This window comes from Nocardia sp. NPDC020380 (assembly GCF_044386975.1).
In the GTDB taxonomy this organism is placed as follows: Bacteria; Actinomycetota; Actinomycetes; order Mycobacteriales; family Mycobacteriaceae; genus Nocardia.
Map to the genome: position 1 here is coordinate 57672 of NZ_JBIRVQ010000025.1, position 48659 is coordinate 106330.

The window sequence follows — 48659 nt, forward strand, 5'->3', positions numbered from 1 at the left end:
GCATATCGGACCAGCCCCACTTGGTGCCGCGCACCTGCGGCAGCCGGGCCGTACCCCAGTTCTGCTTGGTGCCGTCGGCGGCCGTCGAACCCGCGTGCGTCATCCAGTCGAGAATCGGGCTGTCCGGTTCGGTGCGCACCTTCGCGGCCAGGAAGTCGGCCACATCGGCGGTGCTGGTGGTGGACACTTCCCAGCCGCCCGCGCCGCTGGTGGCCGCGAGGCCGTACTCCTGCGCGACGGCGTCGATGGCGTAGGGATACTTGGCCGCCATGCGGTCGGCGGCGTCGTCCTCGGAGAAGCGGATCATGCGCTCCCCCAGCTCCCGATCCTCGGCCGAGCCATCCCCGCGCCGCAGGGCGTAATCGGCCAGGTACAGCTTCGAAATCGACAGCGCCGCAAGCGGTTCCGATTCGTTGGCGGTGCCCCACAGCACTCCCGGGATCACCGACCGCACCGAGATCGCGGTGCGGGGCGGCACCTGACTGGGATCGCCCGGTTTGGGCTCCGCCGCCGCCTGCGGGGCGGCGCACAGGCAGACCCCCGCGGCAAGGGCCCCGATCAGCCCGGTCCGATAACGCATATCCACCTCCGGATCGCGTGCCCGAACGTCCAGCTTGCCTGGCGGCGGAGCCCATACCAGCGAAAATACGACCGACACGCCGGACCCGATCGGGCCCGGGCGCGCTGGGCGCTCAGACCGTCAGGATCGTGCGGCCGAGGGCCGCGCGGGCGGCGATGGCCTCGTGGGCGGCCACCGCGTCATCGAGCGGGAAGGTCTGGCCGATGACCACTTCGAGCCGGCCTGCCGCGACCTCGCGCAGGGCCTGCTCCTGCATGGCCTTCCAGTCGGCGGCGGGGTCGGCGATCTCGAACAGGGAGACCACCGTGACACCCTGTGCGGCAATGGCTTCCGGCTCGAAAGGCGCGAATCCGCCTGCCGCATTGCCGTATCCGAGGATGATCCCGCCGCGGACCGTGGCGGGCAGGGTGGCGGTGCCGATGGCGCCGCCCGCACCGTCCAGCACGACCTGCACGCCGCCGTCGCTCAGCGCGCGGACCTGATCCACCCAGCGGGGCTCCGAGTAGTCGACGACGTGCTGTGCGCCGAGACGTTGTGCCAGTGCGAGTTTCGCTTCCCCGCGGGCGGCGGCGATGACCTCGGCCCCGGCGGCGCGGGCCAGCTGGATGAGCAGAGTGCCGAGCCCGCCCGCGGCGGCGGTGATGAGCACCCGGTCGCCCGGCTGGATGTTCGCCCGGTCGGCGACGGCGATCGCGGTCCGGCCGTCGGACACCAGCGCCGCGGCCTGCACGAGGTTCACTTCCTCCGGAACCTCCACGAGGGTATCCGCCTTGGCGAGCGCCAGTTCGGCGTATCCGCCGGTCGGTGAGCCGCCGCCGACACCGCTGCCGGCAGTGGGCGTCGCGACGCGGCGGCCGATCCAGGCGGTGTCCACGCCGGGCCCGGCCGCGGTGACGGTGCCCGCCACCACGCTGCCCGGCACGAAGGGCGGATGCACCGGGAAGTACTCCGTGCCCGCTCCGCTGCGCAGCAGCAGATCCAGGAAACCGACATCGGCCGCCGCGACCCGGATGACGACCTCTCCCGCTGCCGCAACGGGTTCCGGCGCGTCCACGACCGCCAGCACCTCGGGACCACCGAATTCCTTGACCTCGACCGCACGCATTGCCTTGTCTCCCTTGTCGTTCTTCGTTGCCTTATCGACGTGACCCAGTCTCGAACCCCAACAAAAGTTGAGGTCAAGTCCGTATCGCCGATTACGCGCAGAGCGAACTCCTGGCCCATCCGAGAATAGGCGGCCGCCGGACTTCGAGATACTCGAAAAGCGGTACAGCATAGTGGGTTACTTGCCGGTAGCCGACAATGCGCCAGGTGACGGCGCAAGAATTCTCCGCATACATCGGATGACGCGATATCTACGCACTTCCCAACCAGCGAGACTGCGGGTTTACACCCGTTCGCGCTCGGGTAGCGCCCGGCCTCCCGGCCGCTTATGCTCGGTGCCGCCAGGTCCGAATCCGCTTGCCGGTCTGTGCTTTCGACGCAGGCGCCGGGATCGGTGTATCGGGCGCGCCGGGGCGTCGGCCGCGGTGGACGTGAGGAAGTGCAAGCTTGTCGGAGTCATCGAATCCGCCGGGGCCAACGCAGCCGGCGGGGCCGTCGGCGGCCGTCGGCGGCCGTAATGCGGGCCGGCCGGACGGTGCGCCGAATCTACCCGTCAGGGCGCCATACGCGCCGGGCCAGGCGCCGCACGGCGCCGCGAATACCTCCGGCGGCGGGCCGAATACACCCGGCCAGGTCACGAACGATCTCGGCGGTGTGCCGAATGCCGGTGCGGGCATGCGACTACCGCTCGTGACGCTGGGAATCACCGCCGTGCTGGTCACGGCGGTGGTGGTGGCCGCGGTGTTCGCCGCGCCCGCCGGTTTCCGGATCTCGCTGGCGGTGGGCGGCGCTGTCTTCGGGGCGCTGTTGTGTGCCGCCGTGACGGCCGCGGCCTGGTACCGGAATCGGATCGCGCAGGCGGGGTACGCGATCGAGGCCGAACGGGCGCAGGCCGCGGCGGCACGGGCGGAGACCGAGGCCGTACGCGGTGAGATCCAGTTCCAGGTGGAGGCGGCGCATGCGGAGGGTGACGCCCGGGTGGCGTCGATCATCGCCGAGGCGCAGGCGCGTATCGCGGACTCGGACGGCCGGATCCAGGTCCTGCACGAGGGTGTGGCCGAGCGGTTGCGCGCCGTCAAGGACAGTGACAATCGGCGGGCGGCGGCCATGGCGGCGTTCGCCGGTGCGGCGGGACGCATGCAGGCCATGAGCACCAGCATGCTCGCCGAACTCCGCGAGATGGAACACCGGCACGCCGATCCGAAGGTGCTCGCCGATCTGCTCGAACTGGACCACCGCACCGCGCAGGCCGGCCGGCTGGCCGACAGTCTGGCGGTGCTGAGCGGCGCGCGCTCGGGCCGCCGCTGGGCGAAACCCATTGCCATGGAATCGATTCTGCGTGGCGCCATGGGCCGTGTCGCGGGTTATCAGCGGGTGCGGCTGCGCGCGGTCGCGGAGATCGCGATCGCCGGTCATGCGGCCGAGGGCGTCATGCACGCGCTGGCCGAGCTGCTCGACAATGCGTGCAATTTCTCTCCGCCCACCACCGAGGTGCACGTCTACGCGGCCGAGGTGCCCGCGGGCGTGGTGATCACCATCGAGGACAGCGGCCTGGTGATGAGCGAATCCGCCTTGCACCGCGCCGAACTCACCGTCTCCGGGCGCTCCGACAACAGCACCGACCTGTCGTCCCTCTCCGGCACCCGCCTGGGCCTGGCCGTGGTCGGCCACCTGGCCCGCAAACACGACCTCACCGTCTCCTACCGCCCGTCCGCCATCGGCGGCACCGCGGTGGTCGTGGTGGTCCCCCGCGAACTCACCACCCGCCTGGAACGCCCGACCGGCTCCCTCACCGCCCTGGCCCCGGTGCCGCACACCGCGATCCGCACGACCACCCTGGCGGGTCAGGCCGCGACCACCACCAGCAGCAGCCTCACCCCGGTCACCGTGACCGAACTGCCTCCCACCGGCCTGTCGCAGCGCACACGCGGAGGCGCGGAGGACCGCGCCCCGGTCACGGCGGCCGGCACCGGCAGCGCGGCAGCCGGCACCATCTCGACATCCGCCGGCCCGAACCGCGCCGCGGCTTCCGGAACAGCTCCCGGACCGGAGGCGACCTTCGCCGATCATCTCGCCGCCTGGGAGGCCACGCGCGCGACGGGCGGCCCGGCGGAGAGCGGAACTCCCCTGCTGCCCGGTGCTTCCGAGCCGATCGGCGCGCTCACCGGCCTGGTCTCGGAGTCCCCGGCCACGTCCGGCGTCTTCGGCGGCTCGGTCGTGCAGCCGCCAGCGGACAGTGCCCACAGCGTGCTGGCCGGCTCCGAATGGACCTCGCCCGACCCGTACGGCCGACCGGTCGGCGGCTCGCCGGATTCCGGCACGGAGGCCGCGTCCGGCGGCTTCCCGGTGGCGCCCGCGGCGCCGACTCTCGACGAAATCGCCCAGCGCGCAGCGGGTTCCACTGCGTCCGGTCTGCCGAAGCGGCGGCGGGGGCAGACGCTGGCGGCGGTGCATCCGCAGGGGCTGGACGCGCCGGCGCCCGCGCCGCAGCGGCCGCCCGCGTCGCCGTCCGCGCTGGGTGCGTTCCAGCGTGCCGTGAACGGGCGTGAAAACCCCGGTGCGGCGCCTTCTTCCCCGTCCCTGCCCTCCGCGCCCTTGGAGACCGATCGATGACACCGTCCGCCACACATCTGGGTTGGCTGCTGGAGCAACTGCTCACCCGTACCCCGCGCGCCCGCCATGCGCTGCTGCTCTCCGGCGACGGATTGAAGATCTGCCACACGCCGGAGTTGAGCGTGGACAGCGCGGACCAGCTGGCCGCCATTTCCGCTGGTATCCAGAGTCTTTCGCACGGCGCCTCGGTCGAGTTCGGTGACGGCCGCGGCGGTGTGCGCCAGTCCATGACCGAGTTCTACGGCGGCATCCTGTTCATCGTGGAGGCCGGGGTGGGCGCGCATATCGCGGTGGTGGCCGCGGAGGACGCGGACGCCGGGCTGGTCGGCCACAATATGCGCGAGCTGGTCGAGCAGCTGAGCGAGCATCTGGCCGCGGCGCCGCGCGTGCGCGAGCCGATCGAGCCGCGCGTGCGGGGCCCGCTGGAGCCGCGGGTGCGGGGAGCGAGCGTGTCGTGACCAGGCCAGACGAGGATCCGGACCGGCTGTACACGCTGACCGGCGGACGCAGCCGCCCGGATTCCGACGCCTTCGATCTGGTCACTCTCGTTGTCAGTGAATGCGATCCGGCGCCGGGCATGCAGTCCGAGCATCGCGCCATCCTGCAGATGTGCACCGCGCCCACCGCCGTGGTGGAGATCGCGGCGGAGTTGCGGCTGCCGGTCGGCATCACCACCGTGCTGCTGTCGGATCTGCTGCACATGGGCCGGATCACGGTGCGGCATCCGCACTATGCCAGTGGCGGGCAGTGGAATTCGCTGCCCGACACCAACACCCTGGAGAAGGTGCTCGTTGGACTCCGCAAGCTTTGAACACCCCTCGCGTGCGACGGATTCGCGTCCGGCCCGCGCGGACGCGCCGTTGCACGCCGATACCCGGCACGGTCTGAAGATCGTGATCGTGGGCGGTTTCGGGGTCGGCAAGACCACCATGGTCCGGTCGATCAGTGAGATCCGGCCGCTGGATACCGAGGCCACCATGACCCAGGTGGGCCAGGGCGTGGACGATCCGACGCTGGCGCCCGGAAAGTCCACCACCACGGTGGCTTTCGACTTCGGCCGCATCACCATCGACGACGAGCATGTGCTGTACCTGTTCGGTGCGCCCGGGCAGGAACGCTTCTGGTTCCTGTGGGATCGCCTGTTCACCGGTGCGCTCGGGGCGATCGTGCTGGTGGATCAGCGGCGTATCGAGGATTCCTGGTACGCCATCGATCGCCTGGAGCATCAGGGCACGCCGTTCATCGTGGCGTGCAACAACTTCGGCGGCGACGCGCAGCTGCAGGAGGTGCGGGACGCGCTGGATCTGGATCCGCGGGTGCCGCTGGTGGACTGCGATGCGCGCTTCCGCGAGTCCTGCCGGGATGTGCTGATCACCCTGGTCGAATACCTCTACACCCCGGAGACCGTGTCATGACCTCACCCGCGTCCGCCGGGGGCTGCCCGGTGCATCCGGCGGTGCCGTTGAGCGGCCCGCGTTTCCACACCGATCCGCGTGGCCTCTACAACGAGATGCGCCGGGATCACGGTTCGGTGGTGCCGGTCGAGCTGCCGGGGCAGGTGCCGGCCTGGCTGGTCGTCGGTTACCGGGAGTTGCATCAGGTCACCAGTTCTCCGGAGCTGTTCCCGCGGGATGTGTCGCTGTGGAATCAGTGGCCGAACATTCCGCCGGATTGGCCGCTGCTGCCCATGGTGGGGCAGCCCATGCCGTCGATCTACTTCACCGCGGGGGCCGAGCATCGCCGTCATGTGAGCATGGTGGAGCCCGCGCTGGAATCCATGGATCCGTTCGAATTGCGCCGGGTCTGTGAGGGTCTGGCGGATCGGCTGATCGACTCCTACTGCGGTCGCGGCGCGGCCGATCTGATCGCCGAGTACGCCGAGCCGCTGCCGGTGCTGGTCATGGCCTGGCTGCTGGGCCTGCCGAACGAGGAGGGTCCGCATCTGGCGTGGACCATGAAGACCCTCGCGGACGGCGGCGCCGACGCGCAGCAGGGGCATATGCAGTTCGGCGCGGTCATGCAGCGGCTGGTGGCGATGAAGAAGGCCATGCCGGGCGATGACCTGACCTCGCGCATGCTGGCCTTCCCGGGTTCGTTCACGGACGAGGAGTACGTGAACGATCTGATGGCGATCACCGCCGCCGGGCATCTCACCACCGCGGACTGGATCGGTAATTCGCTGCGGCTCATGCTCACCGACGACGGTTTCGCCGCCGCGCTGGGCGGTGGCCGCCGCAGTGTCGGCCAGGCCATGAACGAGGCGCTGTGGGAGGACACGCCGACCCAGATCCTCGCCGGACGCTGGGCCGCGCGCGATACCCGGCTGGGCGACAAGGCGATTCGCGCCGGTGACATGCTGCTGCTGGGCCTGGGCGCCGCGAACGGCGATCCGCATGTGCGCCAGCATGTTTCGGACAATGCGGTGCACGCCGGGAACAGCGCGCACTTCTCCTTCAGCCACGGCGAGTACCGGTGCCCGCTGCCCGCGCAGCACATTGCCGAGATCATCGCCCGGACGGCCATCGAGGTGCTGCTGGACCGGCTGCCCGATGTCGACCTGGCCGTCCCCGCGCAGAACCTGGTGCGGCGCCCGTCGCCGTTCCTGCGTGGAATGACTTCTCTTCCTGTTGTTTTCACGCCTGTTCGTGCTGTCGGAGGTTTCCAGTGAGTTCTGCATGCCCACACGCCCTAACCATCGATCCGATGGTCAGTGACCTGGCCGGGGAGACCGCGACCCTGCGTGCCGCCGGCCCGATCACCCGGATCGAACTGCTCGGCGTGCCCGCCTGGACCGTCACCGATCACCAGATCGCGCGGCAGCTGCTCACCGATTCCCGGCTGATCAAGGACATCGAGGCCTGGGGGCTGTGGCAGTCGGGTGCGGTGACCCGGCAGTGGCCGCTGATCGGCATGATCGATGCCGGGCGTTCCATGTTCACCGTGGACGGCACCGAGCATCGCCGGCTGCGCATCAAGACCACGCAGGCGCTGACGCCGCGCCGGCTGGAGGAGCTGCGGCCGTCCATCGAGCGGCTCACCAAGGAGCTGCTGGACGATCTCGAGGAAGCCGGGCAGGACGGCGCGGCCGTGGATCTCAAGCAGATCTTCGCCTACCCGCTGCCCATGCGGGTGATCAGCGAGCTGATGGGGGTGCCGCGCGAGGACCACCCGATGCTGCTGGACTGGTACAAGAAGTTCTTCTCCATGGTCACGCCGCAGGACGAGCGGCTGCGGATCATCGACGAGATGGACGTCTACTTCACGGAAATGGTGCGGCGCAAGACCGCGAACCCCGAGGACGACCTGACCTCCGCGCTCATCCTGGCCGACGAGGGCGGCGAGCCGCTCACCGAGGAGGAGGTGGTCGGCAATCTCAAGGCGCTGGTCGCCGCCGGTCACGAGACCACGGTGAGCCTCATCCTGAACGCGGTGCGCGCCTTGCTGACCCGGCCCGAGCAGCTGGCGCGGGTCCGCGCCGAGGAAGTGGAGTGGAAGCAGGCCATCGAGGAGACGCTGCGCTACGACGGCCCGGTCATCCACCTGCTCATGCGTTTCGCCACCGAGGACATCACGGTGGGCGACACCGTGATCGAGAAGGGTGAGGGCGTGGTCATGTCGTACCGCGCCATCGGCCGCGACGCCGCGATCCACGGTGAGGACGCCGACGAGTTCGATGTCGCCCGCCCGACCGCGAACCGCAATATCTCCTTCGGCTACGGCCCGCACGTGTGCCCCGGCGCCGCGCTGGCCCGCTTGGAGGCGGCCATTGCCCTCCCGGCCCTGTTCGAGCGTTTTCCGGAGCTGCGCTTGGGGATTCCGGACGCCGAGATCACCAACCTCCCGGTCCTGACCCAGAACGATGTCGCGGCCGTCCCGGTCCACCTGGCCTGAGACTCGCCGCGACGACGGGCGGTTTGCGTGTGTCGCCGACGCCACCTTGGCATGCTTGCGGTTCGTGACGAACAACAGGGCATGGGCGTCGGCGGCCGCACTCGCAGTGCTGCTGGCCGCCGGATGCGGTGGGGGAAACGGTGATTCCGGCACGTCGGCGACGGCCCCCGCGCCGAGCACGCCGCGCGAGCAGCTGGTGCTGACCGAGCAGGAATTTCCCGCCGAATCCAAGAAGCTGGACATCCCGCAGGACAAACTCCAGGCCACCGCCGGCGACTTCGAGGGCATGATGGCGACCACGACGGTCCAGCCCGCCGAATGCCAATCCCCGCAACAGGATCTGTCGGCGGCCACCAAGGCGGTGCTGAGCAAGTCGGCCACCTCGGCGGCCACCACCGACAAGCTGATGCTGGTCGACTTCGTCTCCGGTCAGGTCTTCGACCTGCAGAAGATGGCCGACACCAACAAGAAATGCGCCGAGGTGACCACCAGCGCCACCGTCGACGACAACCACGTCGACGGCACCACCAAGATCGAGAAGCTCAACCTCCCGGCCGCCCTCTCCGGCACCGACGCCATCGCCTACCGCGTCACCAGCACCGCCAAGGTCGGCGACAGCGCCCCCATCACCACCACCTCCTACCAGGGCTGGGCCACCCTGCGCTCCACCACCGTCGGCGTCCGCGCCACCTCCTTCTCCGGCGGCGTCGACGACACCACCTTCCACCAGGTCTTCGCCACCGCCGTCAAGAAGGTCCGCGACGCCAAATAGCCGCCGCACGAACGACTGCCGCCGAGCGCGCGACGTTCGTTACCGCGTTCGCGCCACTGCTCGGGCCGGGTGGATTCCGATGTCCGCTCGCTGTGGCGGAGCAGCGGCCGGTTGTCCTCCGGCGGGCGGGCGGCGGGCGCGATCGCCGGCAGTCTCGTGTAGGCGGGATTCGGCTCAGCCGGTGTGGCTCAGCCGGTATAGCCGAGGCGGCGGCTGATTATCGCCGTGGATTCCCTTGTGCGGTCGATGATTTCAGGGAAGCGGTCGGCGGACATGCGGTAGGTGGGGCCGGAGACGCTGAGGGCGGCGATGATTCGGCCGTCGCTGTCGCGGATGGGGGCGGCTACCGCGTTGAGGCCGATCTCGAGTTCTTCCTCGCAGGCGGCCCAGCCCTGGCGGCGGACCTGGTCGAGTTGGGCGCGGAGGGCAGGGAGGTCGGTAATGGTGTTGGGGGCGAAGGATTCCAGGCGGCGGGTGAGGCGGGTGCGGAGGTCGGCTGCCGGAAGTTCCGCCAGGAGGACCTTGCCGCTGGAGGTGGCGTGGGCGGGGCAGCTCTGGCCTACCCAGGTGCGCAGGGCGACGCCCGAGGAGCCGACGGCCTCGGCGACATTGATGATGCGGTCGCTGTCGAGGATGGCGATATTGGTGGTTTCGCCGACCCGGGCGGCCAGCTCGTCGCAGACGTCCTGGCTCTGGCGGGGCAGATCCATATGGGCGCTGGTGGATCCGGCCAGCCGCACCACGGTGAAGCCGAGCCGGTACTTGCCGCGTTCGGAGAGCTGTTCCACGTAGCCGCGCGCCTCCAGCACCGCGATGAGCCGCGATACCGTCGACTTGTGCACGCCGAGTTCGGCCGCGATCTCGGTGACCCCGGCCGCCCCCAGTTTGGCCACGATTTCGAGGGCGGTCAGCGCGCGGTCGACCGACTGCACCGCCGCCGTCCCGTCCCGCCGGGCGCCGGGCCCGGATTCCGCACTCGTTGCCATAACACGTCCAGTGTATGTGCCGCAGGCTTTTCTGCGGGTCCGTGGGTGCTCATCGGGCCGCCGCCCGCACCAGGTCCGCGCACCGCTCCCCCATCGCCATGATGGTGATGTTCGGATTCACCGCGGGGAGTTTCGGCATGGCGGAAGCGTCTACGACCCGCAGCCCGCGGACGCCCTTGACCCGCAACTGCGGATCCAGCACCGCCATGGGGTCGTCGACCGCGCCCATGCGCGCGGTGGCGGCCGGGTGGTAGACGGTGTTGTGGGTGTGGTGCATATAGTCGACGAGTTCGGCATCGGTGACCGCGTCCGGTCCGGGCGCGAGTTCGCGGGCCACCCATTCGCGCAGCGGGGACTGCTCGGCAATGCGCCGCGCGAGCCGGATGCCGTGCAGCATGACCTTCTCATCGTGCCCCTCGGGATCGGAGAAGTAGCGCGGATCCACCCTGGGTTTGTCCCGGAAGTCCCGCGACCGCAGCCGCACCGTGCCACGCGAAAGCCCTTGCGTCACATTGGGTGTGAGGCAGAACCCGTTCTCGGTGGTGGGATACCCCCAGCGCACGGTGTTCATGTCGAAGGGCACGCTGCCGTAGTGCATCATGAGGTCCGGCTGGGTGAGGCCGTCCTCGGTGGTGGTGAACAGCCCGATCTCCCACCATTGCGTCGAGGTGGCGATCATCGGCCGCGTGCTCTCCCAGAACACCAGCCCCTCGACATGATCGTCGAGATTCGAGCCCACGCCCGGCGAGTCGGCGCGCACCTCGATTCCCATGTCCCGCAGGTGTTGTGCGGGCCCGATGCCGGAAAGCATGAGCAGCTTCGGCGTATCGATGGCGCCGGTGCTCACGATCACTTCCCGGCGAGCCCGCACGGTGTCGAATCCGGTCAGATCCGGCCGCCGATACCGTGCGCCCACCGCGGTATTCGTCTCGTCGAAAACGATCTCGCTGACCCAGCATCCGGTACGCACCACGAGATTGGGCCGCTGCCCGAGCACCGGATGCAGGTAGGCGTGCGAGGACGACATGCGCGTGTTGTCCCCGTCCGCATTGATCTGGAACCAGCCCGCGCCCTTGCGCACCGTGCTGCCCCGATTGAATTGCACCGTCGGCAGTCCCGCCGCCGCAGCGGCCTCCAATACGGCGTAGCCGCACGGATCCTTGGGCGGGATGTCGCGGATCTCGACCGGACCGGTGCGCCCGTGATGATCACCGGGCGCGTCATTGTTCTCGACTCTCGCCACGTACGGCCAGAATTCGCCCGCGCCCCACCCGGTCGCGCCCATGGCCTCCCACTCCGCGAGCCCTTCGGCGGGCGGCCAGAAGGCGATACAGGAGTTGTGCGAGGAACATCCGCCGAGCACCTTGGCGCGCGCATGCCGCAGGAAGCTGTTGCCGCTGGCCTGCGGTTCCACCGGATAGTCCCAGTCGTAACCGGATTCGAGCAGCAGCATCCAGTCGGCGAGCCGCAGGATCCGGTCGTCGCCGACATCGGAGGGCCCGGCTTCGAGCAGGCAGACGGTCACCGCGGGGTCCTCGCTGAGCCGCGCGGCCACCACGCATCCGGCCGATCCGCCGCCGACGATCACATAGTCGAAGGTGTCGCTCATGCCGCCGGCACCTCCTGCGTCGCCGCGTGCGAGGCCAGGATTCCGATGACGCGAACTCCCCTGAGCGCGTACCAGATCAGTCCCACCGCGACGATCACGCCGATGTAGATGAACGCGCCCCAGGTGTTGTACCAGGGCCCGCCGTACACGGACGCGCGCGGCCAGGCCAGGTTGATCGCCATGCCGAGCCCCCACAGCACGGCGAGGATGTTCACCGCCAGTCCCCAGCGGCCCATGGAGAAGTACCCGTCCTTCCCGAGATCCGCGGGCGGCCAGGCGCCCCGCAGCCGCTGCCACAGCATGGGCGCGGTCACCAGCAGATACGCGAGATAGATCATGATGACGGCGATGGAGGTCAGCACCGTGAACACCTGCGGCTGATTGATATTGATGACCAGCACCAGCGCCGACAGGATCCCGATCACCACCGCCGGGATCACCGGCGCCGAATGCTTGACGCTCACCTTGGCCAGTTTCTCGGCGAAGGGCAGCGCATTGTCGCGGGCCATGGCGAAGGTGAGCCGGATGGCGGCGGTGTGCACGGCCAGCGCGCACACCGTCACGGCGATCACGATGCAGACCAGGAACACCTTGCCCAGCCAGCCGTACATGACCTGCTCGACGATGTACTGCAGGCCGCCGTCGGTGGTGCCGAGCTTGGGGTCCTTCAGATTCGGCGCGGACATGACCGCGAACACCAGGATCGCGCCGCCGATCACGAAGGAGGCCAGCAGGGCGCGCAGAATCGCCTTGGGCGCGGTGCGCCGCGGTTCCACCGTCTCCTCACCGAGCGAGCTGGCGGTGTCGAAGCCGTACATGACATATCCGGAAGCCAAGGAGGCCACCAGGAACGCGCTCAGATAGCCGCCGCTCTGCCCCGCGCCGTAACCATTGGTGGAGAAGAACACGCTCGGTCCGCGGGTCACGTGCAGGCCCAGGATGATCGCGATGAGCACGGCCGCAATGAGTTCGATGAATACGCCGCTGCTGTTGATCATCGCCATGAGCCGCACCCCGAAAGCATTCACGACAGTGGTGAACACGATCAGCGCGGTGCCGAGAATGACCGCGTTGGTGGCGTAGTCGTGGCTGCCGCTGCCGTCGCCGACGAGCTGGAATCCGCTCCACAGCTTGGGCAGATTGAGCTGGTAGGCCAGCACCACGGCGGACAGGGTGACGATCGAGGCGGTCAGCATGAGCCAGCCCGCCGACCAGCCCACGATCCGGCTGCCGAGCTTCTTGGACCAGTTGTACACCGAGCCCGCCACCGGGTATTTCGCCGACAGTTCCATGAAACACAGTGCGACGGCGAGCTGCCCGAGGAAGACCAGCGGCCAGGACCACAGATAGCCGGGTCCCGCGGTGCCGAAGCCGAAGTAGAACATCTGGAAGGTGCCGGTGAGGATGGAGATATAGCTGACGCCGGCGGCGAAGCTCGAGAATTTCCCGATGCTCCGGCTCAGGGATTGGCGGTAGCCGAATTCCTCCATGCCGTGGTCAGGGGTGGTGGCGCTGGTTGGTGCAGGGGGACGCGTGGTCGTCATGACGGACCAACTTTCGAGAAAAGCGCTGAACCATATTCAGTTGTGGGTGAAGAGATTTCAGTTATCCGAGAACCAGCCACCCACCGCGGGCGCGGTGTTGTGCCAGATGTGTTTGGTCTCCTGGTATTCCGCCAGGCCGGAGGGCCCGAGTTCGCGCCCGATACCGGAGCGGCCGAAGCCGCCCCATTCGGCCGCGGGGGTGTAGTAGCCGAAGTCGTTGAGCCACACGGTGCCGTGCCGCAGGGCGCGGACCAGGCGTTCCCCGCGGGCCGCGTCGGCGGTGCGGACGCCGGCGGCGAGACCGTAGGCGGTGTCGTTGCCGAGGGCGATGGCCTGGGCCTCGGTACTGAAGCGCTCGACCGTGAGGATGGGACCAAAGGTTTCCTCCTGAACTATGCGCATCCAGCGGTGGCAGCCGTCGAAGATCGTCGGCAGATAGAAGCTGCCGGCCTGGAGCCGGGCGGCCTCCGGCCGGGCGCCGCCGGTGACGAGCCGCGCGCCTTCCGAGATGCCCAGGGCCACATAGGCTTCGACCTTGGCGCGATGTTGTTCGGAGACCAGCGGCCCGGTCTCACTGGTCTCGTCGAGCCCGGGTCCGATGCGGATACCCGCTGCGCGCCAGGAGAGTTCGGCGACGAAGTTATCGGCGATGTCCTCGTGCAGGATCAATCGTGTTCCGGCCGAGCACACCTGACCGGAATGCAGGAAGGCGCCGGTCAGCACCGCGTCCACGGCGCTCTCGAAGTCGGCGTCCGGGAAGATGATGTGCGGGTTCTTCCCACCGAGTTCGAGGGCGACCCGGGTGATGTGCGCGGCCGCGTTCCGGGCGATGGTCTCGCCCGTCGCGGCGCCGCCGGTGAACGAGATGAGATCCACGTCCGGGGTGTCGGTCAGCGCGGAACCCACGGTGGCCCCGCTGCTCTGGATCAGATTGACCACCCCGGCGGGCACTCCGGCCCGGTCGATGAGCCGCATCAGCGCGATGGTGGTGAGCGGGGTGACCTCGCTGGGTTTGACCACCATGGTGCAGCCGGCCGCCAGCGCGGGCGCGATCTTCCAGGACATCTGCAGCAGCGGATAGTTCCACGGCGCGATGAGTGCGCACACCCCGACCGGTTCCCGCACCACCCGGCTGATGACGGCCGGATTCCCCGTGTCCACCAGCCGATCACCGCTCGTGGCGGCCAGTCGGGCGTAGTAGCGGAACACCTCCACCACATCGTGGAGGTCGATGTAGCTCTCGCGCAGCGTCTTCCCGGTGTCCAGGGTCTCCAGCCGTGCGATGTGATCGCGGTGTTCGTCGAGCAGGTCGGCGATGGCCAGCAGGTAGGCGATCCGTTCGGCCACCGGGGTCTGCGGCCAGCCGCCGGTGTCGAAGGCGGTGCGGGCGGCGGCGACCGCGGCGACGGCATCGGCCCGGTCGGCCTCGTCCACGGTGGCGATCACGGTGCCGTCGGCGGGATTCACGATATCCCGGCTGCCGCCGCCCTGCGCGGGCACCCATTTGCCGTCGATGTACAGGTGTGGGCCGCAACAGAGTTCGTCGTCGGTCAGCATGCCGCACCGCCGATCCGGGTGCGGGCCCACGCGTGGAACTCGGCGATGTGGTGTTCGGCGGGCACCAGTACCCCGCCCCTGCGGTAGGCGCGGGAGGACATGGCCGGCTGGGTGCGTTCGCAGGCCGCGAAATCCTGTTCGTTCACCCTGTGGAACAGTTCCACGGAATGATCGAGGACGCCGCCGGATTCGACGATATCCGGGGCGTACAACCAGTCGCATTCGACCACGGTGCGGTCGTGCGCCAGCGGGTACATGCGGTGGAAGATGACGTGATCGGGCACCAGGTTCACGAAGACCGTGGGCCGGATGGTGATGGCGAAGTACTTGCGGTCCTGCTCCGGCGCCAGGCCGGGGAGCGCGTCGAAGCCCGGTCGCCCGTCCACGGTGAAACCGGCTATGCCGTCGCCGAATTCGGCGCCGTGGCCCACGTAGTACTGGGCCGCGTACCCGCCCGCGAACTCCGGCAGCACCTCCACCAGTTCCGGGTGGATGGTGGCGCAGTGGTAGCACTCCATGAAATTCTCGACGATCAGCTTCCAATTGGCGGCCACGTCGTAGACGACCCGCTTGCCGACGGTCAGCTCCGCCATCCCGTAATGGTCGATGGCGGCGAGATCGCCGAGCCGGGCGGTGACCGCGCCCATCACCTCGGTCTCGAAGGACGGCGGGTCCTCGGCCAGGCACACCCAGGCGTACCCGAGCCATTCGCGCAGGGTGACCGGGATCAGGCCGTAGGCGACACGGTCGATGGGCGCGCCCGAATCATCGTGCAGGGTACCGAGATTCGGGGCGGCCACCAGTTTCCCGTCCAGCGCGTAGGTCCAGGCGTGATAGGGGCAGCGCAGATGCCGCTTCACCTGCCCCTCGGACTCGGTGCAGAGCAGCGCGCCGCGATGGCGGCAGATATTGAGGAAGGCGCGCAATCCACCGTCCTGGCCGCGCACCACCAGCACGCTCTCGCGGCCGACCTGCACGCGCTTGAACGCGCCGGGATCGGCCAGCTCCGCGGACCGCGCGGCGCAGAACCACATGCGTTCGAAGATGTGCTCCTGCTCGGCGGCGAAAACGGCCGGGTCGCAGTAGTACTCACCGCCGAGGGTGGGGATCAGATCCGGGCTCACAGGGATACCAGCCTTTGCGGGGCGAACAGGTCGATGGGGTGGCGGGTGCCGCCGGTCATGGCCAGATCGGCGAGGATCTCACCCACCACCGGCACGAATTTGAAACCGTGCCCGGAGAATCCGCAGGCCACGGTGACCACGGGATGCGCGGGGTGGCGGGCGATCACGAAGTGCTGATCGGCGGTATTGGAGTACATGCAAGTCGCGGCGTGCAGGCAGGCGCCGGTCAGGGCGGGCACCAATTCGCTGACCCGCTTACGCATTTCCTCGATCTCTCCGTCATGGACGATGCGATCGATGGTGTCGGGGGTACAGGCGATGCCCTTGCGGAAGAACGCGGTCTTCACGCCGCCCTCGGGGCCGTCGATGGCCGGGAAGCCGTATACCTGTGAGCCCGAATCGTTTTCGGCGATGTAGATGGGATCGTTCAGGAAGGAGCGGGTGCCGCCGACGGGGTCTAGCCAGTACATGACCTGGCGTTCGATGTGGATATCGATGCCGAGGTCGGCGAGCAGGCCGGGCGCCCACGCTCCGGGGCAGATCACCAGCTGCGCGGCGGTGTAGGTGCCCGTTCCGGTGGTGACGGTGACACCCGAGCCGTTGTCCTGCCAGTCCTCGACCTGTTCGCCATAGCGCAGGGTGGCGCCGGCGCGGTCCGCCAGTTGCAGGTGCGCGGCGACTGTTGCTTCCGGGCGGGCGAAGCCGGCCTGTTCCTCGTACAACCCGATGAAATGGTCGTCGGGCGTGAAGTTCGGGAAGCGGGAGCGGATTTCCCGGGCATCGAGAATCTCGTGCGGCAGCGACCATTCCCGGGCTGCGCCGATACTGCCCGCGACGGTCTCGCACTCGGGTGGGCCCACGTAGAGACCGCCGGTGAGCCGGTACACGTCCTCGCCGGAGTCACGCGCCAGCTCCGCCCACAGTTCGTAGGCGCGCAGCAGCAGCGGCACGTACGCGGGATCCTCGAAATAGGACTGCCGGATGATGCGGGACCCGCCGTGACTGGAACCCTTGTTGTGGGCGGGCGTGAACTTCTCCAGGCCGAGCACACGGTGGCCGCGGCGCGCCAGGTGATAGGCGGCGGCGCTGCCCATGCCGCCGAGGCCGATGACTATGACGTCGTAGGTGTCGGTCATGGCGGTTACCTCCGGATCAGCGACATGTCGGGATCCACCACCGGCTCGGTATGCACTGTCGCGCCGAATACCTGTGTCAGATAGGCTATTTCGACTCGATCACCGGGCTGCACCGAGGCCGGGAGCCAGGCGTAGGCGATGGTGCGGCCGATGGTGGCGGAGTAGCCCGCGCTGGTGACATATCCGGCGGGCGTGCCGTCGACGGAGACCGGCTCCTTGCCGAGGACGACGGCATGCGGGTCGTCGAGCACGATCGACCGCAGCAGCCGCGCGGGCGGGTCCGCGGCTTCGAGTGCCCGCTTGCCGAGGAAGGAGTGCTTGTTCATCCGGACGGCGAAGCCGAGGCCCGCCATGTCCGGGGTGTGCTCGGTGGTCATATCCGTACCCCAGGAGCGGTAGCCCTTCTCCAATCGCAGGCTGTTGAAGGCGATCCGCCCGGCCGCGATGGCGCGGTACTCGCGGCCGGCCGCCCACAGCAGATCCCACAGTGCCGCACCGTATTCCGCGGTCGTATAGATCTCCCAGCCGAGCTCGCCGACATAGGAGACGCGCAGCATGGTGACCGGGATACTGCCCAGATACGTGCGCAGCGCCTTGAAGTATCCGAAGGCCTTGTGCGACAGGTCATCCGCACACAGCGGCTGCACCAGCTCGCGGGCTTGCGGACCCCAGACGCCGACACAGCAGGTGCCGCCGGTGATATCGCGCAGGGTGACGCTGCCGTCGCCGGGTAGGCGGCGGGTGAACCAGTCGAAATCCAGTGGGCCGTTCGCGCCTACCTGGAAGAGCTGACCGCCCAGCCGGGCCACCGTGAGATCACTGCGGATCCCGCCGCGCGCATCGAGCAGCAGTGTGTAGGTCACCGCGCCCGGCTTCTTGGCGATGTCGTTCGTGGTGAGTTCCTGCAGAAACCCCAATGCGCCGGGGCCCGAGACCTCGTAGCGGGTCAGCGGGGTCATGTCGTAGAGCGCGACATGCGTTCGCGTCCACTTGGCTTCGGCAATGGATATTTGTGAATGGAAGCGGCTCGACCAGTCGTCGCGCGGGGGGAATTCCACGCCGTCCGCCGCCAGTTCCTCCATCAGTCCCGCGTTGGCCTCGTACCAGGCCGGCCGCTCCCACAGTGCGCCCTCGAAGAAGTAGGCCTCGAGCTCGCATTGCCGGGGATGGAACGGGCTGGTGCGCACATTCCGTGGCTCCGTGCGGTATTGGTGCGGGTGCAGGATGTCGTACACCTCGACGAAGGCCTGCACGCTGGTGCGCCGGATGAATTCCGGGCTGCGCGCGGCGTCCTCGAAGCGGTGCAGATCGGCCTCGTGCAGATCGATATCCGGGGTGCCGGTGACGATCCACTCCGCCACCGCCCGCGCGACGCCCGCCGAATGGGTGACCCAGACCGCCTCCGCCACCCAGAATCCGTCCAGGTCACGGTGTTCGCCGAGGATCGGGCCGCCGTCGGGGGTGAAGGAGAAGATGCCGTCGAAGCCCTCGTCGATCTTGCTGTCGCCGAGCGCCGGGAGCAGGCGGACGCTCTCCGCCCAGGCCGGTTCGAATTCGGACTCGATGAACGGGAGCATGGACGGCATGGGCTCGCCCGCGGTGTCGCGCAGCAGGTTGTCCATATCGACCGGGCGCGGGGTGTGGCCGTAGTAGCCGATGCCGATCCGATCCCCGTAGGTCCGGTAATAGAGGTCGGCGTCCTGGTGCCGCAGGATGGGCAGGCGCTCTTCGCCGTCCAGCGCCGGGACCTGCACGGTCTTGGCGAACTGATGGGCCATGGGCACCAGCGGGACGGTGAGGCCGACACGGCGGCCGAGTTCCGCGCCCCAGAAGCCGGCGGCGCTGATGACGATATCGGCGGGGAGGTCCTGGCCATCCGCGGTGTGCACGCCGCGGACCCGGCCCTCGCGGTGCACGATATCGACGACCTCGCAGTAGCCGAGGAAGCGGGCGCCGCGGTCGATGGCGCGCTGCGCCTGCTTCTCCGCGGCGCGGACGGCGAGCGCCAATCCGTCTGTGGGCGTGTGGAATCCGCCGAGGATTCGCTCGCGGTCGAGCAGCGGGTGCAGCCGGGCGCATTCCTCGGGGTCGAGCAGCCGCGACGGGATTCCCCAGGAGGTCGCCCAGCCGTGCCGGCGGTGCAGGTCGGTCCAGCGTTCGGGGGTGGTGGCCACCTCCAGGCCGCCGACGGTGTCGAAAGCGCCGAGGCCGCTGAACTTCTCGACGGTGTAGCGGGCCAGTTCCGCCATGGTCTTGGACGGATTGGTCTGGAACACCAATCCCGGTGCGTGCGAAGTGGATCCGCCCGTCCGGAAGAGCGGCCCGCGATCGGTGACGGTGACGTCGGTCCAGCCTCGCGCGGTGATCTCGTCGGCCAAGGCCGTGCCCACGATTCCCGCACCGATGATGACAACTCGCGGCTGCATGAAACAAGCCTCCAGGTTGTTGCGTATTGCGCACCAAGTGCCGTAATACGCAACTATGCTCCGCCCGGTCCGAGAGCCTGTCAACCGAATCGGAAAAATTCGTATTTCGTTGTTTCCGTGATGTTTCGCCTGGTTGACGGGCTGGTGCGAACACGCCACACTGTTGCACACAACGCATCTCGACGCGCCATTCGCAACAACCCTGCACCCCCGGGAGGGGTCATGACCGCACCGCATTCCACGGCCACCCTGCTGGTCGGCCGCCTCGCCGAGCTGCCGCCCGGCGGCGTGCTCACCGTGAATCCGCCCGGCCTGCCACCCATTTCGATCTTCCACACCGAGGCAGGGCTTTTCGCGATCGACGACACCTGCACCCACCAGGACGCCTCCCTCGCCGACGGCTGGGTGGAGGGCTGCACGGTCGAATGCCCGCTGCACGAATCCTGTTTCGACCTGCGCACCGGCGCGGCCTCCGGGCCACCCGCCAAGCGGTCCGTGCGGACCCACCGCGTCGAAGTGCGCGGGGACGAGATCCACCTGCTGCCGAGTACAGCGTCATGACCGGTTCGGTCGCCATCGTCGGGGCGTCACTCGCGGGACTGTCCGCACTACGAGCCTTGCGCGCCTGCGGCTTTCGCGGCCACATCACCCTGATCGGCGAGGAACCCCACCTCCCCTACGACCGCCCGGCCCTGTCGAAGGAATTCCTGCACAGCGGCGAACCGCTCCCCCTGCTCGAAGACCACAGCGAGGCAACCGAACTCGACGCGGAATGGCTCCTGGGCCGCCGCGCCATCGGCCTCACCACCTGCCCGCACACGATCCACCTCGACGACGGGCGAACGGTCACCGCCGACACCGTGATCCTCGCGACCGGCGCCCGCCCCCGCCGCCTCTCCACCTTCCCCGAGGCCCACTACCTGCGCTCCCTGGACGATGCCCGGCAACTACGCGAAAACCTCACCGGCACAACCCATCTAGCAGTGGCAGGCGCAGGTTTCATCGGCGCCGAGATCGCCTCCTCCGCACAAGCAATGGGGGTGCAGGTCACCCTCGTCGACCCGTCCCCCACACCCGGCGCGCACGCCCTCGGCCCCGTGGTCGCCGCCGCCTGCAACGCCCTGCACGCCCACCACGGCGTCCGACTCCGCACCGGCGTCTCCATCGCCACCCACATCCCCGCCACCACCCACCCCGTCCCCACCCCGGGCATGGTCCGCCTGACCGACGGCACCACCCTCCGCGCCGACACCCTCCTGGTCGGCATCGGCAGCACCCCCAACACCGAATGGGCCGTCCCACCCTCGGGCAATCCCAGCCCTCCGGAACCCTGGTGCACCACAACCGGTTTCGCCACCGACACCCTCTGCCGCACCACAACCCCCGGCATCTACGCCATCGGCGACTGCGCCCACTCCCCCGACCCACTCACCGCCCGCCCCACCCGCACCGAACACTGGACGGCCGCCACCACCCAAGCCCGCCTGGCCGCCGCGATAATCACCGGCACCCCCGCCCCAGCCCCGACAGCCCCGTACTTCTGGTCCCGCCAGTACGGCAAGCTGCTCCAGTTGGCCGGAAATCCGCACGCCGCCGGCAATGTTCGACTTCTCGAAGGTTCCTACGAGGCTCCCTCCTTCACCGTCCTCTACGAACGGGCAGGGGTCCCGGTCGCTGTCTTCGCGCTCGACAACCCCCGCCTGTTCACTCGCCACCGCAAACAACTCGACCGCACCCTCCGCTCCGACCTGGAGATCGCCTGACGATTCACTCGTCGGCGTTGAAGGCGTCCAGGGCGGCGGCTTGGGTCGCGTAATTCGGGGGATCGTCCGGATTGGGTGGTGTGCCCCATTGGAATCCGTAGGCGTCGTTCTTACCGAGTAGTGAGTTCGCTTGGCGGGAAAGGAATTCGCGGGTGGCTGCCTTGGAGCGGCCGGTGTCGAGGAGGTCGCGGTAGGAGCGGACGAGAACGCCTTTGAAGGTTTCCGCGTCTTTGCAGTCGGGGCCGGGGCAATTGGTGGCGGCGGGTTCCGACAGGATGCCGTCGCGGAGGAATGGGGAGCGGCGGCCGGTGGCCGCGGCGGCTATCGAGTCGGCGGTGGTGAGCAGGGCCGCTTGGCGGGTTGCCTGGTATTCGGCTACGAGACCGCTGATCATCGCGCCTTGGACGTAGGTCCATCGGGTTTCCGTGTCGGCGGGGACGCAGGTGTCGCCGTGCTGGTCGAGGTGATCGTTGATCAAGCCGGAGGGATCGAGGAGGGCGCGGCCCGCGCGGTCGGTGAACCATTCGCGGGTGCGCAGGGCACGCGCCGCATAGGCCGGGCGACTGGCCGAATCGACGCGGGTGCTCAATTGTGCCGTCGCCGTGAGGTACAGCGCATTGGTGATCGCATTGACCTGGGTCCACGGGCGGCTCTGCGGATCGACGCCCATTCGCGCCCACGCTATGCCGCCGTCACAGAATGCGGCGTGCTGATCGTCGAGACCGTCCACAATGGTGCGCGCGGCTTGCAGATATCGCTGATCGCCGGTGAGGTCGAAGGCGTCGATCCAGGCCAGCGCCCACCATAATTCGTCGTCGTTGTAGCCGGTCTGGCGTGGGACGCCGGTCTTCGCCACCATTCCGTGCTGGTAGGTCTCGTCTATATAGCCGAGATACTGACGGTCACCGGTGCGCTGCATATAGTCGATGAGCGCGGTCAGCGCATTGGCGCTCTGCCAGATGCTGGTGTCGTTCTCCCACCGGCCCGCCGCGTGGTCGTACCTGTCCAGCAGTCGTTCCACCGCACGCTGCCGGCGATCAGGGGCCGCTTCACCTTCCGCGAACCATCGGGTGCAGCGGATCGCGGTCCGATCTCCGGCCTTCCCGCAAGCTCGCAGCATCCCGCCGGTATACGGCCGGAAGCCGCTGTGCGCGACGGTCTGCTGCGCCGCGACCGTGCCGGGCGCCAGCCGTTCCGCGGTGTCCGGGCCGGATTCCGCTCCGGCATCGGCGCTCTCGGCCGGGGCCGCACCGCCGTCGGTCGATCGTTCGAGCCACACGCTGTCACCCTGCTGCCCGTGTTCGAGGGTGGCGGTGGCCCCGCCGCCCGAACTGGTCAGTGTGATCACCCGCGACCATTGCCGCACCTGCAGCACCGCGGGCCCGATCGGTTCGGGAGTGACGACATCACTCGCCGTGAGCACTCCCCCGGCGACCGCAACCACACAGCCGGCCACTCCCCATCGGACTCTACTGTTCTCGGCCACCCCAGCCACGGTAGCGGCCGATGGTCAGGCGAACAGCTCCGCGAGCATCGCGACGCCCGCCCCGGGCGTGCGAATTTCCAGCTGCACCGCTGGTCCGTCCAGGTGCAGACGGAAATCGAAAAAAGCGCAGCACTGCTGCTCGGCCACCGCCAACTCGGCGATCATCCCGGCGCGGTCGGCGGGAACGGTCACGCGCAGGCCATCGGGTATCTCGGTGCGCGTACCGCCGTCGAGCGCCACCTGCCACCGTTCCGCCCGCTCGGTTCTGTCGCCGTCACCGAGCGTGCAGGCGATCGGCGCGGACTGCCACTCTGCGGATTCCACTGCGGGGAAACAGCATTCGGCGTCACAGCGCTCGTCGCGATCGGGTTGCCCGTCGAGCCGCTCCAGCGCGGTGTACAGCGTGGCGATGAACGACCGCAGCTCGGCCAGCCGCCCCTCGGCCTGATCCAGCCGGGCCCGCAGGCGCGGCCGCAACTCGGCCTTGACCCGCGCGCAGGGCCCGTCCTGCCAGATGGGCAACAGCTCGCCGATATCCTCCAGCGACAATCCGAGACCCTTTGCCGCGCCGATGAATTCGAGCCGCTCCAGCGCGTCCGGCCCGTAGCTCCGGTACCCGTTCGCCGTGCGATCGGCCGGTAGCAGGCCCGCGCTCTCGTAGAACCGCAATGTCGAGGCCGGAACCGCCGTGCGGTCGGCCAATTCGGAGATTCGCATCCTCACGAACCGACGGTAGACCTTCGAGTCGGCTGCAAGGTCAAGAGGAATCCGGCGGCGAGGGTGATCGTGCCCTCGATGGTGTGGACGATATTGCCGAAGGTGTCGACCGCCATCAGGTGCAGCACCTGGTCGCCGCCCGAAAACCCGAGTGCGGCGATGAGCAGATAGAACGGGCCGCAGATCCGGGTGTAGAGCAGCGCCCGCCGGGGCATCGGCGCCAGCGCGAGCCCGGCCAGCCCGGTGATCAGGTGGAAGAGCGCGTGCCAGCCGTTCACGGTGACCGGGATGAAGCCCAGGAACTGGATCGTGCACGACTGCATGTCCGAGCCGAAGGCCATATCGGGGTAGATCCCGTAGGCGATCACGCCGTTCGCGGTGAACCAGGCGCCGATCAGGAAGACGAAGAACTGCAAGGGCGATTCGAAGATCGCGTGGACGTACCGCAGGGCCTGCGAACGAAAGCCGTCGAAGAGCACGATGGCGACCTCCTCTGTATCGAACCTTCTAAGCCGATCGTCCTAGAAGTGGATGCGAGTATGTTCTAGGACGACTGTCTTAGTCAAGGCAGCGGCGCCATCTACCACCACTTCGCTCCACGCTTGAAGATGCGCAGCAACCTTGTAGCGAATACGATCCGGGGAGGGTGGACCGAGGTGGAGGGATACCGTGCAACGAGACGGTACCGGGTCGCGAACGGCGACGGATGAACTGCGCCGGGCGCTGCGCGCACTCCGGCGCTCCTGGTGGGCCGCGCCGGGCGCACTCGCGGTCGCGGTCACCGCGATCGCGCTGTCGGACGGCTATTTCTACTGGGTATGGACGCTGAGCTGGTTCGCCGCCGGATTCGCGCTCGGGGTATGGCTCTGCCGGGCCGATACGTCACGCCGATTCGGGGCCCGCGAACTTCAGCTCGAGTTCTACGCCGCACAGGACGATCGGCGACTGCCGGAACGGATCCATCCACCGTGGTGGGACACGCATATCGGCGCCGAACGCCGGCGACTGCATCTACACCTCGCCCGCGAATGGATAGCGATCGCGCTCGGCGGTGGCGCGGCCCTGCTCTTGTTCGCCCAGCGTCTGATCCCCGAGATTGAGTTGCTGTCCCCCGGAACACTCGGGGTCTACATCCTGCTGTGCCTCTGCATTCTCGCGTGGGATCGCCTCATGATTCCCGCCCTGCTCGCCGACCTCGACGAGCTGGCCTCCCAACTCGAGGACCGCTGATCTCCACCCGGCCGCTTCACGAGATCGGCTGCGGCGAATCACCGGCCAGCAGCAATTGCGGGACCTGTGTGAACGACCAGCCCGTGGAGAGTCGCCGCAGCACATAGACGATGTCGAAGCGGTCACCCGGCCAGGTCTTCGGCGGCGCCGGGGTGATCGTGCCCATGGCGGCCAGAATGTCCCCGATATTCTCGTGCTCCCAGCAGATCAGCACCGGATCGGCGGCCGACGCGAGCGCGGCCACCAACTCCTTGGCCTGGTCCTTCTTGAAGCGCACATCCGGTTGCAGATTCAGGTCGGCGGCCAGCGGGGTGATGGTCTCCAGCGGCCGCTTGCTGCCGTGACTGCCGGGGTCGGCGGCGAAAATCGTTGTGGGCCTGGCCAATCCGGACCGCAGCACGGCAGGCGTGGCGTCGACGGTGCGGGGATCGAACAGCCCGGTCAAGGCCCCGGCCCGCGTCCACCCCCGCACCGTCAGCGATTCGGGATCCTGATCGCCATCCGCGGTCAGGCCGTAGGGCGCGCCCGACCCGGTGGGCTTCTCGGCGTGCCGGATGATCATCACCAGATTGGCCCCATTGCCCGGCGGCGCGGGCGTGCCGACCGGCGCGGTGGTCGCCGGATGATCATGATGCTTCCCGCCGCCGCACGCGGCGAGCAGCGGGGCCAATCCGGCAGCGAGAAAAACGGTGCGCCTGTCCATCACTCCGAAATTACCGGGCCGGTAGCTAGGGCAGCATGCCGGATTCGGTCCAGCGCCGGAATACCTCCGTCTTCTCGGGCGGCCACGCGCCGTCGCACGGCATATCGCCGGTGCCGAGGCGGTGCAGGATCTCGGTGGCGTGTTTGCTCACGTCCTCGTGCGACCACAGGTCGAAGACGAAGCTCATGGAGCGCTGATCCTTGTCTCGGAAGAGCGGTTTGATGTGGGCGGCGAAGCCCACCGATTCGTCGGGGCCGGGGAGGGCGGGCTCCGCGGTTTCGGTAGCGGGCTCCTCGACCGGGTAAGCAGGCGGCCCCAGCGGACCCCAGTTCCAATCGGGTGCGATGACACCGCCGGCGGTGGCGATGCCGTCGGCTCCGGCGGACCATTCGGCGAAAGCGGCCAGGGCGGAACGGAATTCCGGGTCGGCGGGCAAGCCGGCGGTCCGGGCGGCCCGCAGATACAGCGCGGTCCAGCGGTCCCGCTGCGCCTCGGTGAGGGCGGGCCTGGTCAACGGCTCGTCCGCGGTCCGTGGCGCGCCGAAGGCGCGAGCCGTCCACTCGGCCTCCCGCTGCGGTAGCTCGGCGTCCATTTCCGCGAAAACCGTTGCGAGCGACTCATCGTCGGGAATGAGCTTCTCGTACAGCAGCCCGGTCAACCGGTAGAGCGCCGGATAACCGCCCGCCCATTCGAACAATGTCGGCTCCTGACCGGGCGCGGGCACCGGATCGTGGAAGTCCACATACCAGTGCATGCCGCTGCAGAACGGCTTGTTCTGCGACTGCCCGCACCGGCACAGCGCGTAGTGCTCGGTGGAAGCGCCCGCGGCCCGCTCGATCTCGGCGCCGCCCGGCCCGGCCAGCGGAATCGACCCGCGAATCCGGTAAGGCCCGTCCTGGGTCACCTCGATGACGGGTTCGCGGGTGCCGTGCCAATCGGTGAGCTCGCGCGCCTCGACACCGTCGAAGCCGACGGCGAGCGCGCCGGAGGGGCAGCCGCGCACCGTGCGCACCACCTCGTCCAACCGGCCGCCGTTGGGCGTCACGAAAGGCTCGCCGCCGGCGCGGAATACCGCCGCCAGCCGGTCGGTGCACAGCCCGGAATGCTGGCAGATCCCGCGATTGTCGTAGATGGTGACCTGCTCACCCTGATACACGTCACGCTGATCCGGCACGCGCCCAGGGTCTTTCGCATCGTTGAAGCCGACACGCGCATGACTGCCGTCGCAGAGCGGCTTCGATGCGGAGGCACCGCACCGGCACAGCGCGGCCGTCGGCGGCACCTCGAGCGGGAGCCCGAGATGATCGACGACCTGCGCATTGGTCGCCAGGTACGGCCCGTTCTTCGCAGTCCGCAGCGAACCGGGCAGTCCCGCTTGCAATTCCGCGAGCTGCGCCCGCACGGTGACCCGCTCCCCCGCGGGCAGCACCGCACACGCGAGGTCCTGCAGCGCGGCCGTGGCCTCCACCAGTTCCAGCAGATCACTGCGCGCCCGCAATCGCGTCGCCGCCACGGCGAGTGCCCGCAGCCGGTCCGCCACGGTCATACCCGGATCGACAGCGGCGCCCGGGCCTTCGGCGTCGGCCGCACTCGAGTCCGCACCGTCCGCGGCGCCGAGAGGCGCACGCAGCAGAGCCACGCTCAGGGGGCGCAGTACACTGTCCGCCAGCCTCGGCCGGACCACAGCGGGGATTGCGGAATCCGCTGTCTCCAAGGCATATACCTCCTGGAAGAGCTCGGCGAGTTCGCCGGTGAGGCCGCCGCCGGAAATCCCGGCCACGCGGCTCGCGAACTCATCGGCACGCTGGCGCGCTGCCGCCTGCACCGCCGGATCGAGGCCGAGCACGGCGGCCTGAGCGTGTGCGTCCCAGGCCGGGAAGTGCGCGGCGAGAGTGCGCTGGATATCACCGAATGCCGTTGACACGCTGGCTAATTCGGTGGCGACATGCTGATCGCATTCGGTGCGGATGCCCTCCGACAGGTTCACCGCCTCACCCAGTCGCTCGGTGATCAGCGCCCACGCGGCCTCGCGGTGCGGCATCAGATAGTCGGTCTCGTAGAACAATTCGAAGCTGGGCCCCACGGTGCGGCCGGGGTACTCGGGTCCGGCGGGCAGGGTGGTGATGAGCTCGCCGAGCGGTTTGATCACCCGGAACATGAGGTCGACGGTGGCATCCGCGAGGGTCTGCAGCTGCGCGTCGGTCTCGTCGGTGTGCGCGAAGAAGCGTTCGAAGATCTGCAGCAGCACCTCGTAGCCGACATTGAACAGGTCGGTGACGCGGGCGGTCTGCTGATCGCCGATCAGCGGCACCTCGACGACCCGTTCGGGCGCACGCACATTGGCGGCCAGCACCGGCCGCACCGGGTCGAAGCCCGGGTCCTCGCGCATGCATTGCTCGTATTCGTCGAGGATCTTCACGAACTGCCCGAAGTGCGCGTCCCGCCAGTCGCCGCGCGCCCCCTCGCCCTGTTCCAGAATGGTGTCGATGGCGCGCCGCGCGGATGCCACATCGGTCACCGGCACCAATTCCGGCCAGCGGAAATGCTTTTCGGTGGCCTGCGCCCGCGGCGGCCCGACGAACAGCCAGCGTTCACCGTATTTCTCGGCCAGATGCTGGATGCCGTGCTCGATGGACCGGTACAGATGCCCGACCGTCGCGAAATCCTGCAACCGCGGCACGATCTCGCCCTGCTGCATGAGCGGCGCGGCCCGTCCGGCCATGGCCAGGCCCTCGGCGTCCTGCAGATCCATGCCCTCGGGCCGCTCCAGGAACAGGAAGTGCCGCAACGCTTCCTCGCCGAACGGGATCAGCGCCAGCTGCACACCGGCCGGATAGTGCGCGGCCGGCAATGGCAGGTTGGGGCGCGACATGTGCGGTGCGGCGCCGATGGCGGACAGCAGATTGTGCACCAGCGCCAGATGCAGCATCTCCTGGGTCGCCACGTGCGACACCAGTTTCTGCCAGCGCGTGGCCATTTCGACCTGGCCGGCCGTCAGTCCTTCGCTCTCGTGCTGTTTGAGCGAGAAGGCCGCGAACAGGTACTGGCACATGATGCCGTGCTCGAGTTCCGCGGCCTGGCAGAGCATGTAGATGAGCGCCTCGCGGTGCTCGATGACGAACGGTGCTTCCGGCGCCGCGAGCCCGCCGCGCGCCGCGATGGTCCGGGCCAACGGCCCTTCCCCGCTGATATTCGGTATCTCCGATGGCGTCCCGCCACCCTGCGCGCTGTCGGTCATGCGCGTGCCTTCCGGAATCCGGTGAAGTCCCGGTCTCCGCGGCCACCCTGCCGCTAGAGACCGCCGACCTCATCATGATCCCCGGCGGCACCCGCCGCAGCGCGTTTCGCTACCCGAGAAACCCGGCCCGCCGGAGGGGTTTCCGGCGCCGCGAACCGGGAAAGACCTGCGGGAAGGTGTCAGCCGGTGACAGGAAAGAGACCGGGCACGCTGATGTATTGCGACACGCTCACCGCCGGGCGTGGGGCTGCTACCTTCGAGAACGCGGTACCTGCACGGCAAGGAGCACGCCATGGGCATCATCACCATGATCGTCATCGGCCTCATCGCGGGCGCCATCGCCCGTCTTCTGGTCCCTGGCAAAGAGAATTTCGGGATTATCTGGACCATTGTGCTGGGCATTGTGGGCGGCTACGTCGGTGGCACCCTGGGCAGCCTGGTCTTCGCACCACACAAGTTCAGCGTTCATCCGCCGGTCTCGCACGCCTTCCTGGGGGCGATCGTCGGCGCGGTGATTCTGCTGATCATCTACAAGGCGATTCGCGCCAGAGTCTGAGTAGAGGTGCGGCCGGCGGGCATATACGAGATGAGGGGGCCGTACATGCCCGCCGGCCGGTGACGCCCGAGCCCCAGGCGCCCCCTTACCGCCAGTGGTCGGCGGTTCGAGCTCTCTTCTACGTATCTACTAAGTAGATACGTAGAACATAGCCCAGGCCGGGATGGCACGCAAGCATCCACCGTCATTTTCTGTGCAAACTGCGCAGATACTCGGTGTAGGCCCGCAACTCGGCCTCCCCGTTCGCCGCGGAATGACGTTCGGCCACAGCGTTTTCCCGCTGCTCGTCACGGCGCCAGCGGATCGCGAACAACGTCACGATGATCAAGGCGACCCAGTACCGCGGACCCGGCCAGGAAGGACGCCGCCCGCCACCACGGCCACGCCCGCCCGGTTGCGCGTACCCGCCACACGCCCCAGCAATACAGCAGCGCGGTCACCAGGCCGACCGTCGGCAACACCGGCACGGGCTGCGGATTCCATGCGAGAAGTGCACCCAGCGAGGGCGGCGCGTCCGGAAGATGCACTGCGCCCGCCACAATCGCCTCGACCATTCGCCACTCCCCGCTTCGCCGGTACCGCCGATCTACTAAGCCGCATAGTAGTTACTTGCGCCGCAACGGCAAATGCCCAGCAAAAGCGAAACGCCTCCGCAACCACAAGGTCGCGGAGGCGTTTTCCGGAGTGCTGCCCGGCCGGACGCGGGCGGCGAGCGATCAGATGAGCTTCATGGCTCCGGTCAGCGCGTGCCGCAGCGCCTGCTCCATCTCGTCGAACTGGGCCTGGCCGCAGATCAGCGGCGGGGCCAGCTGGATGACCGGCTCGGCGCGGTCATCGGCGCGGCAGTGCAGGCCCGCCTCGAACAGCGCCTTGGAGACGTGACCCTTGAGGATGCGGTGCGCGTCCTCGTCGGTGAACCGTTCCTTGGTGGTCTTGTCCTTCACCAGTTCCACGGCCCAGAAGAAGCCCGAACCGCGGACCTCGCCGACGATCGGCAGGTCGTACAGCTTCTCCAGGGTGCTGCGGAAGGCGGCCTCATTGTTGCGGACGTGACCGTAGAGGTCCTCGTTCTCCATGATGTCGAGGTTGGCCATGGCCACCGCACACGACACCGGATGCCCGCCGTAGGTGGAACCGTGCATGAAGGTCGCGCCGTTCTTGAACGGCTCGAAGATCCTGTCGCTCACCAGCACCGCGCCCAGCGCGGCATAGCCGGAGGTGAGACCCTTTGCGGTGGTGATGATGTCGGGCTGGTAGCCGAACTTCTTCGCGCCGAAGTCGTATCCGAGGCGGCCGAACGCGCAGATGACCTCGTCGGAGACCAGCAGCACATCGTGGCGGTCGCAGATCTCGCGTACGCGCTGGAAGTAGCCGGGCGGCGGGACGAAGCAGCCGCCGGTGTTCTGCACCGGCTCGAGGAATACGGCCGCAACGGTTTCCGGGCCCTCGAACAGGATCGCTTCCTCGATGCGGTCCGCGGCCCAGAGGCCGTACGCCTCGTAATCGTCGGGGTGCTCGGTGGCGCGGTAGAAGTTGGTGTTGGGCACGCGCAGGGTGCTGGGCACCAGCGGCTCGAAATCGGCCTTGGCGCCGGGGATTCCGGTGATGGACAGCGCGCCCATGGAGGTGCCGTGGTAGGCCATGGACCGGCTGATCACCTTGTGCTTGGTGGGCTTGCCGGTCAGCTTGAAGTACTGGCGGATGAGTTTCCATGCGGTCTCGACGGATTCGCCGCCGCTGACCGTGAAGAACACGCGATTGATATCGCCGGGGGCGGCGATGGCCAGCCGCTCGGCGAGGTCGAGGGCGGGCGGGGTGGCGTAACCCCACAGCGGGAAGTAGGCGAGTTCGCGGGTCTGGCGCGCGGCGGCCTGGGCGAGTTCCTCACGACCGTGGCCGACCTGCACGGCGAACAGTCCGGCCAGGCCGTCCAGGTAACGGCGGCCCTGGTTGTCGTAGATGTACGCGCCCTCGCCGCGCACGATCACCGGGACGTCGGCGCCGGTGCCGGCGTCCTGCGGGGTGAAGTGCATCCAGAGGTTGTCGCGGACGATCCGGGCCGCGTCCTGGGCGGCCTGCGGCTGATAGTCGGTAGTGGCGGTCATGTGCGGACTCCTCGGCGGGTTGGGGATCGCGCTCCGGCGTCGTTCGCGGGCGGCGACACTCTGTTTATGCCACAGCCGGCAACCCGTTTGCAACTGATTCAGTTGTTCGCGAGGCACACATCAACCGAAAACCTAATTGTTTTGGATGATCAACTACGGATTTCGTAGGTCTAGCGCGGACCCCACTGGTACGTCTGCTTCCGCAACGCGAGATAGACCAGGATCTCCGCATGTCGCACGCCCGGCAGGGCGCGCAGGCGGGTGTCCACGAGATCCAGCAGGGCCGCATCGTCGGCGCAGACGGCCTCACAGAGCACGTCGTAGCGGCCCGCGCACTCGACCACATAGCTGATCTCGTCCAGGCCGACCAGCGCCTCGGTCACCTCGCGCACCGGGCCGTCCACCGTGATCGCCAGCATGGCCTGCCGGAACAGGCCGACCTGCAAGGGATCCGAGACGGCCACGATCTGGATGACACCCGCATCGGTGAGCCGCTGCACCCGCTGCCGCACCGCGGCCTCGGACAAGCCGACCTCCTTGCCGATCGCGGCATACGCGCGGCGGCCGTCTTCCTGCAGCAGGCCGATGATGCGCTTGGCGAGGTCGTCGAGCGGGATGCGACGGGCCGGTTCCGGTTCCGTCATGCCCCTGCCTCCTTTTCCGATCCTGCGGTTATGGGCAATGGATTGCTGGCGCCGATCCTGCCACAGACAACGAAATCCGTATATTTCTGAGGTTGACAACGAAGATTCCGCAGGTGCCACGGCGAAGATGGCTGGTCCCGCGGGCGCGTGGAAAGATTTCGGGGGTGAGCAGCAGACCCGCCGACGCACAACGACTGCGCGATCTGGCGCAGTTACGGCGCGTGAAGGACCGCATCGACCGCGAGTACGCGCAACCGCTCGATGTCGAGGCGCTCGCACGGGACGCGCACATGTCGGCCGGGCACCTGAGCCGGCAGTTCCGGGCCGCCTACGGCGAATCGCCGTACTCCTACCTCATGACGCGCCGCATCGAACGGGCCATGTCGCTGCTGCAGCGCGGCGATATGAGCGTCACCGAGGTGTGCTTCGCGGTCGGATGTTCCTCCCTCGGCACCTTCAGCACCCGCTTCACCGAGCTGGTGGGCATGCCGCCCAGCGCCTACCGCCGCGACGAAGCCGGCGCGATCGAGGGCATCCCGTCCTGCGTCGCCAAACAGGTGACCAGACCGGTCAGGAATAAAGAAGCACCGGCAAGCACGCCGGAATAGCCTGATCACCATGGACATCACAATTCACCAGACCTTCCTGCCCCAGGACGATCCCGAAGCCGCCCTGGCCTTCTACCGCGATGCCCTCGGCTTCGAGGTCCGCAACGACGTCGGATTCAACGGCCTGCGCTGGATCACCGTCGGCCCCGCCGACCAGCCCGGCATGTCCATCGTCCTGTACCCCCCGAGCGGCAACCCCGGCGTCAGCGAGGACGAACGCCGCACCATCGCCGAAATGATGGCCAAGGGCACCTACGCCAGCATCATCCTGGCCACCAAGGACCTCGACGCCACCTTCGAAAAACTCCAGGCCACCGACGCCGAAGTGGTCCAGGAACCCACCGCCCAGCCCTACGGCATCCGCGACTGCGCCTTCCGCGACCCCGCCGGCAATATGGTCCGCATCAGCGAAATCGCCTGACCCGCCTCACCCGTACGCCAGCAGCGCCAGCAACAACTCGGCCCGGACCCGCGCATTGTCGAGATCCGCTCCGAGCAGACCAGCGGCGGTGGTGACACGTTTGCGGAGCGTATGGCGATGGATTCCCGTTGCCACAGCGGCGGATTCCCAGTGGCCATTGGCCTCGAGGAAGGCGCGCAGAGAGGGCAGTAGCTCGGCGCCGTGGCGACGGTCATGGTCGGCGAGCGGCGCCAGTACGCCACGCGCCATGGCCGCGAGCACTTCCCGCGTCGCGTCCACCGCGAGCAGCGATCGGCCCGCCAGACTCCCGAATTCCGTTGGCACGCCGCCCCGTTCGGCGGCCGACGCGGCCAATCGCGCGCCGGCCACCGCGTCCGCCAATTCTCGCACCGGATGCGCGCCGCTCAACCCGAGCCGCACCAGTTTGCCTGTGCTGCCGAATATTTCGTGGCCCAGCCACGCGATCACGGGACCACCGGCCGCGACATTCTCCGCAGGCGCGATGTCCCCGGCCGCCCTCGAACGCGCTGCCGTCGTTGAGCTCGCGGCCATCGTGGGCCTTCTGGCAATCGCGGTGAGCGCCGCCGCGCTGCCGGCCGCGACCTGACCCTCCGGCGGCGTCGTGGTGGCAGCGGCGGGCAGGACTGCGATGAGCTGCCGTTTATCGGCGTGGAGGAAGAGCGGGTGTCCCGCTCCCACGATGGCGTCGGCGAGGGCGGTCTGGACGGGTTCGACGGCGGCGTCGGTGTCGCAGTCGGCGATCAGGACTCGGATGCGGCCGTGGACGTCGGCAGCCTGGGCCAGTTGGGACCAGGCCGGGGTGAGGTCCGTGGTTGCGCCCAGGAGGAGGGCGAGGGCCTGGGTGTTGAGGCGGTGCTGGGCGGCTCGGAGGCGGGCTGGTTTTTCGAAGTCGAGGGCCAGTAGGGAATTGGCGTGGCCCAGGAGGATTTGGTCGATGTGGCCCAGGGGGGCGTCGCTGACTACGACCAGGTCGCCGTGGTGGCGGCGGCCTACGTTGATGCGCTGGTAGGTGATGGAGGCGCCGGCGGGGTCGGTGTGGACGCCGGCGCCTACGGCGTCGGCCAGGACTGTGCGGCGGGCGCGGTCGAGGGTTTCGGGGTCCAATTCTGTGGGCTGGCAACCGATTACGGCGCCAGCGGGGTCGAGGACCAAGGCTGTCGCGCCCAGGGATCCGGCGAGTTCGCGGACGATGGCCTGGATTCCGGATTTGATGAGGGCGCGGGTCATGCGGGGCTGGGCGCGGGAGGCGCGCAGCACGGCGTCGTATTGGAGTTCGGCGATGCGGCCGGAGACCTGTTTGACGATGGCGGCGAAGGCGGTGGAGAGCGGCACCTCGAAGAGGGGGATGCCGATCTCGTCGGCGGCGGTCGCCAGGTCGGCGGGGAGCTCGTCGTGGGTGAGGCCGATACCGAAACCGACGCCGGCGACACCGCGCTCGTTCAGGGCGCGCAGGTACTCGCGGCGGCGGGCGGGGTCGCCGGGCAATCGCATGCCGGTGGTGAGGACGAGCTCGCCGCCGGACAGCCAGGGGTGGGGATTCTCCAGTTCGGTGGTGACCACGAGGTCGATTTCCCGGTGGATTCCGCTCGCCCCGCCCCGGAGTTGTACGGCGAGATCGGGCTGAGTCAACACCCAGCCAACGGAGACGGACATGTCCGGAGTGTACAGATTGTCGATTCGCCGCCGCCGAGTTGTACAAGTTGGCAGGCGCGCTATGGGTGTGTTTCACCGCACACTGAGCTCCACCAGTGAACGACGAGATGGACGGTGGATCCAGGTGACCTCAACGGTGAGTCCTACGCTCGAGAACTACATCGACGGCGAATTCGTGGCATCCTCCGCGACCGCGACCCTCGATCTGGTCAACCCGGTCGACGAGACCATCGTCGGCCGCGCCCCCGTCTCGAATCGCGCGGATATCGACGCCGCCATGACGGCCGCCGAACGCGCCTTCACCACCTGGGGCCGCAGCACGCCCGGCGTGCGTCAGGCCGCCCTGCTGAAGCTGGCCGACGCCATCGAGGCGCACGCCGACGAACTGGTCGCGGCGCAGTGCCGCAATACCGGTCAGCTGCAATCGGTGATCGCCGCCGAGGAAGTCACCGTGGGCGCGGATCAGATCCGTTTCTTCGCGGGCGCCGCGCGCCTGCTCGAGGGCCGCGCCGCCGGCGAGTACATGGACGGCTTCACCTCCTACGTACGCCGCGAACCGATCGGCGTGGTCGCGCAGGTGACCCCCTGGAACTACCCGTTCATGATGGCCATCTGGAAGATCGGCCCCGCGCTCGCCGCCGGAAACACCATCGTGCTCAAGCCGAGTGACACCACCCCGGAGTCGACCCTGGTGCTCGCGAAGCTCTCCAAGGGCATCCTGCCGGACGGCGTGTTCAATGTCGTGCTCGGTGACGCCAGCACCGGCGCGGAGCTGGTCAGCCATCCCACCCCCGGGCTGGTGTCCATCACCGGTTCGGTGCGCGCGGGCATCGCGGTCGCGGAATCGGCTGCGGCGCAATTGAAGCGGGCGCACCTGGAACTGGGCGGCAAGGCCCCCGCCGTGGTGTTCGGCGATGTGGATATCGACAAGGCCGCGCTGGGTATCGCGCAGGCCGCGTTCTTCAATGCCGGGCAGGACTGCACCGCCGCCACCCGCGTGCTCGTGCACGAGTCGATCCACGACAAGCTGGTCGACGCGCTCGTGGCCGCCGCGGAAACGCTGAAGCCGGGCCGCCCCGACGATCCGAACGCGTTCTACGGCCCGCTCAACAATGTCAATCACTTCAATGCCGTGATGGGCAAGCTGGCCGCGGTGCCGTCGCACGCGACCGTGGTGACCGGCGGAAACCGCTGGGGCGATACGGGTTTCTTCGTCGAGCCGACCATCATCACCGGTGTCCGCCAGGACGATGCCCTGGTGCAGGACGAGACCTTCGGCCCGGTGCTGACGGTGCAGTCCTTCACCGACGAGGACCAGGCCGTCGCCTACGCCAACGATGTGCGCTACGGCCTGGCCTCCAGCGTCTGGACCCGCGATCACGGCACCGTCGAACGCCTCACTCGCGCACTGGATTTCGGCGCCGTGTGGGTGAACTGCCATATCCCCCTGGTGGCCGAGATGCCGCACGGCGGTTTCAAGTACTCCGGTTACGGCAAGGACCTGTCGGCCTACAGCGTCGAGGAATACACGCGCGTCAAGCACGTCATGAGCTCGCACGATTAGGCCCGGCATGCGCAGACTCGTAGTCGGATATCTGGCGACGCCCAGCGGTGACGACGGCCTGGCCCTCGGCATCCGGCTGGCGCGCACGCTCGGCGCGCAGCTCGACATCTGTATGGTGCTGCCCCCGGATCCGCCGGGGGCCTCGCCCAACAGCAGTTATGACGACCTGCTCGCCGTGCAGGCCCGTAAATGGGTCGCCGAGGCGGTCGCCGCGGTTCCCGCTGATGTGGCTGCTGAGGGGCACATCAGTTTTCACGAATCGTTCGCGGCGGGCCTGATCGAGGAGACGCAGCGGCTCGGCGCCCTGGGCATCGTGGTCGGTGCGGCGGGTGACGGTCTGCTGGGCCGGCATTCCATCGGCACGGTGACGGGTGAACTGCTGCACTCCGCGCCGGTGCCGCTGGCGCTGGCCCCGCGCGGCACCCGCACCTCGACGGTCACCCGCGTCCGCGAGGTGACCTGCGCGATCGGCGACCGGCCCGGCGCGGATCTGCTGCTGGACCTGGCCGTGCGGGCCAGCGCGGCCGCGGGCACCCCGCTGCGGCTGGTATCGCTCATTGCCGTGGATCCCGTGCGGGCGGCGCTGGATTCGGCGCGCATCCCGCATGCGGAACCCGATCCGGCCTACGCCGCCGAGAGCGGCGACTCACTCTCCGAGCGTGCCCGCCGGCACGCCGTACTCACCCTGGAGGCGGCGAAATCTCGTCTGCCGGAGGGTTTTCCGGTCACGTCGCTGACCGCCGACGGCGCTACCGTCGAAGCCGCCGTCAATCGCCTGGACTGGCACGACGGCGATCTCATCATGGTCGGCTCCAGCCGCCTCGCCCAGCCACGCCGCCTGTTCCTCGGCTCCACCGCCGCGAAGATGCTCCGAGTCCTCCAGGTGCCGATGGTCGTGGTTCCCAAGGAGGAAATCTATGAGCCTCACGACTGACCCACCCCCGGTCGCGATCGAAACGACCGAAAAGGGTTTGGCCGCAGGCAAACTCGGCACCTTCTCCGGCGCCGTGCTCGGTATCTCGACGGTCGCGCCCGGTTACACGCTGACCGCGAGCATCGGCCTGATCGTGGCGGCCGTCGGCTTGAAGATGCCCGCGATTCTGATCGCCGGCTTCGTCCCGATGTTCCTGACCGCGTACGCGTATCGCGAATTGAACTCCCGCATGCCCGATTGCGGGGCGTCGTTCACCTGGTCCACCCGGGCCTTCGGTCCCTATGTGGGCTGGATGTGCGGGTGGGGCATGGTGATGGCGACGATCATCGTGTTGTCGAATCTGGCCGCCATCGCGGTGGAGTTCTTCTATCTGTTCCTGGGGCGGATCTTCTCGAATCCGTCGATCGCCGAACTCGCGCAGCACAAGGGCGTGAACATCGCCACCACGCTGATCTTCGTCGCCATCGCCACCGTGGTGGCGGGGCGCGGCATCACCACCAGCCAGAAGGTGCAGTACGTGCTGGTGGGCTTCCAGATGGTGGTGCTGCTGGCCTTCGCGGTCACCGCGCTGGTGCAGGTGGCCCGCGGCGATGCGCCCGCGCAGCTGAGTTTCAGCATGGACTGGTTCGATCCGTTCAGCGGAGTCGCGTTGAGCGCCTTCATGATCGGCGTGACCGGCTCCATCTTCGCCTTCTGGGGCTGGGACACCTGCCTGACCCTGGGCGAGGAGTCCAAGGATCCGAACAAGGTGCCCGGCCGCGCCGGACTGCTCTGCGTGCTGTCGATCCTGGTGACGTACCTGCTGGTCGCGGTCGCGGTCATGATGTACGCCGGGATCGGCGACACCGGACTGGGCCTGGGCAACAAGGACAATGCCGACAATGTGTTCGGCGCGCTCGCCGATCCGGTGCTCGGCTGGGCGGGACCGCTGCTGCTGCTCGCCATCCTGGCCTCCTCGGCGGCCAGCCTGCAGACCACCTTCCTGCCGGCCGCGCGCACCATGCTCGCCATGGGCGTGTACGGCGCGTTCCCGAAGAAGTTCGCCGAAGTCAATCCGCGGTTCCTGGTACCCACCTTCAGCACGGTGGCCGCCGGCGTGGTGACCGGCGCCTTCTACACGGTCACCTCGCTGCTGTCCGAGCGGGTGCTGCTGGATACCATTGCGGCACTGGGGATCATGATCTGCTGGTACTACAGCATCACCGCGTTCGCGTGCGTGTGGTTCTTCCGCGGCGAACTGTTCGCGAGTATCCGGAATTTCATCTTCAAGGGATTGTTCCCGCTGCTCGGCGGGACCATGCTGATGGCGGTGTTCGTGGTCTCGGTGCGCGAGAGCATGAATCCGGACAATGCCAGCGGGGCCGCCATCGGCGGCATCGGGCTGGTGTTCTACCTGGGCTTCGGCATCCTGCTGCTGGGCGTGGCGCTGATGGCGGTGGCGCGCCGGCGCAATCCCGACTTCTTCCGCCGAACTTCTTCCGCTTCAACACTATTCGACCTGGAGAACCAGCGATGACCACCATCTCCTACCGGCTGCCGCAGCAGCGCAAGCTCGTCACCAGCCTGCCCGGACCGCGTTCGGCGGCCCTCACCACGCGCCGCAAGGCGGCCGTCGCCGCCGGGGTCGGCTCGTCGGTGCCGGTGTACGTGGCGGACGCCGACGGCGGCGTGATCGTGGATGTGGACGGAAACTCGCTGATCGACCTGGGTTCCGGCATTGCCGTCACCTCGGTCGGCGCCTCGCACCCGACGGTCGCGGCGGCGGTCGCCGAACAGGCCGCGCATTTCACGCACACCTGTTTCATGGTCACGCCGTACGAGGGCTATGTGCGGGTGGCGGAGGAACTCGCTGCGCTCACCCCGGGACAGCACGACAAGCGCACTGTGCTGTTCAACTCGGGTGCGGAAGCCGTCGAGAACGCCATCAAGGTGGCGCGGCTGGCGACCGGAAAGACCGCGGTGGTGGCCTTCGATCACGCCTATCACGGCCGCACCAACCTGACCATGGCGCTGACCGCGAAATCCATGCCGTACAAGGCGAATTTCGGTCCGTTCGCGCCCGAGGTCTACCGCATGCCCATGTCCTACCCGTACCGGGACGAGGCGGGACTGACCGGCGAGCAGGCCGCGCAGCGGGTCATCTCCCGGATGGAAGCGCAGATCGGCGCGGATTCGCTGGCCGCCATCATCATCGAACCCGTGCAGGGTGAGGGCGGATTCATCGTGCCCGCACCGGGATTCCTCGGCACCCTCGCCGAATGGGCCCGCCAGCGCGAGGTGGTGTTCATCGCCGACGAGGTGCAGACCGGTTTCGCCCGCACCGGCGCCTGGTTCGCCAGCGAGCACGAGGACATCGTGCCCGATATCGTCACCATGGCCAAGGGCATTGCCGGCGGTATGCCCCTGGCAGCCATCACCGGCCGCGCCGACCTGCTCGACGAGGTGCATCCCGGCGGGCTCGGCGGCACCTACGGCGGCAACCCGGTCGCGTGCGCGGCCGCGCTCGCCACCCTGGACGTCATGCGCGAGCTGGACCTGCCCGCGCGGGCGCGGGAAATCGAGGCCGCGGTCATGCCGCGGCTGCACGCCCTCGCCGCCGAGACCGGCGTCATCGGCGATGTGCGCGGGCGCGGCGCCATGATCGCCATCGAACTCGTCCGGCCCGGCACCAGCGAACCCGATCCCGTGCTCACCAAGGCCGTTGCCGCCGAAGCGCTTTCGCGCGGCGTCGTGCTGCTCACCTGCGGCACCTACGGCAATGTCATCCGCATGCTGCCGCCGCTGGTGATCGGCGACGAGCTGCTCGCCGACGGCCTGAACGTGCTCGCCGACGTGCTGCGCGAGAAGGCCCGCTGAACCCGCGATACCGGACCTGCCGTCCGAATTCCGTTGATATCTAGGAGAATTCATCATGCGTGACGTGGCCGAGTTGCTTGCCACCGTGCCCACCGGGCTGTGGATCGGCGGTGAGCAGACAGCGGCGAGCGATGGCGGGACCTTCCCCGTGCACGATCCGGCCACCGGCGAGGTACTGGTGGAGGTCGCCGATGCCACGGCCGCGGACGGGCAGCGCGCGCTCGCGGCCGCCACCGCCGCGCAGGCGGCCTGGGCCGCCACCCCGGCCCGGGAACGCGCCGAGATCCTGCGCCGCGCCTGGGAATCCGTGATGGCGCGGCGCGATGACTTCGCGCTGCTCATGACCCTGGAAATGGGTAAGCCGCTGGCCGAGGCGCAGGGCGAGGTCGCCTACGGCGGCGAATTCCTGCGCTGGTTCAGCGAAGAGGCGGTCCGCATCAACGGGCGGTACACGCAGTCGCCGTCCGGCAGCGGCCGCATTCTGGTCACCAAGCAGCCCGTGGGTCCGACCCTGGCGATCACGCCGTGGAACTTCCCGCTGGCCATGGGTACGCGGAAGATCGCTCCCGCCTTCGCCGCCGGCTGCACCATGGTCGTCAAACCGGCCGCCGAGACACCGCTGACCATGCTGCTGCTCGGCCAGGTGTTCGCCGAGGCCGGACTGCCCGCCGGCGTGCTGTCCATCCTGCCGACCGCGCAGGCCGCACGGCTGACCGATCCGATGTTCGAGGACGATCGGCTGCGCAAGGTGACCTTCACCGGTTCCACCGGCGTGGGCAAAATCCTTATCGCGCAATCGGCTTCGCGGGTGCTGCGCACGTCCATGGAGCTCGGCGGCAATGCCCCGTTCGTGGTGTTCGACGACGCCGATCTGGATGCGGCCGTCGAGGGCGCCATGGCCGCCAAGATGCGCAATATCGGCGAAGCCTGCACGGCCGCGAACCGTTTCCACGTCGACAATGCCGTGCGCGAGGAATTCACCGCCCGGCTCACCGAACGCATGCAGGCGCTGAAGATCGGGCCCGGCACCCTCGACGGCACCCAGGTCGGGCCGCTCATCACCGAGAAGCAGCGCAATTCCGTCGCCGCACTGGTCGAGGACGCGGTGCTGAAGGGCGCGCGAGTCGCGACGGGCGGCGCGAAAGTTCCTGGCGCGGGCTGGTTCTACGAGCCGACCGTGCTCACCGATGTGACCGCCGATGCCCGGATCCTGCGCGAGGAGGTGTTCGGCCCGGTCGCCGCCATCACCGGATTCGATGGTGAAGCAGCCGGCGTCGCGGCCGCCAACGACACCGAATTCGGTTTGGCCGCATACATTTACACGCAGAGCCTGGATCGCGCGCTGCGGGTCGCGGAGGCTCTCGAATCGGGCATGGTGGGCGTGAACCGCGGCATCATCTCCGATGTGGCCGCGCCGTTCGGCGGTGTGAAGCAGTCGGGGCTCGGGCGCGAAGCCGGGACCGAGGGCATCGAGGAGTACCTCGAGACCAAGTACATCGCCCTGCCGTAAGCGGCAGCGATAGGGCGGTGGGCAGCGCAAATGCGCTGCCCACCGCCTTGGACCCTGATTTGACTGAATTTTCAGTTTTTGTCAGTATCGAAGCAGGAGGTACAGCAATGACCGACTCGGATTTCACCGTCGAAACCGCTTTCCACCCGCCCGTTTCCCCCGCTCGCGTGGCGGAATCGGACCGCGCGCCACTGCGCGTGGGCCTGGTGCAGCACCGCTGGCTGGCCGATCCGGACGCGCTGCGGGCGCAATTGAGCGAGGGCATCCGCCTGGCCGCCGAACAGGGAGCGCGGGCCGTGTTCTTGCCCGAACTCACGCTGTCCCGCTACCCCGCCGATGTGCGGGCGGGCGCGAATCCGGGCGCGGACGCCGAGGACCTGGTATCCGGGCCGACCTTCACCTTCGCCGCGCAGGCCGCCGAGGACCATGACGTCGTCGTGCACGCCTCGCTGTATCAGCGCGCCGACGCCGCGGACGGGCTCGGGCTCAATACCGCGATCATGGTCTCCCCCGATGGGGAACTGCTCGGCCACACCCACAAGCTGCACATTCCGGTCACCGCGGGCTATTACGAGGACACCTACTTCCGGCAGGGTCCCGCCGAGAACGCGTACCCGATCCACCGGCCGGCCCGGCTCGGCTCGGCCGCCATCGGCCTGCCGACCTGCTGGGACGAATGGTTTCCGGAGGTGTCGCGCATGTACTCGCTGGGCGGCGCGGAAATCCTGGTGTACCCCACCGCGATCGGGTCCGAACCCTCCTTCCCGGCGTTCGACACCCAGCCGCTGTGGCAGCACGTGATCGTCGGGAACGGGATCACCGCGGGCACCTTCATGGTGGTGCCCAACCGATTCGGCGACGAGGGCAGCGTGAACTTCTACGGCTCGTCCTTCATCTCCGATCCCTACGGCCGCGTCCTCGTGCAGGCCCCCCGGGACCGGGCCGCCGTGCTGGTCGCCGACCTGGATCTGGCGCAGCGTGCGGACTGGCTGGACCTGTTCCCGTTCAACACCACCCGCCGGCCCGACACCTACGCGCGCCTGACCGCGCCGGTGGACACCGCCAACCCCTACGGATCGGAGTCCTGATGAACTGGGTCATGCCCTCGGAAACCGCGGTGCAGGAACGCATCTGGATGGCCTTCCCGCCCGGCGGGGCCACCGCCTTCGAAACCGCCGAATCCGCGCACGCGGCACGCACGGCGTGGTCGGCCGTCGCGCACGCGGTGCTGGAGTTCGAACCGGTCACCATGGTCGTCGATCCCGCCGATCGGGACGCCGCGCGACGCTACCTGTCCGGCGAGATCACGGTCATCGAGGCGCCGCTGGACGATGCGTGGATGCGCGATATCGGGCCGACCTTCGTGTACGGCGCCGACGGCCGGCTGGGCGCGGTGGACTGGGTGTTCAACGGCTGGGGACAGCAGGAATGGGCGCGCTGGGAAAACGATCGGCACATCGGCGGGATCGTCGGCGGGCTGGCGGGGGCGGAGATCATCGCCTCACCGATCGTCAACGAGGGCGGCGGCATCCAGGTCGACGGACAGGGCACGGTACTGGTCACCGAGACCGTGCAACTGGATCCCGGCCGCAATCCGGGCCTCGGCAAGGCCGCGGTGGAGGCCGAACTCGCGCGCACCATCGGCGCGCGGCACGTCATCTGGCTGCCGCGCGGGCTCACCCGGGACAGCGAACGCTTCGGCACGCGCGGGCATGTCGACATCGTGGCGGCCATCCCCTCGCCGGGGCGACTGCTGGTGCACTCGCAGCAGGATGCCGCGCACCCCGATTTCGCGGTGGGCAAGGAGATCATCGCGGGACTGCGGGAGACCCACGATGTCAACGGAAAGCCTTGGGAGATAGTGGAAGTGCCCGCACCGCAGGTGCTCCGCGATGACGAAGGCTGGGTCGACTACAGCTACATCAACCACCTGGTCGTCAATGACGGCGTAATCGCCTGCAGCTTCGACGATCCCGCCGACGCCACCGCCCGCGCCCTGCTCGCCGAGGCCTACCCGGGCCGGCGCGTGGTCACCGTCGACGCCCGCGAGTTCTTCGCCCGCGGCGGCGGCATCCACTGCATCACCCAGCAGCAACCGGCGGCATGACCAGTCGGCGCGAGGCCATTCTGCGGGCGAGCGCCACCGCGATCGCCGAACGCGGCGTGCGCGGGCTGCGGGTGAGCGATATCGCGGAGGTCGCCGGGGTCTCGCCCGGGCTGCTCTACTACCACTTCAAGGATCGCGACGGGCTGCTCGCGGCGGCGCTCACCTACATCAACGATCAGGCCCTCACCTATCGGCAGGCGGCGAGTGGTTCCAGTTCCAGCCGTGAACAACTCGTCGACTATCTGCTCGCGGAGATCCAGGACCTGCCCGAGGTCGTGGAGAACTCCCTGGCCTGGAACGAACTCCGGGCCTGCGCGGTCTACGAGTCCCCGCTTCGCGAGCCGCTCGCGCAGGCTTCGCGGCAGTGGACGGCCGAAACCGCCGAGGCCATCCGCCTCGCCCGCACGCTCGGTGAAATCGCCGACCACACCGATCCAGACCAGGCGGCCGTCACCATCACGGCGCTCACCGAGGGCCTGTCCTCCCGTTGGCTCTCCGGTGAACTCACCGCCGAGGAGGCCCGGACTCATCTCCGCGCCGCGCTCGACGCACTGATTCCCCCGAAGCAGTCTCGACACGCAGAACTCCGGTGAGGCGGTTACGCCCGCGCTGCCGTACCGCCCACCGCGTGAACCGCTGCGGCGTTCCTGGAAGCCCAGCTCCGCCGAATCAGTTGGTGTGGCGGAGATCCGCGCAGCGGAGTTGGAGGTGGGCCAGGAGCATGGCGTCGGCGTCGCGGAGGTCGAGGCCGCAGACCTCGCGGATGCGGCGGAGGCGGTAGCGCAGGGTGTTGACGTGGATGTGCAGGGCCGCGGCGGCGGTTTCGGCCTGGGCCGCGGCGGCCAGATACGCGCGGAGGGTTTCCATGAGCTGGCCGTCAGGACCCTCGTGGGCGGCGAGAACGGCTATGGGACCGGTGTATTCGGGCATGCCGATGGAGTCCGCGTAGTCGGCCAGTTGCAGGAGTTGCAGGGGCAGGGCCATATCGTCCAGGTCCGCCACCGGGGCGGAGGTAATGCCGGGGTGCTGCATGGCGCGCAGGATGCCGTCGGCTTGGATGCGCGACTCCGGCAGGCGGGACAGGGCCTCGGCGGGCGGGCTGACCGCGATCTTGTAGCGGGCGAGCATGGGGGTGCGGCCGGCGAAATCCATTGCGAGCGAACGGGTCGCGTCGGCGGCGCGCACGCGTGAGCTTCGCGGCCAGGCCAGGAGCCCGTATACGGTCTGGTCGCCGCGAATGGCGACCCCGGAGGGATGGACAGCGGCCAGGTAGTGGCCGAGCAGATCCTCCAGGCGGCCCAGGTTCGCGACGGTCGCCGGATCGGTCGAGGCCGAATCCCCTTCGCTCGCAACCGGTCCGATGGCGAGCACGCATACGGGACCGGATGCCAGACCCAATCGCTTGGCCGCGGCGGTGCCCGCGGGGCCGCCCGCCACCATCGCCTCGGCGAGGGCGCGTCGACGCCTGCGAACCAGGCCGATCATGTCCGCGCCGGCGTTCATCAGGTAGGCGGCAACGAGATCCGTGGACTCGGCCAGCTGACGTGACTTCTCCTCGGACAGTGGCTCGGAGACGACCAGCCAGATGTACCCGAGCAGCATTCCGCCGCCGCGCACCGCGATCGCCACGCGTGGTGACGCGTCATCGCCCGCCGCGCCGCGCGGCACGAAAACCGGTTCGGTGCCGTCCCGCAGTGCATCGAATACACCGCGTTCCTCCAATGCGCGCACTCGATCCGCGGGCACGGCGCGGGACAGGATGGATTCGATGCGCATGGCATCCGCGGGTCCTTGCCAGGCCGACCAGGCCACGAGAGACGAGGCGGCGTTCTCGATGGTGACGGGTGCGGCCATGGTGGCGCTGATGACATCGGCGACCGCGAACAGGTCGGTGGCGGTCGCGGCGGGCGACCATTGCATTCGGACATGGCCGAGCAGCTGTTCGCGCAGGGTGCTGGCAATGTCCATCCAGGAGACGTCCGCGCTCAGCCGGACGATCGGCAGGGCCGGATCCGGGGTGATTGCCAAGTCCCCTTTCACGGCGACCGCGGCGGCTCGGTGCCTGACGGCGTGATCGAGAAACGCCTCGAATCCGGCGGTGGTGTGCACTCCCGCACCCAGCAGGAAGGCGCCGGGACGGAGGTCCGGGTGTACGGGGTCGTAGATCTCGACGGCGGTGACGCTGCGATCGGCCCCTTCGGTGCCCGTGACCAGCCGGGCGACGCCGGGGCCCAGTTCTGCGACCAGGCTGCGGACCGTCGCGGGTGCGGAGACCATTTCCGCAGTCTATCCGGGTGCCTGTTGTCGAAAACGACAAGCACTGGGGTTCCGGCTTGATGCGAAGGACAAGAAACCGACCGGACTCCCCTGACACCGTCGTAGGTATGAAGACCGCCAAGCTCCGCCCGATGACCGTGCGCCGCGCCATGCTCCTGCAGATCGCGGTGACCCTCGTCCTCATCTTCGCCATAGCGACCATCTGCGCCTGGGCCACAGTAACCGCAATGTCATTGTGAAGATCATTCCTAGTATCTACCAAGGTTTTTCCAATCACAGCGGAGTTCACTGCAATAAACGACACCGTTGTCCGGCACGAAATGATCGTGAAAGCTTCTGCGATACAGGTGAATAAGAACAGATCGGAGGATCGGGTACATGACGGCAATCTCGTTCGACAGTTCCGTTGATATCGAGATCAATTCGGGCACAACCCTGATCGATCTCATCGACCGGCGTGTCGCATTACACGGGAACGACGTGGTGTACCGCTGCGCCGACTATTCGCGCCACCGCGACGGCGAATACCACGACCTGACCTGGTCCGCCTTCGATACCCGGGTGCGCGCCATCGCGGCCCGCATCCAGCAGGTCAGCGCGCCCGGCGAGCGCGTCGCCGTGCTCTGCCCGCACGGCTTGGATTACGTGGCCGCGTTCTTCGCGGCCATCACGGCCGGCGCCATCGCGGTACCGCTGTTCACCCCCGACGAGCCCGGCCACACCGACCGCCTGCACGCGGTGCTCGGCGACTGCGCGCCCGCGGTCATCCTGACCACCACCTCGGCGGCGGCCGGGGTCCGGGCCTTCTTCGGGCATCTGCCCGCCACCCGGCGGCCGCGCATGATCGCCGTCGACGCCGTGCCGGACGCGCTCGGCACTCGCTGGCGGCATCCCGGCACCGGCGCGGATTCGATTGCCTACCTGCAGTACACGTCCGGTTCCACCCGGATTCCGGCCGGGGTCGAGATCACCCACCGCGCCGTCTGCACCAACCTGCTGCAACTATGTGACTCCCTCGGGCTGGATGAGGGGTCCCGAGGCGTCACCTGGTTGCCGCTGTTCCACGACATGGGGTTGCTGTGCGTGATCCTGCCGATGCTGGGCGGGCGATATCTCACCATGATGTCGCCCAGCGCCTTCGTGCGGCGGCCCTACCGGTGGATCAAGGAACTGGGCGCGACCGAAGAGCCCGGCGGAGTCTTTTCCGCCGCACCGAATTTCGCGTTCGACTACGCCGCGGCGCGAGGCCGGCCGGCGCCGGGCGTGGAATTGGACCTGTCACAGGTGATCGGTTTGATCAATGGCAGCGAACCGGTGACGGTATCCGCGCTGGACAAGTTCACGAAGACCTTCGCGCCTTATGGCTTGCCCGCCAATGCCGTCAAACCCTGTTACGGGATGGCGGAAGCCACCGTTTTCGTTTCGGCGACGCGAGCGCGGGAAGCGGCCAAGATCCTGCATGTGGATCGGGACGAGCTCGGTAACGGGCGTTTGCTGCGCGCGCCTGTGGCATCGGAATCCACTGTCGCACTGGTCAGTTGCGGATATGTGGCGCGTGAACAATGGGCGGCCATCGTGGATCCGGAGACCGGAAAAGAACGACCGGACGGCATGGTCGGCGAAATCTGGTTGCACGGCGACAATATCGGCGTCGGATATTGGAATCGCACCGAGGAATCCGCCCACACCTTCGGAAACTCACTGTCCGGCACGCTGTCCCGAGGCAGCCACGCGGCCGATGTGCCCGCCGACGGCATGTGGCTGCGCACCGGGGATTACGGCGCCTATCTGGGCGGCCGGCTGTACGTGACGGGCCGGCTCAAGGATCTGGTCATCGTCGGCGGGCGGAATCACTACCCTCAGGACCTCGAGTACTCCGCGCAAGACGCCACCACCGCGCTGCGGCCCGGTTTCGTCGCCGCCTTCTCGGTCCCCGCCAACCAGCTCCCCCGCCACGCGTTCCCCGAACGCAACCTGACCGCCTACGACCCCGAGGATGTCACCAGTCAGCTGGTCATAGTCGCCGAGCGCGGTATCGGCGTGGGCAAACTGGATGCCGAGCTGGTCACCGCCCGGGTCCGTGCCGCACTGTCCAACCGCCACGGCATCACCGTCCGCGACCTGCTGCTGGTTCCGGCCGGCTCCATCCCCCGCACCTCCAGCGGCAAGATCGCGCGCCGCGCGTGCCGGGCCGAGTATCTCGACGGCACGCTCAACCGCACCGCGCGTCACCCGTAGCACAGGCTGTTACTCGGGCGTGCAGACTATTTCGCCTTCGCCGGCGGGGGTGACAACGGTCCACGGCGGGCAGCGCCGGACATTGCCCCAGTCATCGTGAATGCAGGTGTCGTATTCGTGCGGATCGGCGGTGGGAACCATCGACCCCGTCTGGCAACCTCGGTCGAGCACCGGAGCCGCGGCCGACACACCCGTACCGAGGGTGAAGGCCGCGGCGATCACGGCGACACCGGCCGATAGACCGGCGACATACGTTCGAAGGCGATACATCGTCTCTCCAGGTTCGCTCGTGAAATCTCATTCATTCGGCAATGACTTGAAGACGGCCGCCGTACGGTCCCTGACTATACCGACTGGTATACATTGATAAAATCGGACAAGCATCACAGTCAACACAGCGGCCGACATGATCACTCCCGAACGTGCCGCGAATCACGCCGGCCCGGGTTCCGCGACAGACCCCACACCCCGTGTTCGATCATGAAATCGATTGGCCCGCAGCGATACTGAAACCGGCGAGTCGCAGGCGGGATGATGTTACCTTCCAGTGAGTCTCCGCCGCGGTAGTGCGCCGGCAGACGAACGATCGGGAGGAATCTCAATGAAGATGTCAAGCCCCTCCGGTGGCTGGGATCGGTGCCTGAGGAGTGAATTCCCGGCCGTCGCGCAGCAGTGCCCACAGCACG

At 68.3% G+C, this 48659-nt stretch carries 43 protein-coding genes (1 of these 43 only partly in view); 23 read left to right on the top strand and 20 right to left on the bottom strand.

Features of this window, described 5'->3' with window-relative positions; genetic code table 11:
* Both ACH438_RS43240 and ACH438_RS43245 read right to left on the bottom strand, forming a co-directional pair.
* Positions 1 to 580, bottom strand: partial view of a hypothetical protein gene (locus tag ACH438_RS43240; protein WP_397016536.1) — the 5' portion only. The gene continues 140 nt to the left of window position 1, outside the view; the window shows 580 of its 720 coding nt (coding positions 1-580); the start codon lies at positions 578 to 580; the stop codon falls past the left edge of the window.
* 112 nt (positions 581 to 692) lie between these two features.
* Entirely contained in the window at positions 693 to 1685 is a 993-nt protein-coding gene (locus ACH438_RS43245) for a zinc-binding dehydrogenase (protein WP_397016538.1), read from the bottom strand.
* Between the two features lie 446 nt (positions 1686 to 2131).
* Between ACH438_RS43245 and ACH438_RS43250 the strand changes: the two genes are divergently transcribed.
* The 7 genes from ACH438_RS43250 (at position 2132) to ACH438_RS43280 (ending at position 8960) form a co-directional block, all read left to right on the top strand.
* Positions 2132 to 4297, top strand: a complete 2166-nt coding sequence (locus ACH438_RS43250) for an ATP-binding protein (protein ID WP_397016540.1) — start codon at positions 2132 to 2134, stop codon at positions 4295 to 4297.
* Positions 4294 to 4755: a roadblock/LC7 domain-containing protein gene (locus tag ACH438_RS43255; protein WP_397016542.1), complete on the top strand. Its 462-nt coding sequence runs from the start codon at positions 4294 to 4296 to the stop codon at positions 4753 to 4755. The genes ACH438_RS43250 and ACH438_RS43255 overlap by 4 nt, the downstream gene beginning before the upstream one ends.
* Positions 4752 to 5108 carry a DUF742 domain-containing protein gene (locus tag ACH438_RS43260; RefSeq protein WP_397016544.1) on the top strand — a complete coding sequence of 119 codons (357 nt, stop codon included), beginning with the start codon at positions 4752 to 4754 and terminating at the stop codon, positions 5106 to 5108. The genes ACH438_RS43255 and ACH438_RS43260 overlap by 4 nt, the downstream gene beginning before the upstream one ends.
* 49 nt (positions 5109 to 5157) lie before the next feature.
* Positions 5158 to 5712: a GTP-binding protein gene (locus tag ACH438_RS43265; protein ID WP_397016546.1), complete on the top strand. Its 555-nt coding sequence runs from the start codon at positions 5158 to 5160 to the stop codon at positions 5710 to 5712.
* Positions 5709 to 6965, top strand: a complete 1257-nt coding sequence (locus ACH438_RS43270) for a cytochrome P450 (RefSeq protein WP_397016548.1) — start codon at positions 5709 to 5711, stop codon at positions 6963 to 6965. Before ACH438_RS43265 ends, ACH438_RS43270 begins: the two co-directional genes overlap by 4 nt.
* Before the next feature lie 35 nt (positions 6966 to 7000).
* The gene (locus tag ACH438_RS43275) at positions 7001 to 8188 is read left to right on the top strand and encodes a cytochrome P450 (RefSeq protein WP_397016550.1); all 1188 of its coding nucleotides are present in this window, start codon (positions 7001 to 7003) and stop codon (positions 8186 to 8188) included.
* 64 nt (positions 8189 to 8252) lie between these two features.
* Positions 8253 to 8960 (top strand): hypothetical protein, encoded by a 708-nt coding sequence (locus ACH438_RS43280; protein WP_397016552.1) that lies wholly within the window; start codon positions 8253 to 8255, stop codon positions 8958 to 8960.
* Between the two features lie 188 nt (positions 8961 to 9148).
* Here the strand turns inward: ACH438_RS43280 and ACH438_RS43285 are convergent, their stop codons facing one another.
* Genes ACH438_RS43285 through ACH438_RS43315 form a run of 7 tightly spaced genes read right to left on the bottom strand, consistent with a single transcriptional unit; the run spans position 9149 to position 19342 of the window.
* On the bottom strand, positions 9149 to 9946 hold the full coding sequence (locus ACH438_RS43285) for an IclR family transcriptional regulator (RefSeq protein ID WP_397016554.1): 798 nt from the start codon (positions 9944 to 9946) through the stop codon (positions 9149 to 9151).
* 49 nt (positions 9947 to 9995) lie between these two features.
* Positions 9996 to 11555 (bottom strand): GMC family oxidoreductase, encoded by a 1560-nt coding sequence (locus ACH438_RS43290; protein ID WP_397016556.1) that lies wholly within the window; start codon positions 11553 to 11555, stop codon positions 9996 to 9998.
* Complete coding sequence (locus ACH438_RS43295) at positions 11552 to 13099, bottom strand: APC family permease (protein WP_397016558.1); 1548 nt, start codon at positions 13097 to 13099, stop codon at positions 11552 to 11554. Before ACH438_RS43295 ends, ACH438_RS43290 begins: the two co-directional genes overlap by 4 nt.
* Positions 13100 to 13156: 57 nt before the next feature.
* Positions 13157 to 14656 (bottom strand): aldehyde dehydrogenase family protein, encoded by a 1500-nt coding sequence (locus tag ACH438_RS43300; protein WP_397016560.1) that lies wholly within the window; start codon positions 14654 to 14656, stop codon positions 13157 to 13159.
* Positions 14650 to 15780, bottom strand: a complete 1131-nt coding sequence (locus tag ACH438_RS43305) for an aromatic ring-hydroxylating dioxygenase subunit alpha (RefSeq protein WP_397016562.1) — start codon at positions 15778 to 15780, stop codon at positions 14650 to 14652. Before ACH438_RS43305 ends, ACH438_RS43300 begins: the two co-directional genes overlap by 7 nt.
* Positions 15777 to 16916, bottom strand: coding sequence for an N-methyl-L-tryptophan oxidase (solA, locus tag ACH438_RS43310; protein ID WP_397016564.1), 1140 nt, complete (start codon positions 16914 to 16916; stop codon positions 15777 to 15779). The genes ACH438_RS43305 and solA overlap by 4 nt, the downstream gene beginning before the upstream one ends.
* Positions 16917 to 16921: 5 nt before the next feature.
* The gene (locus ACH438_RS43315; protein ID WP_397016566.1) at positions 16922 to 19342 is read right to left on the bottom strand and encodes an FAD-dependent oxidoreductase; all 2421 of its coding nucleotides are present in this window, start codon (positions 19340 to 19342) and stop codon (positions 16922 to 16924) included.
* A gap of 222 nt (positions 19343 to 19564) precedes the next feature.
* Here ACH438_RS43315 and ACH438_RS43320 point away from each other — a divergent pair, with 222 nt between their 5' ends.
* Positions 19565 to 19903, top strand: coding sequence for a bifunctional 3-phenylpropionate/cinnamic acid dioxygenase ferredoxin subunit (locus tag ACH438_RS43320; protein WP_397016568.1), 339 nt, complete (start codon positions 19565 to 19567; stop codon positions 19901 to 19903).
* Positions 19900 to 21105 (top strand): NAD(P)/FAD-dependent oxidoreductase, encoded by a 1206-nt coding sequence (locus tag ACH438_RS43325; RefSeq protein ID WP_397016570.1) that lies wholly within the window; start codon positions 19900 to 19902, stop codon positions 21103 to 21105. Before ACH438_RS43320 ends, ACH438_RS43325 begins: the two co-directional genes overlap by 4 nt.
* Positions 21106 to 21109: 4 nt before the next feature.
* Here the strand turns inward: ACH438_RS43325 and ACH438_RS43330 are convergent, their stop codons facing one another.
* From ACH438_RS43330 to ACH438_RS43340, 3 genes are read right to left on the bottom strand one after another with little or no spacing between them, the layout of a single operon-like run.
* Positions 21110 to 22591, bottom strand: coding sequence for a glycoside hydrolase family 76 protein (locus ACH438_RS43330; protein ID WP_397016572.1), 1482 nt, complete (start codon positions 22589 to 22591; stop codon positions 21110 to 21112).
* A 24-nt stretch (positions 22592 to 22615) separates the two neighbouring features.
* The gene (locus ACH438_RS43335) at positions 22616 to 23308 is read right to left on the bottom strand and encodes a MerR family transcriptional regulator (protein WP_397016626.1); all 693 of its coding nucleotides are present in this window, start codon (positions 23306 to 23308) and stop codon (positions 22616 to 22618) included.
* A 2-nt stretch (positions 23309 to 23310) separates the two neighbouring features.
* A complete protein-coding gene (locus ACH438_RS43340; RefSeq protein WP_397016574.1) occupies positions 23311 to 23787 on the bottom strand; it encodes a DUF4383 domain-containing protein in 477 nt (158 codons plus the stop codon).
* A 190-nt stretch (positions 23788 to 23977) separates the two neighbouring features.
* On the opposite strand from ACH438_RS43340, the gene ACH438_RS43345 reads away from it, so the two are divergent.
* Positions 23978 to 24538 (top strand): hypothetical protein, encoded by a 561-nt coding sequence (locus ACH438_RS43345; RefSeq protein ID WP_397016576.1) that lies wholly within the window; start codon positions 23978 to 23980, stop codon positions 24536 to 24538.
* A gap of 16 nt (positions 24539 to 24554) precedes the next feature.
* Here the strand turns inward: ACH438_RS43345 and ACH438_RS43350 are convergent, their stop codons facing one another.
* Positions 24555 to 25241, bottom strand: coding sequence for a hypothetical protein (locus ACH438_RS43350; protein WP_397016578.1), 687 nt, complete (start codon positions 25239 to 25241; stop codon positions 24555 to 24557).
* A gap of 25 nt (positions 25242 to 25266) precedes the next feature.
* Positions 25267 to 28479 carry a ferritin-like domain-containing protein gene (locus ACH438_RS43355; protein WP_397016580.1) on the bottom strand — a complete coding sequence of 1071 codons (3213 nt, stop codon included), beginning with the start codon at positions 28477 to 28479 and terminating at the stop codon, positions 25267 to 25269.
* A 292-nt stretch (positions 28480 to 28771) separates the two neighbouring features.
* Here ACH438_RS43355 and ACH438_RS43360 point away from each other — a divergent pair, with 292 nt between their 5' ends.
* Positions 28772 to 29035 carry a GlsB/YeaQ/YmgE family stress response membrane protein gene (locus tag ACH438_RS43360; RefSeq protein ID WP_397016582.1) on the top strand — a complete coding sequence of 88 codons (264 nt, stop codon included), beginning with the start codon at positions 28772 to 28774 and terminating at the stop codon, positions 29033 to 29035.
* 287 nt (positions 29036 to 29322) lie between these two features.
* Here ACH438_RS43360 and ACH438_RS43365 read toward each other — a convergent pair whose 3' ends face one another.
* The 3 genes from ACH438_RS43365 to ACH438_RS43375 all read right to left on the bottom strand — a co-directional run bounded on the left by ACH438_RS43365 (position 29323) and on the right by ACH438_RS43375 (position 31784).
* Positions 29323 to 29589 carry a hypothetical protein gene (locus ACH438_RS43365; protein ID WP_397016584.1) on the bottom strand — a complete coding sequence of 89 codons (267 nt, stop codon included), beginning with the start codon at positions 29587 to 29589 and terminating at the stop codon, positions 29323 to 29325.
* A gap of 162 nt (positions 29590 to 29751) precedes the next feature.
* The gene (locus ACH438_RS43370; protein ID WP_397016586.1) at positions 29752 to 31140 is read right to left on the bottom strand and encodes an aspartate aminotransferase family protein; all 1389 of its coding nucleotides are present in this window, start codon (positions 31138 to 31140) and stop codon (positions 29752 to 29754) included.
* Positions 31141 to 31310: 170 nt separating this feature from the next.
* Entirely contained in the window at positions 31311 to 31784 is a 474-nt protein-coding gene (locus ACH438_RS43375) for an Lrp/AsnC family transcriptional regulator (RefSeq protein WP_397016588.1), read from the bottom strand.
* A 164-nt stretch (positions 31785 to 31948) separates the two neighbouring features.
* On the opposite strand from ACH438_RS43375, the gene ACH438_RS43380 reads away from it, so the two are divergent.
* Positions 31949 to 32392 (top strand): helix-turn-helix transcriptional regulator, encoded by a 444-nt coding sequence (locus tag ACH438_RS43380; protein ID WP_397016590.1) that lies wholly within the window; start codon positions 31949 to 31951, stop codon positions 32390 to 32392.
* A 10-nt stretch (positions 32393 to 32402) separates the two neighbouring features.
* Positions 32403 to 32813 carry a VOC family protein gene (locus ACH438_RS43385; RefSeq protein WP_397016592.1) on the top strand — a complete coding sequence of 137 codons (411 nt, stop codon included), beginning with the start codon at positions 32403 to 32405 and terminating at the stop codon, positions 32811 to 32813.
* Positions 32814 to 32819: 6 nt separating this feature from the next.
* On the opposite strand, the gene ACH438_RS43390 is transcribed toward ACH438_RS43385, so the two are convergent.
* Positions 32820 to 34487: a PucR family transcriptional regulator gene (locus ACH438_RS43390; protein WP_397016594.1), complete on the bottom strand. Its 1668-nt coding sequence runs from the start codon at positions 34485 to 34487 to the stop codon at positions 32820 to 32822.
* 136 nt (positions 34488 to 34623) lie between these two features.
* Here ACH438_RS43390 and ACH438_RS43395 point away from each other — a divergent pair, with 136 nt between their 5' ends.
* The 8 genes from ACH438_RS43395 (at position 34624) to ACH438_RS43430 (ending at position 44051) form a co-directional block, all read left to right on the top strand.
* Positions 34624 to 36051: a gamma-aminobutyraldehyde dehydrogenase gene (locus ACH438_RS43395; RefSeq protein WP_397016628.1), complete on the top strand. Its 1428-nt coding sequence runs from the start codon at positions 34624 to 34626 to the stop codon at positions 36049 to 36051.
* A 7-nt stretch (positions 36052 to 36058) separates the two neighbouring features.
* Complete coding sequence (locus ACH438_RS43400) at positions 36059 to 36985, top strand: universal stress protein (protein ID WP_397016596.1); 927 nt, start codon at positions 36059 to 36061, stop codon at positions 36983 to 36985.
* Positions 36969 to 38501 carry an APC family permease gene (locus ACH438_RS43405; RefSeq protein WP_397016598.1) on the top strand — a complete coding sequence of 511 codons (1533 nt, stop codon included), beginning with the start codon at positions 36969 to 36971 and terminating at the stop codon, positions 38499 to 38501. Before ACH438_RS43400 ends, ACH438_RS43405 begins: the two co-directional genes overlap by 17 nt.
* Positions 38498 to 39841, top strand: a complete 1344-nt coding sequence (gene gabT / locus ACH438_RS43410; protein ID WP_397016600.1) for a 4-aminobutyrate--2-oxoglutarate transaminase — start codon at positions 38498 to 38500, stop codon at positions 39839 to 39841. Before ACH438_RS43405 ends, gabT begins: the two co-directional genes overlap by 4 nt.
* A 55-nt stretch (positions 39842 to 39896) precedes the next feature.
* Positions 39897 to 41351 (top strand): NAD-dependent succinate-semialdehyde dehydrogenase, encoded by a 1455-nt coding sequence (locus ACH438_RS43415; RefSeq protein ID WP_397016602.1) that lies wholly within the window; start codon positions 39897 to 39899, stop codon positions 41349 to 41351.
* Positions 41352 to 41458: 107 nt separating this feature from the next.
* A complete protein-coding gene (locus ACH438_RS43420) occupies positions 41459 to 42439 on the top strand; it encodes a nitrilase-related carbon-nitrogen hydrolase (RefSeq protein WP_397016604.1) in 981 nt (326 codons plus the stop codon).
* Positions 42439 to 43458 (top strand): agmatine/peptidylarginine deiminase, encoded by a 1020-nt coding sequence (locus ACH438_RS43425; RefSeq protein ID WP_397016606.1) that lies wholly within the window; start codon positions 42439 to 42441, stop codon positions 43456 to 43458. Before ACH438_RS43420 ends, ACH438_RS43425 begins: the two co-directional genes overlap by 1 nt.
* On the top strand, positions 43455 to 44051 hold the full coding sequence (locus ACH438_RS43430; RefSeq protein ID WP_397016608.1) for a TetR/AcrR family transcriptional regulator: 597 nt from the start codon (positions 43455 to 43457) through the stop codon (positions 44049 to 44051). The genes ACH438_RS43425 and ACH438_RS43430 overlap by 4 nt, the downstream gene beginning before the upstream one ends.
* A gap of 76 nt (positions 44052 to 44127) precedes the next feature.
* On the opposite strand, the gene ACH438_RS43435 is transcribed toward ACH438_RS43430, so the two are convergent.
* On the bottom strand, positions 44128 to 45735 hold the full coding sequence (locus tag ACH438_RS43435; protein ID WP_397016610.1) for a PucR family transcriptional regulator: 1608 nt from the start codon (positions 45733 to 45735) through the stop codon (positions 44128 to 44130).
* A gap of 107 nt (positions 45736 to 45842) precedes the next feature.
* Here ACH438_RS43435 and ACH438_RS43440 point away from each other — a divergent pair, with 107 nt between their 5' ends.
* Together ACH438_RS43440 and fadD32 are read left to right on the top strand one after the other, a co-directional pair.
* Positions 45843 to 45974 carry a hypothetical protein gene (locus tag ACH438_RS43440; protein ID WP_397016612.1) on the top strand — a complete coding sequence of 44 codons (132 nt, stop codon included), beginning with the start codon at positions 45843 to 45845 and terminating at the stop codon, positions 45972 to 45974.
* A 139-nt stretch (positions 45975 to 46113) separates the two neighbouring features.
* The gene (gene fadD32 / locus ACH438_RS43445) at positions 46114 to 47973 is read left to right on the top strand and encodes a long-chain-fatty-acid--AMP ligase FadD32 (protein ID WP_397016614.1); all 1860 of its coding nucleotides are present in this window, start codon (positions 46114 to 46116) and stop codon (positions 47971 to 47973) included.
* A 9-nt stretch (positions 47974 to 47982) separates the two neighbouring features.
* Here the strand turns inward: fadD32 and ACH438_RS43450 are convergent, their stop codons facing one another.
* Positions 47983 to 48243: a hypothetical protein gene (locus tag ACH438_RS43450; protein ID WP_397016617.1), complete on the bottom strand. Its 261-nt coding sequence runs from the start codon at positions 48241 to 48243 to the stop codon at positions 47983 to 47985.
* Positions 48244 to 48659 lie beyond the last annotated feature (416 nt).

Bases quoted from the DNA above. Each gene is read 5' to 3' on its own strand.
- ACH438_RS43245 (WP_397016538.1), bottom strand. From the start codon at position 1,685: ATGCGTGCGGTCGAGGTCAAGGAATTCGGTGGTCCCGAGGTGCTGGCG.
- ACH438_RS43255 (WP_397016542.1), top strand. From the start codon at position 4,294: ATGACACCGTCCGCCACACATCTGGGTTGGCTGCTGGAGCAACTGCTC.
- ACH438_RS43270 (WP_397016548.1), top strand. From the start codon at position 5,709: ATGACCTCACCCGCGTCCGCCGGGGGCTGCCCGGTGCATCCGGCGGTG.
- ACH438_RS43275 (WP_397016550.1), top strand. From the start codon at position 7,001: ATGGTCAGTGACCTGGCCGGGGAGACCGCGACCCTGCGTGCCGCCGGC.
- ACH438_RS43285 (WP_397016554.1), bottom strand. From the start codon at position 9,946: ATGGCAACGAGTGCGGAATCCGGGCCCGGCGCCCGGCGGGACGGGACG.
- ACH438_RS43290 (WP_397016556.1), bottom strand. From the start codon at position 11,555: ATGAGCGACACCTTCGACTATGTGATCGTCGGCGGCGGATCGGCCGGA.
- ACH438_RS43295 (WP_397016558.1), bottom strand. From the start codon at position 13,099: ATGACGACCACGCGTCCCCCTGCACCAACCAGCGCCACCACCCCTGAC.
- ACH438_RS43300 (WP_397016560.1), bottom strand. From the start codon at position 14,656: ATGCTGACCGACGACGAACTCTGTTGCGGCCCACACCTGTACATCGAC.
- solA (WP_397016564.1), bottom strand. From the start codon at position 16,916: ATGACCGACACCTACGACGTCATAGTCATCGGCCTCGGCGGCATGGGC.
- ACH438_RS43315 (WP_397016566.1), bottom strand. From the start codon at position 19,342: ATGCAGCCGCGAGTTGTCATCATCGGTGCGGGAATCGTGGGCACGGCC.
- ACH438_RS43320 (WP_397016568.1), top strand. From the start codon at position 19,565: ATGACCGCACCGCATTCCACGGCCACCCTGCTGGTCGGCCGCCTCGCC.
- ACH438_RS43325 (WP_397016570.1), top strand. From the start codon at position 19,900: ATGACCGGTTCGGTCGCCATCGTCGGGGCGTCACTCGCGGGACTGTCC.
- ACH438_RS43335 (WP_397016626.1), bottom strand. From the start codon at position 23,308: ATGCGAATCTCCGAATTGGCCGACCGCACGGCGGTTCCGGCCTCGACA.
- ACH438_RS43350 (WP_397016578.1), bottom strand. From the start codon at position 25,241: ATGGACAGGCGCACCGTTTTTCTCGCTGCCGGATTGGCCCCGCTGCTC.
- ACH438_RS43355 (WP_397016580.1), bottom strand. From the start codon at position 28,479: ATGACCGACAGCGCGCAGGGTGGCGGGACGCCATCGGAGATACCGAAT.
- ACH438_RS43360 (WP_397016582.1), top strand. From the start codon at position 28,772: ATGGGCATCATCACCATGATCGTCATCGGCCTCATCGCGGGCGCCATC.
- ACH438_RS43365 (WP_397016584.1), bottom strand. From the start codon at position 29,589: ATGGTCGAGGCGATTGTGGCGGGCGCAGTGCATCTTCCGGACGCGCCG.
- ACH438_RS43370 (WP_397016586.1), bottom strand. From the start codon at position 31,140: ATGACCGCCACTACCGACTATCAGCCGCAGGCCGCCCAGGACGCGGCC.
- ACH438_RS43375 (WP_397016588.1), bottom strand. From the start codon at position 31,784: ATGACGGAACCGGAACCGGCCCGTCGCATCCCGCTCGACGACCTCGCC.
- ACH438_RS43385 (WP_397016592.1), top strand. From the start codon at position 32,403: ATGGACATCACAATTCACCAGACCTTCCTGCCCCAGGACGATCCCGAA.
- ACH438_RS43390 (WP_397016594.1), bottom strand. From the start codon at position 34,487: ATGTCCGTCTCCGTTGGCTGGGTGTTGACTCAGCCCGATCTCGCCGTA.
- ACH438_RS43400 (WP_397016596.1), top strand. From the start codon at position 36,059: ATGCGCAGACTCGTAGTCGGATATCTGGCGACGCCCAGCGGTGACGAC.
- ACH438_RS43405 (WP_397016598.1), top strand. From the start codon at position 36,969: ATGAGCCTCACGACTGACCCACCCCCGGTCGCGATCGAAACGACCGAA.
- gabT (WP_397016600.1), top strand. From the start codon at position 38,498: ATGACCACCATCTCCTACCGGCTGCCGCAGCAGCGCAAGCTCGTCACC.
- ACH438_RS43415 (WP_397016602.1), top strand. From the start codon at position 39,897: ATGCGTGACGTGGCCGAGTTGCTTGCCACCGTGCCCACCGGGCTGTGG.
- ACH438_RS43420 (WP_397016604.1), top strand. From the start codon at position 41,459: ATGACCGACTCGGATTTCACCGTCGAAACCGCTTTCCACCCGCCCGTT.
- ACH438_RS43425 (WP_397016606.1), top strand. From the start codon at position 42,439: ATGAACTGGGTCATGCCCTCGGAAACCGCGGTGCAGGAACGCATCTGG.
- ACH438_RS43430 (WP_397016608.1), top strand. From the start codon at position 43,455: ATGACCAGTCGGCGCGAGGCCATTCTGCGGGCGAGCGCCACCGCGATC.
- ACH438_RS43435 (WP_397016610.1), bottom strand. From the start codon at position 45,735: ATGGTCTCCGCACCCGCGACGGTCCGCAGCCTGGTCGCAGAACTGGGC.
- ACH438_RS43440 (WP_397016612.1), top strand. From the start codon at position 45,843: ATGAAGACCGCCAAGCTCCGCCCGATGACCGTGCGCCGCGCCATGCTC.
- fadD32 (WP_397016614.1), top strand. From the start codon at position 46,114: ATGACGGCAATCTCGTTCGACAGTTCCGTTGATATCGAGATCAATTCG.
- ACH438_RS43450 (WP_397016617.1), bottom strand. From the start codon at position 48,243: ATGTATCGCCTTCGAACGTATGTCGCCGGTCTATCGGCCGGTGTCGCC.